The following is a 56740-nucleotide window of genomic DNA, read 5'->3' as shown; positions in this document are numbered from 1 at the left end:
GCTTCACGTGGGACCTGAAGCGGCTCGTGGCGAGCGTCGCGCTGATGGCGTGGAGCAAGGCGATCTCAGACGACGACATCGCGCACCTGATCGGCACCTACCTGAAGGCGTACGTGCGGCAGGTGCGGTCGTTCGCCGACAACCCCGGTGACGAGGGCGTGCGGCTCAACCTCGACAGCACGGAGGGCGTGCTGCACGAGGTGCTCCTGCGGGCCAGGCTGCGCACGCGGATCGACCTGCTCGACTCGATGACGTCGGTCGACGAGTACGAGCGGCGGTTCGCGCACGGCGCGGGCGTCCGGGCGCTGGAGGAGGACGAGCGGGAGCTGGCCTCGGCCGCCTTCGAGTCCTATTTGGACAGCATACCTTCGTCGAAAAGGTTCGGCGGCAACACCTACTTCGTCAAGGACATGGTCGGTCGCAGCGGCTTCGGCATCGGGTCGGCCGGGCTGCCCGCGTACAACGTGCTCGTCGAGGGGCACACCCAGGCGCTGGAGAACGACGTCGTGCTGTCGATGAAACAGGGCAACGTGCCCGCGCCGAGCCGGATCGTCGACGAGGACCGGATCAGGGGGTACTTCGAGAACGAGGGCCACCGGACGGCCGTGTCGCAGCGGGCACTGCAGGCGCACGCCGACCCGTGGCTCGGCCACACCACGGTACGCGACAAGGGTTTCGTGGTCAGCGAGCTTTCGCCGTACTCAAGCGACCTCGACTGGTCCGAGCTCACCGAACCGTCCGAAATGGACCCGGTGCTCGACTACCTCGGCCGTGCCACCGCGAAGATGCACTGCGTCTCGGACTCCGACTCCGAGCAGACGCTCGTCGACTTCCAGAGCGAGGAGGCCATCGCGGCGGTGATCACGGACGACGCGGAGTTCGTCCGGTCGCTGACCGACTTCGCGATGTCCTACGCGCAGCAGACCCGCGATGATCACAAACTCTTCGTGGACGCGTTCCGGGGCGGACGACTTCCCAACGTCTAGAAATCCCAGGTCGGCGGCTTTACGGCGGGTCGCTGTACGGGCCTCACAATGACGGTTTAGAATCCGCAACTCTGGGTATGCAATTTGCACATTCGACGATCACCGAGACGAGAGATGATCGAGCCGCCCGAGTTGATGCTCGCCACCCCGACCGATCGCCGTTTCTCCGACGACGACTGGGTCTTCGAGCGAAAGCTGGACGGCGTGCGCGCCATGTCGATCCGCGACGGCTGGCGGCCACAACTGTGGTCCCGCAACCACAAACGGCTCGACGACGCGTACCCCGAGCTGGCGGAGGCGCTCGCCGCGGCGGGCGGGACCCACTTCATCACCGACGGGGAGATCGTCCGCGACGGGGACACCGTCTTCTACTACCTGTTCGATCTGCTGTCCCTGGGCGGGATCGACCTCACCGGGCGGCCCCTGCGGGAGCGCAAGTCGATCCTGCGCACCGCGTTCCGGTTCGGCGGCGCGCTCCAGTTCGCCGAGCACCGCGACCGCGAGGGCGAGGCGTACTACCGGTACGCGTGCGACCACGGCTGGGAGGGCCTGATCGCCAAGCGTGCCGACTCCCCCTACCGCGGCGGCCGTTCCGCGGACTGGCTCAAGTTCAAGTGCCTGCGTGCCCAGGAGTTCGTCGTCGGCGGGTTCACCGAGCCGCAGGGTTCGCGGGCCGGCTTCGGCGCGCTGATCGTCGGCTACCACGAGGACGGCGTGCTCCGCTACGCGGGAAAGGTCGGCACCGGCTACGACCACGCGACCCTGCGTGAGTTACGTGCCCGCATGGACGCCATGGCGCAGGAGGAGTCCCCGTTCGTGGACAAGGTGCCGGAGCCGACCGCGCACTGGATCCGCCCCGAGCTGGTCGTGCAGGTCGGCTTCAGCGAGTGGACCCGCGAGGGCAGGCTGCGCCATCCGCGCTTCGGCGGGATGCGCACCGACAAGCCGCCCATCGAGGTCGTGCGCGAATGACGTTTGTCCGGTGCGTCGGGCGGTAACCCGTACGCATGCGAGAGTTCGAGAGAAGTGGCCCGCGTGCCGACGGCGCGGCGGTCGTGTGGGCAGGTCTCGAGGACGGTCCGGCGCTGGTCGTGGTCGACCCGGCGGGCGCCGCGAAGCACGACCTGCCACCCACCTGGCACAAGCTCACAGATCGGTTCCAGGTGGCGTGGTGCAGGACCCCCGCCAGCTCGCTCGAGGAGCTGGAGGACGTGCTCGAGACGCTCTCGGAGCGTGACGTCCGGGCGACTCTCGTGGCGAGCGGTGAGGCGTGCCAGGTGGCCATCGCCATGGCACGCCAGTTCACGCACATCGTCGCCTCGGTGCTGCTGGTCGACCCCGTCGACGGGGACACGGCCTCGCTCTCCGGAACCGGGGTCGAGGTACGTGTGGTCGCACTCAGCCACGCGGGCCCGAGCGACCGCGTGGAGGCACCGCTGCCGCTCGGCCACCCCGAGGTGGTCGACGGCGTGGTGGCCGCGCTCGCCGGCACTACGTGAGGGGTTGACGGTGACCACGTTCGAACGGTCGGTCGAGGTGAGGGTGCCGCTGCGGGCCGCGTACCACCAGTGGACCCGGTTCGAGTCCTACCCCCGGTTCCTGGCGGGCGTGGACTCGATCGTGCGGACCGCCCCGACCAGGATCCACTGGCACACCGTGATCGGCGAGTTCGACGCCGAGATCATCGAGCAGCACCCGGACGAGCGGGTCGCGTGGCGCACCGTCAACGGCCCCCGCCACGTCGCGGCGGTGACGTTCCACCGCATCGACGACCAGACCACCCGGGTGTGCCTGCGGCTGAAGTACGCGCCGGGTGTCTCCCACCTCCCGGACGACCTGCGGCCCTTCAAGACGTTCATCGAGGGGTTGAACCAGGGGTTGAACTAGTCACGCCTCGAAGATCAGGTCGTGGTTGATCTGCACCGCCGCGGTCGCGCCCGCGCCCGCCGAGCTGATCAGCTGCGCCCTCGGGTCGACGACGTTGCCCGCCGCCCACACACCCTCGACGCTCGTGCGGCCGGCCGAGTCCGCCTTCACCCAGCCCTGGTCGTCCAGGTCGCAGCCGAGGTCCCTCAGCAGGGTGTCCCTCGGCACGAACACCGGGTTCACGAACACCGCCGAGCGCTCGACCGTCCGGCCGTCGGCCAGGTCGACGCCGGTGAGCCGCCCGTCCGTGACGGCCAGCCCGGTGACCTTGCCCGCCTCGACCGCGATCCCGCGCTTCGCCAGCTGCGCGGCCTCGTCGGCGGTCGGCGTGTAGTCGCCGGGGAAGAGCACCACGTCCGGCGCCCACTCCCGCAGCATCACGGCCTTCATCACGCCCATCGGCCCGTCCGCGACGACCCCGACCCGGTCGTCGCGGACCTCGTAGCCGTGGCAGTACGGGCAGAAGTGCACCTGGTCGCCCCACAGCTCAGCCACTCCGGGCAGGTCCGGCAGCTCGTCCCGGATACCGGCCGTGACCAGCAGCTTCCTGGCCCGGAGCACCGTGCCGGACTCAAGGGTCACCGCGAAGCCGGGGACGGCGGAGACGACCCGGTCGGACAGGATCTCCACGCCGTAGCCGGTCACCTCCGCGCGACCGAGCCGCAGCAGCTCCCCCGGCGGCACGCCGTCCCTGGTCAGGAACCCGTGCGACTCGTGTGCCGCCGCGTTGCGGGGCTCCCCCGAGTCGACCACGACCACCTTCCGCCGCGCCCGCCCCAGCACCAGCGCCGCGGACAACCCCGTCGGACCTCCACCCACGATCACCACGTCGTACATCGACGATCACCTCCACGGCCAGAATGGGACGCTTTCCCTGCGCCGACAACATTCGTTGCCGATACTGGGAACATGACCGAAGCCGTCGCGAACGCGCTCGCCGAGGTGGGTCCCCGCCTGCGGCGCCTGCGCACCCAACGCAACGTCACGCTGGTGGAGCTGTCGGAGGCGACCGGCATCTCGAAGAGCACCCTGTCGCGCCTGGAGTCCGGCCAGCGCAAGCCCAGCCTCGAGCTGCTGCTGCCGATCTCGATCGCCCACCAGGTCCCGCTCGACGAACTGGTCGGCGCCCCGAAGGTGGGCGACCCCCGCGTCCGGTTGGAGCCGGTGAAGCAGGGCGACCGCACGATCGTGCCCCTGACCAGGCAGCCGGGTGGGCTGCAGGCGTACAAGATGATCATTCCGGCAGGCCGCCCGGCCGAGCAGCGCAGCCACGAGGGCTACGAGTGGCTCTACGTCCTGGCCGGCCGCGCCCGCCTGCTGCTCGCCGACCACGACATCACGCTGCAACCCGGCGAGGCCGCCGAGTTCGACACCCGCCTGCCCCACTGGTTCGGCTCCGCCGACGACCACCCGGTGGAGATCCTCAGCCTGTTCGGCAAGCAGGGCGAGAAAATGCATGTCCGGGCCAGGCCCGCGAAAAGGTAGCGTGCCGCCATGCCATGGCTGCCCGACGACTTCACGCACCCGACGACGGTGCCCGTCACGGACGGTTTCCACCTGCGCCCCATCCGGGCGGCCGACACGGAGATCGACTACCCCGCGGTGATGGGCTCGCGTGAACGGCTGTGGGGCCTCTTCGGCCCCGCGTGGGGCTGGCCCGACGCGACCATGACCCTCGAGGAGGACCGCGCCGACCTCGCCCGGCACGAGCGCGAGATCGCGGCGCACGAGTCGTTCAACTACGCCCTGCTCGACCAGGCCGAGACCGCGTTGTTCGGCTGCGTGTACATCGACCCGCCGGAGAAGGCCGGCGCGGACGCGGAGATCAGCTGGTGGGTGGTCGACTCGCACGTCGGCACGCCGCTCGAGGAAGCGCTCGACAGCCTGGTGCCACGCTGGGTCGGCCACGCCTGGCCGTTCACCCGGCCGAGGTACGTCGGTAGGGACCTCAGCTGGCCGGAATGGCTCGCCCTACCCCCTTACTCGTAGGTTCCCGGGGCCCTCAGGGGGTGGGGTAAGGCCACTCGCACGTGATCGTCCGATGCCCGGGTGCCCGCCTCAGCACGAACCTTCTCCATGTCGGCGAAACCAGCCGGCCGGACGAGGAGAAGGACATGAACAACCTCAGCCAGGAAGTCGTCACCGCCGAGATCAACTACCGGCTGGAGCGCGCACGGGCCGCCGCTCTCGCCAAGGAGGCCCGGGCGGCCACCCGGCGCGACCACCCGTCGCGGCTGCGCCGCTGGCTCACGCGTCCCGACCGCACCCCGGTCCGCCGCGTGACCCCGGCCCTCCCGTGAGCCCTGACTCGCCGCGAGTCCCACCGAACGAGGGACTCGCGGCGTCTCACGTCGGATAGGCGGCGGTGCGGACGAACCGCACGTCGTCGGCCGGGACCTCCCGCCCCGACTCGTCGACGAAGGCCACGTGCAGCGGCCGGTCGGCCACCGACCTGCGGAGCACGGTCGGGCCGAGCGAGTACGGACGGTGCTCGTCACCCCACTGCTGCAGCGCGCCGAGCACGACGCGCAGGTCGAGACCCGCCTTCGTCATGTGGTACTCGTGCCGCGTCCGCTTCCCCTCCTCCCGGTAGGGCCGCCGCTCCAGCACTCCCGCCTCGACCAGCGTGTTCAGCCGGTTCGTCAGGATGTCGGGTGCCACCCCGAGCGTGGCGCGGAAGTCGGCGAAGCGGGTCGTCCCGGACAGCGCCTCACGCACCACCAGGAACGTCCACCGCTCCCCGAGCACCTCCAGGGTTCGAGCGATCGAGCACGGCGTCTCCATGACGTCCATCATACCTCTGGATTGGAAAACCAAACTCATGCTAGCTTGGAAATACCAATCCAGACATGAGGAGCACGAGATGCAGATCAACGGCGCGACCGCCCTCGTCACCGGCGCCAACCGGGGCCTCGGCCGCCGCATCGCCGCGGCACTGCTCGACCGCGGTGCGGCCAGGGTGTACGCCGCCGCCCGCAGGCCCGAGTCCGTCGACCTGCCGGGCGTCGTCCCGGTCCGGCTCGACATCACCGACCCCGCGCAGGTCGCCGCGGCCGCCGACCTGGCCGCCGACGTCGACCTCCTGATCAACAACGCCGGCTCCGGCACGCACGCGTCGCTGGTCGCGGGCGACCTCGCCGACATCAGGCTGGAGATGGACACCCACTACTTCGGCACGCTGTCGATGGCACGCGCGTTCGCTCCCGTCCTCGCCGGGAACGGCGGCGGCGCGCTCGTCAACGTGCTGTCCGTCCTGTCGTGGTTCTCCTCGCCGCTCTCCGACGCCTACTCCGCGGCCAAGGCCGCCGAGCTGTCCCTCACCAACGCGCTGCGCGTGCGCCTCGCCGACCAGAAGACGCAGGTCACGGCCCTGCACGTGGGTTACATGGACACCGACATGGCCGCGCACGTGGACGTCCAGAAGAGCGACCCCGCGGTCATCGCGAACCTGCTGCTCGACGGCGTCGACGCGGGTCAGCCGGAGGTCGTCGCCGACGACATCTCCCGCACCGTCCGTGCCGCGCTGTCGGGTCCGCTGTCCGCGCTCTACCCGGAAGTGGCCTGAGGCGACGCGCCCTTCGGTAGCCTCCCGCTGATGCCGCGCGAGAACCGATCCGTCCCGTGAAGGTGCCGTCCTCGGTCGAGGAGGCCGTGGCACTGCAGGTCGCGCTCGCGCCGTCCGTCGTCACCACGCCGCCGCCGGACTTCGCTCCCCGCACCGCCACCGGCCTCGACGTGGCGTACGCGACGGACTCCCCGCTCGTGGCCGCCGCAGTCGTGACCGTGGAGGTGGCGACGGGCGAGGTCCTGGAGTCGGCGACGGCGGTGGGCGAGGCCGGTTTCCCTTACGTGCCGGGGTTGTTCGCCTTCCGTGAGCTACCGACACTGCTCGAGGCGCTCGGCGGGCTGAGCGTGGCGCCGGAGCTGCTGGTGGCGGACGGGCACGGCCTGTGCCACCCCCGCCGCTTCGGTCTGGCCTGCCACCTCGGCGTGGAGACGGGCCTGCCGACGTTCGGCGTGGCCAAGACCCCGATCGGGGAGTACGAGGCACCGGCCGACACCCGCGGCGCACGCACCCCGCTGGTCGACGGCGGCGAGGAGGTCGGCGCGGCAGTTCGGACCCAGCCACGCGTGAAACCGGTTTTCGTGTCCGTCGGCCACAGAATCGATCTGGACACGGCGTGTGCGCTGTCGCTCACCCTCGCACCGCGTTTCCGGTTGCCGGAGACGACCCGGCAGGCCGATCACCTGTCGCGCCGGACACTGCGAAACCACGCGGCATAACACAGTTTTGGCAGCCTCGCATGTTGGCGACCCGCCAACGGGACGTGAGCGTTAACTCTTTGTGTCTCGCACAAAACCTTTGTTTCCGCACTGTGCTGAGGCCCGCCGAAGTGCGAGGATCGGAAACGTTGGGTTTTCCGTGGGACCGGAAGGGGCCCTGTCGGTATCCAACCAAGTTGGAGGGTCTCGGTGACCAAGCAGCAGCTGTCCGTGCAGTCCGCAAGACGTGTGACTCCTATTCAGAAACGTCCGTTACCCCTGCCCGGTGAGCGCCTTCGCCGGGCCGTGGACTCCGTGCTCGCCGGCCTGACCGACGAAGCCGACCTGTCCCGCCTCGACGACGCTCTCCGCGCCGGTCTCGCCTGGACGGCCGCCGCCGGGGAGACGTGCCGGGTCGCGCCCGCCGTTCGCCAGGTGCGCGACGCCCGCGCCAGTCTTCGCCACGCCGACGCGGACCACGCCAGGTCCGCGCTGCTCGCCGCGCGCGAGGACCTGCACCACGTGCCCAACCAGCGCGCGTCTGTCTGAGCGCTGACATCCTTACCGGATGGATCCACAGCTGAGTGCGCTCGCTCGTGCGCGCGGAGTTGCCACCTGGTATGAGAACGCCGACCGCCAACGTGTCGAGGTGGCGGAGGACGTCGTACGCGCGGTACTCGACGAGATGGGGCCGCCCACTCCGTCGACGACCCAGGTCGTCACGGAGGGCCCCGACACTCCCCCGATCGGGTATCACCAGCTCGATGACGGTCAGGAGCTGATCGTCACACCGCGTCGGCTGCCTGCCGTCACCCCGGCATGGGGCTGGATGCTGCAGCTGTACGCGCTCCACTCGAAGGACTCCTGGGGCATCGGTGACTACGCGGACCTCCGCGAGTTCACGCGGCTCTCCGGCGCGGGCGTGGTGCTGGTCAACCCGGTGCAGGCCATCACGCCGGCACTGCCCGTGCGCAGGTCGCCGTACTCGCCGTCGAGCCGCCGGTTCGCCAACCCCGTCTACCTGCGGGTCACGGAGACAGACGAGTTCACGCGGGTGGACGCGGCGACCCGCGAGGCCGTGCTGGCGCTCGCGCCGCCGAGCACCGACCTGATCGACTACGACGCCGTCTGGACCGCGAAGCTCGCGGCACTCGAGCTGCTCTGGCCGGGCGTCCACGAGCCCATGCCGGACGACCTGCGCGACTTCGCCACGTTCTGCGCCATCGCCGAGCGCCACGGCGGCGACTGGCGCGAGTGGCCCACGCCCCTGCGCCGCCCGGACACCGCGGCGGTCGTGCACACCGAACTGGCCGACCGCATCGCCTTCCACGCCTGGCTGCAGCGGCTCTGCGAGCAGCAGCTCACCGACCTCCGCGCGAGGACCGACGCGAGGATCGTCCACGACCTGCCCGTCGGCGTGGACCCCTCTGGCGCGGACGCCTGGGCGCTGCAGGACGTGCTGGCCCCACGCGTCCGGGTCGGCGCGCCGCCGGATGCGTTCAGCCAGCTCGGCCAGGACTGGAACCTGCCGCCGTGGCGACCCGACCGGCTCGCGGCAACCGGCTACCGGCCCTTCCGCGACGTCATCCGGAGTGTGCTGCGCCACGCCGACGGCATCCGCGTCGACCACATCGCGGGGCTGTTCCGGCTGTGGTGGATCCCCCCGGGCAGGCCTGCCAACGAGGGCACGTACGTGTACTACGACGCCGACGCCATGCTCGGCATCCTGGCGCTGGAGGCGCACCTGGCAGGCGCGATGGTGGTCGGCGAGGACCTCGGCACCGTGCCGGAGGCGGTCACCGACGCCATGCACGCCCGCGGCGTGCTCAGCTCGTCGGTCCTGTACTTCGAGCGGGACTACGACGCGCCGGGCCAGCCGCTGCTGGCGCCCAAGGACTGGCCGGTCGAGGCCATGGCCAGCATCTCGACGCACGACCTGCCGACGACGGCAGGCTTCCTGCGTGGCGAGAACGTGCGAGTCAGGGCCGAGCTGGGCCTGGTCGTGGACGCCGACGGCGAGTACGCGCGGGCCGCCGAGGCCAGGGACGAGATGCTCGTCGCGCTGTCCGAGCACGGCCTGCTGCCGCCGAACCCGTCCGATGACGAGCTGGTCGTGGCGCTGCACCGGCTGCTGGCCACCTCCGCCAGCCGACTGTTGCTCACGTCACCCCAGGACGCGGTCGGCGAGCTGCGCCAGCCGAACCTGCCGGGAACGGTCGATGAGTACCCGAACTGGCGAATACCGCTACCCGTCAGTGTGGAGGAGCTGCTGGCCGACCCCCGTGTCCAGGCCGCCACAGCTGCTCTGCGTGAAGCACGGCCGAGTGGGTATCACACTGTCGACGGTCCCGTTGGCGGTAGCGCGTGAGCCCCTGCGCTCTACGGTGGTAGCCGACGATCAACCCGCCCCGACGAGGAGCACGCGTGCAGCCCTGGCCTGGTTCCCCCTACCCGCTCGGCGCCACCTATGACGGTGCCGGCACGAACTTCGCGTTGTTCTCCGAGGTGGGGACGTTCGTGGAACTGTGCCTGTTCGACGAGGACGGCAGGGAGGAACGCATCCGACTGCCCGAGGTGGACGGCTTCGTCCACCACGGTTACCTGCTGAACGTCAACCCGGGACAGCGCTACGGCTTCCGCGTGCACGGCCCGTACGAGCCAGAACAGGGCAAACGGAACAACCCGAACAAGCTGCTGCTCGACCCGTACGCGAAGGCGGTCAGCGGCCGGGTCGACTGGGACCAGGCCGTGTTCGGCTACGACTTCGGCGACCCCGACTCGCGCAACGACGACGACTCGGCAGGCCACACGATGCTGGGCGTGGTGGTCAACCCGTTCTTCGACTGGGCGAACGACCGCCCGCCGAACACCCCCTACAACGAGTCGGTGATCTACGAGGCGCACGTCCGCGGCCTCACGATGCGCCACCCGGATATCCCCGCCGAGCTGCGCGGCACGTACGCGGGCATCGGCCACCCCGCGATGATCGACTACCTGAACACGCTGGGTGTCACGGCCATCGAGCTGATGCCGGTGCACCAGTTCCTGCACGACCACGGCCTCACCGAGAACGGCCTGCGCAACTACTGGGGCTACAACACGATCGCGTTCTTCGCACCGCACGACGAGTACGCGAGCCGCACCGACGCCGGCGGCCAGGTCCAGGAGTTCAAGGCGATGGTCCGGGCCCTGCACGAGGCGGGCATCGAGGTCATCCTCGACGTGGTCTACAACCACACCGCGGAGGGCAACCACCTCGGCCCGACCCTGTCCATGCGTGGCATCGACAACGACGCGTACTACCGGCTCGTCGAGGACGACAAGCGGTACTACATGGACTACACGGGCACGGGCAACTCGCTCAACGTCCGCAACCCGCACACGCTGCAGCTGATCATGGACTCGCTGCGGTACTGGGTGCTCGACATGCACGTCGACGGCTTCCGCTTCGACCTCGCGGCCACCCTGGCGCGTGAGTTCTACGACGTGGACCGCCTGTCGACGTTCTTCGACCTCGTGCAGCAGGACCCGGTGATCAGCCAGGTGAAGCTGATCGCCGAGCCGTGGGACGTCGGTCCCGGCGGCTACCAGGTCGGCAACTTCCCGCCGCTGTGGACGGAGTGGAACGGCAAGTTCCGCGACACGGTCCGTGACTTCTGGCGTGGCGAGCCCGCCACGCTGGGTGAGTTCGCGTCCCGCATCACCGGCTCGTCGGACCTATACCAGGACGACGGCCGCCGCCCGTACGCGTCGATCAACTTCGTGACCGCGCACGACGGCTTCACGATGAACGACCTGGTGTCGTACAACGACAAGCACAACGACGCCAACGGTGAGAACAACCGGGACGGCGCGAACGACAACCGCTCGTGGAACTGCGGCACCGAGGGTCCGACCGACGACGAGAAGATCAACGAGCTGCGTGCCCGCCAGCGCCGCAACCTCATCGCCACCCTGCTGCTGTCCCAGGGTGTCCCGATGATCCTGCACGGCGACGAGCTGGGCCGCACCCAGCACGGCAACAACAACGCCTACTGCCAGGACAACGAGCTGTCCTGGGTGGACTGGACGCTGCTCGAGCAGAACGGCGACCTGGTCGACTTCACCGCGGCCGTGGTCGAGTTCCGCCACAGCCACCCCGTGTTCCGCCGCCGCCGGTTCTTCCAGGGCCGCCCGATCCGCAAGAGCGAGGAGCTGCGCGACATCGCGTGGTTCACCCCCGCGGGCGAGGAGATGTCCGAACAGGACTGGGAGTCCGGCTTCGGCCGCTCGATCATGGTCTTCCTGAACGGCGACGGGATCCAGGACCTCGACCGACGGGGCGAGCTGGTGCGCGACGACTCGTTCCTGCTGTGCTTCAACGCACACGACGGCGACATCGGCATGCGGCTGCCCGAGGGCGGCTACGGCAGCGAGTGGTCGGTCGTGCTCGACACCCACACCGGCGAGGTCTTCGCGGAGTCGGGCAGCGGTGTCATAGTGGGCGTGGTCACCGGCGACTCGCCGGTCGGCGCACGCACGATCCCGGCGGGCCAGGAGCTGACGATCCCCGCCAGGTCGCTGATCGTGCTGCTGCGTACGAGGATAGACGCGTGACGCCAACGTCCACGTACCGTCTGCAGATCAACCCGGGCTTCGACCTGACCGCCGCGGCGTCCACGGTGGACTACCTGTCCCGGCTCGGCGCGGGTGCGGTCTACACCTCGCCGCTGCTGACCGCGGCCCCCGGTTCGACGCACGGCTACGACGTCGTCGACCCGACCAGGGCGTCGCCGGAGCTGGGCGGCGAACCCGCGCGGGTCGAGCTGATGTCCCGTGCCCGCGCGGCGGGCATGGGGGTGGTGGTGGACATCGTCCCCAACCACATGTCCGTCGCGGTGCCCGCCGCGAACCCGTGGTGGTGGGACGTGCTGCGCCAGGGCCGGTCCTCGCCGTACGCGTCGTACTTCGACATCGACTGGTCCCGGGGCAGGATCGTGCTGCCCGTGCTCGGCTCGGACTCCCTGTCCGACCTGAAGGTCGATGGCGACCGCCTGACCTACTTCGAGCACGAGTTCCCCATCGCGCCGGGTACCTCGGGCGGCACCCCGCAGGAGGTCCACGACCGCCAGCACTACCGGCTGGCGTGGTGGCGCACGGGGAACGCGGAGCTGAACTACCGCCGCTTCTTCGACATCACCACGCTGGCCGGCGTGCGGGTGGAGGACCCGGAGGTCTTCGAGGCGACCCACCGCGAGGTGCTGCGGTGGGTCCGCTCCGGCGACGTGACGGGCCTGCGGATCGACCACCCGGACGGCCTGTCCGACCCGGGCGGCTACCTGCGCCGCCTGCGTGCGGAGGCGCCGGAAACCTGGCTCGTGACCGAGAAGATCCTGGCCCCCGACGAGCCGCTGCCCGCGTCCTGGCCTGCCGAGGGCACCACGGGCTACGACGCGCTCCGCGAGATCTGCGGCCTGTTCGTCGCCCCGGAGGGCGCGGCCCCGCTGGCCGAGCTGGCGCAGGACCTCGGCCTCCAGCCGATCGGCAGTCCCGCACCGAGCCTGCACCTCGTCGAGGAGACCTGCAGGCGCCTGGTCACGCAGACCTCGCTCGTCGCGGAGATGCGGCGGATCGCGGCACTCGCCGACGTGCCGCCCGACGCCGTCGCGGAGATCATGATCGCCTTCCCGGTCTACCGGTCCTACCTCCCCGAGGGCCTCGACGACTGGACCGCTGCCGTCGCCACGGCACGGCAGAAGGTCCCCGACCTCGCCCACCACGTCGACACCGTCGACCGTGCCGTCCGCGCCGACCCGCACGGCGAGCTGGCCACCCGCGTGCAGCAGACCTCCGGCATGGTCGTCGCGAAGGGCGTCGAGGACACCGCCTTCTACCGGTGGACCCCGTTCATCGCGCTCAACGAGGTCGGCGGCGCCCCGGACCGCTGCGGGGTCACCCCGACCGAGTTCCACACGCGTGCCTCGGCCCGCGAGGCGGCCTACCCGGCCACCATGACCGCACTGTCCACCCACGACACCAAGCGTGCCGAGGACGTCCGCGCCCGCCTGGCCGTCCTGTCCGAGATCCCGGACCGGTGGGCCGAGCACGTCACCCGCTGGTCGGCCACCCACGGGATCGACGAGCCCTCGCTCAACCTCCTCGCCTGGCAGACCGTCGTGGGTGCCTGGCCGATCTCCGCCGACCGCCTGCGCGGCTACCTCGACAAGGCCGCCAAGGAAGGCAAGGTCCGCACGTCCTGGGTCGACCACGACGAGGAGTTCGAGGCGGCCGTCAACGCCTGGCCGGACCGGGTGATCACCGAGCTCGGCGACGAGATCGAGTCCTTCGTCGACGGCATCAGGAACGCGGGCTGGGCCAACGCGCTCGGCCAGAAGATCGTCCAGCTCGCCGGCCCCGGGGTCCCGGACGTCTACCAGGGCACCGAGCTGTGGGACCTGTCCCTCGTGGACCCGGACAACCGCAGGCCGGTCGACTTCGTGCTCCGCGAGGAGCTGTTGACCCGCCTGGAGACCGGCTGGCTCCCCGACGTCGACGACACGGGTGCGGTCAAGCTCCACGTCGTCCGCCAGGTGCTGCGCCTGCGCCGTGACCGGCCCGACCTGTTCACCGGCTACCGGCCGCTGCGTGCGCAGGGGCCCGGCGCCGACCACGTCGTCGCGTTCTGCCGCCGCCCGGAGCTGGTCGTCGTGGCCACCCGGCTGCCGATGTCGCTCGACGGCTGGGCCGACACGGTCCTCCCGCTGCCCTCGGGCCCCGGCAACTGGCGCGACCTGCTCACGGACACGACCGTCGACACCGGCATCGAGCCGCGGCGCGCCACGCTCGCAGGCCTGCTGTCCCGCTACCCCGTCGCGCTGCTGCAGCGAGGAGACTGATGAACGACGAGCGGTTCTCGGTGTGGGCGCCGGAACGCGACCGGGTGCGGCTCGCCGTCGGTCCGTCCGTCCACGACATGACCCGCGACGAGCGCGGCTGGTGGCACGCGGAGGTGCCCGGCACCGGCGACGGCACCGACTACGCGTTCCTGCTCGACGACGACGAGACCCCGCTGCCGGACCCGCGCTCGCGCTGGCAGCCCGCAGGCGTGCACGGCCCGTCGCGGCGCTACTCGCACGACGCGTTCGACTGGACCGACGACGGCTGGACCGGGCGCCGGCTCGCGGGCGGCGTGGTCTACGAGCTGCACATCGGCACGTTCACCGAGCAGGGCACGTTCAACGCCGCGCTCGAGCACCTCGACCACCTGGTCGAGCTGGGTGTCGACTTCGTGGAGGTGCTGCCCGTCAACGCCTTCGACGGCACGACGGGCTGGGGCTACGACGGCGTGTCGTGGGGCGCGGTGCACGAGCCCTACGGCGGCCCGGACGCGTTCAAGCGCTTCGTCGACGCCTGCCACGCCCGAGACCTCGCGGTGCTGCTGGACGTGGTCTACAACCACCTGGGCCCGTCCGGCGCGTACCTGGACCGCTTCGCCCCGTACTTCGCGGGCCAGACGATCTGGGGTCCCGCGCTGAACCTGGACGGTCCGCTGTCGGACGAGGTCCGCGCGTACGTGCTGGACAACGCGCTGAGCTGGCTGCGGGACTACCACCTCGACGGTCTGCGCCTGGACGCCGTGCACGCGTTGGCGGACCGGCGTGCCACGCACGTCCTCGAGGAGCTGGCGTCCGAGGTGGACGCCCTGTCGGCGGCCCTTCGCAGGCCGCTGTCGCTGATCGCCGAGTCCGACCTGAACGACCCGAAGCTGGTGACGCCCCGCGAGGCGGGTGGCTACGGCCTGGAAGCCCAGTGGTGCGACGACCTCCACCACGCGCTGCACGTGGCGCTGACCGGGGAGGTGGACGGCTACTACACGGACTTCGGCGCCCCCGGCGCGCTCGCGACGACGCTGCGGCAGGCGTTCTTCCACGCGGGCACGTGGTCGTCGTTCCGCAGGCGTGTGCACGGACGTCCCGTCGACACCCACCGAACGTCCGGCCACCGTTTCCTCGCCTACCTGCAGAACCACGACCAGATCGGCAACCGGGCACAGGGCGACCGGCTGACCGCGACGATCTCCCCGCAACGCCAGCTGTGCGGCGCGGCGATCGTGCTGTGCTCCCCCTACACACCCATGTTGTTCATGGGTGAGGAGTGGGCGGCCAGCTCGCCGTGGCAGTTCTTCGCGTCGTTCGAGGACCCCCAACTGGCCGCCGCGGTCCGTGACGGCCGCCGTTCGGAGTTCGCCGAACACGGCTGGGGCGCCGCGGAGGTCCCCGACCCCATGGACGTGGCCACCGTGGTCCGCAGCACGCTGCCGTGGGCGGAGCTGACCGACCCGGCCCACCGCACGGTCTACGAGTCCTACCGCGAGCTGATCTCGTTGCGCCGCAGGCATCCCGAGCTGTCCGACCCGCGCATGGACCAGTTCACGGTGACGCAGGGCGACGGCTGGCTCGTGCTGCACCGAGGTGCCCTGCGGGTGCTGGTGAACCTGGGCAAGACCGCGGCCGAGATCGACGTCGCCGTCCGGGAGGTCCTCTTCGGACAGCCGGAGCTGCACGACGAGACGGTGACGCTGGCCCCGGACACGGTGGCGGTCGTCCGGGTGCCCCCTGGAAAGCACTGAAGGACTCCTTCCTTACGCCCAGCGTTAGGAAGGAGTCCTTCAGTGCGGTCGGCCGGGCGGGTCAGCTCGCGTAGACCTCCAGTTCGTAGATGCGTGCCGCCGTGTCGCTGTTCTGCGTGGGGACCAGCACGTCGACCCTGACGTATCTCGCCGTCGTCGGGGTGATCACGTGCGTGCTCGTGTTCGCCGTGTTGCCTCTCGCGGCGAACACCGTGGTCCAGGTCTGGCCGTCGTTGCTCGTCTGGAGGTCGAAGTCACGGGTGTTGAACGCCGTCGACTCGTTGCCGGCACCCGCGTGCTTCACGACGAACCGGCCGAGCTGTCGCGGCGTGCCCAGGTCGACTCGCAGCCACTTCGAGGCGCCCAGCGAGCACCACTTGTCCGCGTTCCCGCCCGTGACGCTGCCGTTGACCGCCTTCTCCGGGCCCTCCGACGCGGCGCACTGGCTGTCCGCCACCGCGGGCCGGTTCAACGCCAGGTTCGTGTTCGGCGACACGCCACCCCTGCGCTGTTCGAACTCCGTTGCCCAGTAGGCGGTTCGGTCCAGGTAGGCCGTCTCGGCCGCCGCACCCGTCCTGCCGTAGGCGCCGTCGAACGTCTGGTAGCCGAAGCCCGTCGGCGGCGTGCTGGACGCGGGTTCCAGCACCGAGCCCTCGTGCCACTCGTTGAACGAGGTCACCGACACCCAGGTCGGGACGCCGCTCTTCGTCGGGTCGAGGGCGTTCGTCCACTCCAGGTCGTACGTCCCGCCGTTGGCCCGGTCCAGGGTCGGTGTCGTGTTCCCCGGCACGGCCCGGTCGTCGAGGTAGCCCGGGCCCACCGACGGCGCCCACACGAGGTTGTTCGCCTTCGCGTACTCCCCCGCCTGCTCCCAGCCCGGCGCCGTCGCACCCGCGATCGCGTCGTAGGTGTACAGGCCGGAGAAGTGGTCGATCCGGGACGTGTCAGTCGTCTGGGCCAGCACGATGTTGTTCCCGGTCACCGCGTCCAGTGCCGCCCAGTCGTCGTCCGGGATGTCCAGCGACTGGAAGACGTAGAACGCCGTCCTGTTCCCGTGTTCCGCCGAGCGGTAGAACGCCGGGTGGCTGCCGTAGCGCTGGTTGATGTAGTCGATGTCCGCGACCGTCGAGGCGGCCGTCCGGCCGGCGTACGGCTCCAGGTGCCAGGCGATCTTGATGCCGTACCGGGCCGCCGCGTCCATCACGCCCTGCACGAGGCCGTCCTCGTACGAGCCCTGGCCCCACCAGCTGTACACCAGCACACCCGCGCCGGACTGCGCCGTCCAGCGCATGTGCTGGTCCACCACACCCGCGAAGTCACCCGAGTCGTACGGACCGGCCTTCGGGTAGAAGTTCGCGCCGATGTCGTTCGGCGGGGTGTGGCCGCCCTGCTGCCAGTGGCGGTACGCGCCGTTCGACGCGCCGTACCACGGGTAGTAGAAGAGGTGGACGTTCTGGGACAGCGTGGGCGCCGTCGGGCCGGTCACGCCCTGCCCGACGAAGTCCATCCAGTTCACGTTCAGCAGGCCGCCGCCGTTCGCCGTCCCCGTCGGGGGACGTGCCACGAAGAACAGCGGTCCGCTGCTCGTCGACACCGTGGTCGTGACGTCGGTGTAGGTCTGCCAGCCACCCGTCGCCGGGACGGTCACCGTGCCGAGCAGCGCACCCGTCGGCGAGCCGCCGTGGATCTCCACCCGGCCGCCCGTGCCGCCGGACGCCGCACGCAGGCGGACCTGCTGGATGCCCGACAGGTTCGCCGGGTCCACCGACCACCAGTCACCGTCCTCGATGAAGCCGATGTTCTGGACGCCGCCCGCGGTGTCGCCGGTCGTCTCACGCTGCACGCCGGGGTCGCCACCCGCCGTCGAGCCCGCCACACGGCCCGTGGCGGCGAAGTGCTCCGCCTGCTTGCGCTTGGAGTTCAGGCGGACCAGCGAGCGACCGGCGAGACCACCGTTGTCCACATAGGACGCCTCAAGCACGCCGAACACGTTGGCGTCCGCGCCGTGGCCGCTCTCCAGCGAGGTCTGCACCGTGCCGGAGCAGCCGTGGTACTGCTGGATCGGGTGGGCGTGCTCGTCGTGGCCGAAGGAGTACTGCAGCACCACCCGCGAACAGTCCACCGCCCCGTCCTCGGGGTCCGTGACCTGGACGGTGAAGTTCACCCGGTCGCCCCAGTCGAAGAACCCGCCGTCCGCGGGCGCGGTCAGGCGGACCGTCGGTGCGGTGTTGCCCACCGAGACCGGCACGTTCGCCACACCGGTCCGCCCGTCCGGGTCGGTCACCGTGAGCTGCACGTTGTACTGGCCGTTGGCCGTGAACGTGTGGCTCGGGTTGGCGGCGGTGGAGGTCCCGCCGTCGCCGAAGTCCCAGCTGTACGTGACCGGCTGGCCGTCCGGGTCACCGGAGCCCGCGCTGGAGAACTGGACCGTCAGCGGGGCCTGGCCACTCGTCGGGGTACCGGACGCGGTCGCCACCGGCGCACGACCGCCGCTGCGGTAGTCGATCCGGTAGATGCCGGAGTCGTCGTTGTTGCCGCCGAAGCCCGTGCCCCACTCGATCAGGTACAGGGCGCCGTCCGGGCCGAAGTCGAAGTCCATCGGCCGGATCGTCGACATGCCCGTCAGGAGCTGGTTGATGTCGACGAGTTGTTCGCCGTCGGCCGACACCTGCATCGTGTACAGCTTCGACTGGTTCCACTCGCCGAAGATCGCCTTGCCGTCGTAGTAGGCGGGCCACTTGCGGTCCGACGCCAGCGCCGGGTCGTAGCGGTACACCGGACCCGCCATCGGCGCGCCGCCGCCACCCAGCTCGGGGAAGCGCGGGTTGCCGTCGTAGTCGTAGTCCACGGTCGCGGCGATCGCGGGCGGGAGGTTCCGCAGGCCCGTGTTGTTGGGCGAGTTGTTCACCGGGGCCGCGCAGTCGTACGCGGGACCGGCCGGGCCACTCGGGAACGTGTACTCGCGGTAGGGCGCGTTGGCGCCCGTGCAGTACGGCCAGCCGTAGTTCCCGGCCTGCGACACGATGTTCCACTCGACCGTGTTGCCCGGGCCGCGGTCCGGGTTCGCCTGGCCGGCATCCGGGCCGTAGTCCGCCACGTACAGCACGTTCGTCTTCGGGTCCACGCCGATGCGGAACGGGTTGCGGAAGCCCATCGCGTAGATCTCGGCACGCGTCTGCGCGGTGCCCGGCGAAAACAGGTTGCCTGCCGGCACGGTGTAGGTGCCGTCGGCCTGCGGCCTGATCCGGATCACCTTGCCGCGCAGGTCGTTCGTGTTGCCCGCGCTGCGCTGCGCGTCGAAGTCTGCGCGGCCTGCCCGCTCGTCGAGCGGGGCGTAGCCGTCTGACTCGAACGGGTTCGTGTTGTCGCCCGTCGCGAGGTAGAGGTTGCCCGCGCTGTCGAAGGTCATCGTGCCGCCCGCGTGGCAGCACGTGTTCCGTTGTGTGCCAACGGTGAGCAGGATCTTCTCGCTGGCGAGGTCGAGCGTGTCGCCGTTCATCGTGAAGCGGGACAGCACGTTGCGGGCCGCTCCGCCGTTCGGGGCGTAGTAGAGGTAGACCCACCTGTTGGCGGCGAAGGCCGGGTCGAGCGTGATGCCGAGCAGGCCGTCCTCGTTGCCGGTGAACACGGGCAGCGTGCCTGCCGTGACCGTGCTGTTGGTGTCCGGCTTGACGATCCGCAGCCTGCCGTCACGCTCGACGTAGAACACGCTGCCGTCCGGCGCGACGTCCAGTTCCATCGGGTTGCTGGTGTTGGCGTCGAGCGTGACCTTCTCGAACCCGCTGGTCTTCGTGGCACCGCAGTCCGCTGCCTGCGCGCCCGCCGCGGTGCGGATGCCGCCGAGGAGGTGGGAGAGGAACCGCGGGTCGGCGAAGGACTCCTGGGAGTGGCCGCCGCCGGTGTACCAGGAGCGGCCGCCGTCGAAGTCCTGGCACCACGCGGTCGGGTGGTCGGCACCCATCGCGCCCGCGCCCGGCTGGTAGGAGGTCTCGTCGACGCTCGCGAGCACGTGGACGTTCGAGCGCGGGCTGGTGCGGAAGTTGTACCACTCGTCCGTGCGGGTCCAGCGGTCCGGCAGCGCGGCGGTGGCCGGGTGCGCGTGGTCCTCGACCTTGACGGTGGCCTGCTGCACGGCAGGGTGCGAGTTGAAGTAGGCGCCGACGAGCCGGCCGTACCAGGACCAGTCGTACTCGGTGTCGGCCGCGGCGTGCACGCCCGCATAGCCGCCACCCGCACGGATGTACCGCTCGAAGGCGGCCTGCTGGTCGGCGTTCAGCACGTCGCCGGTCGTGGAGAGCCAGACGACGGCCTGGTAGCGGGCCAGGTTGGCGTCGGTGAAGGTGGTGGCGTCCTCGGTGGCATCGACCGTGAACCCGTTCTGCTGTCCGAGCTGCTGGATCGCGGCGACGCCCGCCGGGATCGAGTCGTGCCGGAAGCCTGCGGTCTTGGAGAAGACGAGGACGGCGAATGCCTGGGCCTGGGCCGGCGGCGCGACCAGGAGCGCGACCAGCATGGACAGCACGGCGAGCAGGGACAGGCCGCGACGAGGGTGTCGAGACATCAGTGGCTCCATCTACCCGGGGCAGGGATCCCGGGTGTTGGAAAGACACTAACGCCGGTCGCCGCAAGAAGTCTACGAAAGTTCGCAAGGCTATGCGTCTCGCTTGCAAGCGCATGACTGGACACTCAGTGCGGCTACTGTCCTCGAACACCCGGCGTGAGACCTTCGCCACGAGGTCGGTGTCCACGATGCGAGATGCACGCCTTTCGTCGGCGCTGACAATCGCCCGAAGACGCGGGCGGCAAATGCCAACGCCGCCAGGAGTCACGCCACGGGCCGCCACCAGGGGAACCGCTCCCACGATCGGGTGCGGGATGATCGAGAGGGCCGTGGCCTCGCGGGTTGCAGTACGTCGTGCGATACATGAGGCGCGGTCGAGCCGCGTGGCATTTGCCGCTCAAGCCCCGATCGGCTTTTGATCGAGTATTTCTCGCAATGCCGCCCGACTATTGCCAGGGGCATTTCGCAATTTTGACAATTGCCCCGTGCACGTGCATCCGCAGCACTGGGCACAGAAAGTCATGATATTCTTCGATTGCCCGCCGTACGGGTGACATTGCTCGCGGCAGTGTTCCGAATGTCGCATCATGAGACACACATTCCGCCGATTTCCCACAGGAGAACGCGATGTCCGAACCCTCCCACAGGGCGATCTCGGGCTACGTGAACGACGACTGCATCTGGACCTACTCCGTGTACGACGCGACCCGTCGTGAGTGGCGAGATGTCAGCGTGAACCGGCACGAGGCCGAACAGTACGCCGCGCGCCTACCAGAACCACGCCGAGGCGACTAGCGCATTAGTCCATGCGCACGAGCAGCTGGATTACCGTCAATGTGACCCGGACCTCATCCCACAGTTCGGGAAAGCATTGGCGGTAGTCCAGCCAAATTCGATTTCGTTCCGATCAGCGCAGCTGGAAAGCGAAGTAGATCCGCACGGGGTACTTCGGCAGCCCGTCCGTCGCGCCGTCGGCAATCCCGGCGGCGACGATGCGGTCCAGCGTGTCCATGCCGTGCGTGACGTGTCCTAGCACGGAGTAGTTGGGCGCGATGTTCGCGAACGAGTGGACGATGAAGAACTCGCTGCCGTTCGTGCCAGGTCCCTGGTTGCCCATGGCGACCGTGCCACGCGGGTAAGTCTCCGATCCGGTGACCTCGTCCGCGAAGCGGTAGCCAGGACCACCCTCCTCCGCACGGTATATGTCACCACATTGGAGGACGCCCAGACGAGTGGAGTTCGTCAGCCGGAAGCACTGGGTGGCGTTGTAGAAGAGACTGCGCACGAGGTGTGTGAAGTTGTGCACGGCGCAGGAGGCGTTGGCGCGGTCCAGGTCGATCACCACCGGCCCGTAGTTCGTGACCAGGGAGACGGTGGCCGTCCCCCTGGTGGACGCCAGGGGGCTCGGCGGCCGGACCGGCCTGGCGGCCGGTAGATCCGGCGTCGGGATGAACTCACACTGCTTCACAGGCGCGGCCGGCGCGGCGGAGGCGTTGGTCGGTCCGGCGAACCCCAGCACGGCGGCGGCCACGGCGATCACGGTGACGATCCCTCGCTTCATGGCCGACCACACTATCGGGTGTGGCTCGAACCACTTCCACTCCCACTTGGGCTACACAGCGTGATACACACGCGGGTGGTTTCGATTGTTGAGTGGGTGATCTCATGGGGGTCCGACGCCTCGAACGCTCCGCGCGGCGTGCACTGGACGGGCTGAACCAGCAGCTCGCGGCAGGTCTGCTGGCCACAGCAGCCGCACCGGCCCTTGCCGCGGTGGTCGACCAGCACGCGGCCGCGGTACGCGACATTCTCACGGTCGGTGTCGAGTCCGGCGCGGCCGTGGCGGGCATCGTCCTGCTGGCCGGGTACGCCCAGGGCGTGCAGGACCACCTGCGTGACCGTGGGATACAGCTCGCCGTCCCGACGGACACCGCGGGCTGGCTGACCGCGAGCTGGTTCCACGTCCGCCTGCTGGCCGTGTGCGCACTGGCGAAGAACCTGCACCACAGCCGCCCGGTCACCGACCTGGCCTGAGGTGGCCGCACGGTCCGCGAGATGCGTGAGGGGCGCGGCTGGTGGAGGAGTCGGGCATGACCCAGTCGTCAGTCGCTCGGTTCGAGGCCGAGTTCGTAGGCCAGGCGGCAGCACCAGTCTCGACCTTGGTTCGACGACCCACCGGTCATTGCTCCGGACGGCGTACAGGAAGCGGCGGCCGGTGCCCTGCTACACCGACCGCCGCGAGTACTCAGTATTGCCGGGTGCTCAGATACTGGTCTGACCGGGCTCCTTCTCGGCGCCGGCCTGCGGGTACGGCTCGAGCCCGTGCTTGCCGGTTGCCGGCACGGCCCCGGCCGTCCGCGTGGACGACCCGCTCATCCGACCGGCGTCCTCCTGACCACGCTGGTAGGCCTGCGCCTTGGCCCTGGCCTGCGGCAGCTCCGTCTCGGCACGACTGAGCCAGCCTTCCCAGCGCTGCTGCATCGGGCGGATCATGCCGCCGCCGACACCCACGATCGCGATGCCGCCGAGCGTGGCCAGCACCGTGATCAGGACCGGCAGCGTCACCGACGTCGCCACGCCGATCTGGTTGAGGGCCGCGATGATGCCGAGACCCCAGATGAACACCGAGGCGAGCGTGCCGAGCAGGTTGCCGTACGACAGCCCGCCGAGCGCGCCGCGGACGAGGTCGCGGACGGCGCGGGCCACGGCACCGGCCACCACCACGATCACGATCGCCACGATCGCCCGCGGCAGCCAGGCGACGATGCTCGTCAGCATGGCGCTCACGGGGTTGTCGCCGAAGACGCCGAAGGCCATCTGCAGCGCGATCAGCAGGATCGCGTAGTACACGATCCTGGCGAGGATGTCCGAGGCGTCGTAGGAGCTCCTCTCCATCATCCTGTTGATGCCGCCGCGCTCGACGACACGGTCGAACCCGACCCGCTCCAGCACCTTGTCCACGAGCTTGGACAGTGCCTTGGCGATGATCCAGCCGATGAACAGGATCACGAGGAACGCCAGCAACTTGGGCACGAACGTCGCAATCGAGCTCCACGCGTTCGAGACGCCCTGACCGAAGTCAACGGCCGCGAGATCAGCCATCACCACCGCTCCTTCCACGCAGTGCGCGTCTCCGAAGCGGACGCGCGTTGACTCCGGCCTACCACCCGCCGTGAGCGCCCACACACCGACAGCCACCGGACCACTCGATCGCGTGAACCCCCGTGAGCTGCGAGAATCGGGTCCATGACGGTCCCGCTCGTCGATCTCACGCCCTGGTTCGACGGCTCGGACGCAGGCCGCGCGGCGGTCGCGTCCCGGGTCGACGACGCCCTGCGCGAGTCCGGCTTCCTGCTCGTCACCGGGCACGGGGTGCCCGAGGGGCTGCCCGAGGCGGTGCGGACGCACGCCCGGCGGTTCTTCGGGCTGGCCGGTGAGCGCAAGGCCCGCTACGCCGTGCCCGTCGGCGGGCGGGGCTGGCTCCCACCCGGCGCGGAGACCAACGCCCACTCCGAGGGCACCGAGACGCCGCCGGACCTCAAGGAGTCCTACTCCGTCGGCGCCGACCAGCCGACCGGCGACCCGGAGATCGACGGCTTCTGGTTCCAGCCCAACGTCTGGCCCGACGACGACGTGCCGGAGCTGCGCGCCGCCGCGATCGAGTACATGACAAGGATGCGCGCGCTCTCCGACGAGCTGCTGCGGGTGTGCGCGGTCGCGCTGGGCCTGGCGGTCGAGCACTTCACCGACCACACCGGCGCGCCGACCTACACGTTCAACATCAACTGGTACCCACCACGCACGCACGTGGGCACGCCGGGCGAGAACCAGTTCCGGATCGGGCCGCACACCGACTTCGGCACGGTCACGCTGCTCGACCGCGAGCCGGGCGCGGGCGGACTGCAGGTGTTCACGAAGGACGGCGAGTGGGTGGACGCGCCGTACGAGCCGTCGGCGCTGACCGTGAACATCGGCGACCTCATGGCCAGGTGGACGGGTGACCGCTGGCGCTCGTGCCGCCACCGCGTCCTGCCGCCACCCGCGAGCGCGCCGGACGAGGAGCTGATGTCGCTCGTGTGGTTCTACGAGACCGACCCGCACGCCCGCATCAGCTCACTCGCGCCGCCGATCGGGCGGCGCGACCACCCGCCAGTGACCGCGCACGAGTATCTGCTGGAGAAGATCAGGTCGATCGGTGTCGGCCAACCGGACTGAAGGATGCTCGGGGTACGCAGGGCTGGAGTGGAGGCGCTGGAAATGGAGGCGCGCCTGGGAGTGGAGGCGCTGGGAGTGGAGGCACGCTGAGGGCGGTGGAGGTGCGCCGCGCCCGGCCGGGTGAACCGCACGTGGGTGGGTGAGCCGCACGCGGGCGACCGATCCACCGAGGGGCGTGTCCGGAGGTGGCGCAGGGCCGCCTGCCGTCCCGGCAGGTAGTGCCCGCTGCGCGGGCACCGGGCACGCCCGACTCCACCCGCGAGTGCGCCGCGAAGCGCCCGCCCCCCGGCCATCCCCGCCGCAACGCAGGTTCACCCACCGAAACGCGAAGCCCGGCCGGAAGGTCCCCAGGCGGCCCACCCCCAACGCTACGAAGGCGTCCTTCAGTACCCCCAGCGTTACGAAGGCTCCCTTCAGTACACCCGGCGCACGCCCACCACCGGCCGAACGGTCACCAGGCGGCCCACCCCCAACGCTACGAAGGCGTCCTTCAGTACCCCCAGCGTTACGAAGGCGTCCTTCAGTGCACTGGGGGCCAGCGCGGGGAGACGGCGCCGGGGTCGGGGGCGATGATTGCGCACGTGGGGAGGTGCCTTCGGGGGGCTTCTCGGCCAACGATGAAGCGGTCCCGGACCTACTGAGGAGGATTTCCCGGATTTTTGTGCGTTCGTCACTGGTGGCCGGGACCGCGGGCTGGAAATGTCGTACCGAAGCGGAAGATTCTTCGACCGCGGCCCGAGGGCCAGATCTAGGGGGCCGACATGCCGTTCGACGTCGACGGGCCTGTCACCACCATCCCGGTGTCGGCACTGCGGGCCGGTGGCTCGCCCCGCCAGGGTGGGGAGAACCTCGAGCACATCCGGGTGCTCGCGGACACCCCCGGCGAGTTACCCCCGATCATCGTTCGGCGCGCCGACATGCGGGTCGTGGACGGCATGCACCGCCTGCGTGCGGCGCGGCTGCGTGGTGAGACCTCCATCGCGGCACGGTTCTTCGACGGGGACGACGCCGACGCGTTCGTGCTCGCCGTGCGGACCAACGTCACCCACGGGCTGCCGCTCTCGCTCGCCGACCGCAAGGCCGCCGCGGAGCGGATCGTCACGTCCCACGCGCACTGGTCGGACCGCATGATCGCGACCGTCTCCGGGCTGTCCGCCGCGACGATCGCGCGGATCCGCAAGGCACACCCCGAACTCGACCCGGACGCCCGCGTCGGCCACGACGGGAAGGTGCGGCCGGTCAACAGCATGGAGCGCCGCCGCGTGGCCCGCGCCATCCTGCTCGCCGAGCCGACGCTGTCGCTGCGCGAGGTCGCGCGGCGGGCAGGCATCTCACCGGAGACCGCCCGGTCGGTGCGCAGGCGACTGCCGAACGAGCCCGTCCAACCCCAGCAGGACCCGGCGACGCTCGTGCGCCAGCTGCGGAGCGACCCGACACTGCGGTTCTCCGAGTCCGGACGCACGCTCCTGCGGTTGCTCGAGGTGCGGTCGGTACCACCGGAGAAGTGGGCGGCCATCGCGGCGAACATGCCGCCGCACTGGCGGGACTCGGTCGCGCGGGTGGCGATGGAGTGCTCCGACACGTGGCGCACGTTCGCCGAGCAGCTACTGGGCAGCACCCGGTCGCAGACCGGTTAGGGCCAGGTCGAGCAGGCGGTCGGCCAGGCCCTCGTCCTCCTCCGCGGCCAGTGCGACACCATTGGCCAGCCTCAGCAGCTCCTCCGTCGACACGTCCGGCCGGATCGTGCCCGCCGCGCGCGACACCAGCGCCTCCCCCGCGGCCAGTATGCGGGCGTGGCACGACTCCCCGGTCCCCCTGAGCAGCGACGTCCCCAGGCCGCGGTTGCGCACGACGTGACGGACGACGGCCCGAAGCCACTCCGTGAGCGCCTCGGCCGGGTCGTCGGCCACGAGCAGCGCGGCACCCAGGCCGGTCAGCTCCCCCACCCGCTCGGCGAACACCGCGTCCAGCAGGGCCAGGCGGGACGCGAAGTGGCGGTGCAGCGTGGCGGAGCCGACACCCGCCCGCCGCGCGATCTCCTCCAGCGACGCCTCCGCGCCCTGTTCCGCGACGACCTGGCTCGCGACCGAGACCAGCCGGTCGCGGTTGCGTCGGGCGTCGGCACGCATGCGGCTCCTTGCTAAGTGGGGTGGCCCTCCGTATCGTAGCCGACAGCAAACGGGGTGCCACCCCACTTAAAGGAGACACCAAGTGGACATCGGGATCGTGGTCGGGGACGCGCGGGGACCGTCGAGTGCGCGGGACCTGGTCGACCGGGCCGAACAGGTACGCGACGCCGGGCTCGGGACCGTCTGGGCCAGCAAGTCCATGGGATGGGACGCCCTCGTCGCCCTCGCCACGGTCGGCGCCGCGGTCCCCGGGCTACGGCTCGGCGCCGGGGTCGTGCCCGTGCCCGTGCGGCACCCGCTCGTGCTCGCGAGCCAGGCGCTGTCGGTCCAGGCCGCCACCGGGAACCGGCTCACGCTCGGGATCGGGGCAGGCGTCGCGGCACTCACCGAGCGGATGTTCGGGCTCGTCGGCGACCGGCCCGCGCACCGGCTCCGCGAGTACCTGGAGGTGCTGCTCCCGTTGCTGCGCGGGGAGGGTGTCGACCACCGAGGTGCGACGCTCACCGCTTTCGGGCAGGTGGACGTGCCGGACGCGGAGCCGCCGGAGGTGCTGCTCGCCGCGCTCGGCCCCCGGATGCTGCGGGTGGCGGGTGAGCTGACGGCGGGCACGATCACGTGGATGACCGGGGTCAGGACGCTCGGCGAGCACATCGTGCCGACGATCTCGCGCGTCAACCCGGGGGCACGGGTGGTCGCCGGGCTGCTCGCCTGCGTGACCGACGACGAAGCCGGTGTGCGGCAACAGGTCGCCGAACAGTTCGCGCTCGCGGGTCAGGTGCCGGAGTACCGGGCGATGCTGGACCGCGAGGGCGTGGCCGGGCCGGGCGACGTGGTCGTGGTCGGCACCGAGTCCACTGTGGTCGGACACCTCGACCGGCTCCGCGACGCCGGGGTCACCGACTTCATGGCGATGCCGTACGGCTCGGCTCGGGAGCAGGCCCGGACTCTGACGGTGCTCGCCGGCTGAGCTTCGCCGGCCACCAGATCCGGCGGCCGATGTCCACGGTCAGCGCCGGGACCAGCAGCGACCGCACGACGACCGTGTCGAGCAGCACGCCGAACGCCACGATGAACGCGATCTGCGCGAGGAACAGCACGGGGATCACCGACAGGGACGCGAAGGTCGCCGCCAGCACGACACCCGCCGACGTGATCACCCCTCCCGTCACCGCGAGGCCGCGCAGCGTGCCGGTTCTGGTGTCCGACGTCAGCGTCTCCTCGCGGACCCGGGTCATCAGGAAGATGTTGTAGTCGATGCCCAGTGCCACCAGGAAGATGAAGCCGAACAGCGGGATCGCCGTGTCCGCGCCCGGGAAGCCGAACAGGTGGTTGAACACCAGCGCGGACACGCCCATCGTGGCGCCGAAGGACAGGACGACCGTCGCGATCAGCAGCAGCGGGGCGACCAGGGCACGCAGCAGCAGCGACAGCACGACGAAGATCACCACCAGCACGATCGGGATGATCAGCGAGCGGTCGTGGCGCGACGCCGACTGCACGTCGAGCTGGATCGCCGTCTGGCCGCCGACCTTCGCGTCGGCGCCGGGCACGTCGTGCACGGCCGTCCGCAGGCGGTCGACGGTCGCGATGGCCTTCTCGGAGTCCGACGGGGCGTCCAGTGTGGCCTGCAGCAGCACCAGGCCGTTCTTCTCCCCCGTCGGGACCACGCCTGCCACACCGTCGATGCGTGCGGCGTCGATCACCCTTTCCGCGGCCGACGAGCGCGCGACGATCACCGTCGGCGAGCCGGAGCCACCGGGGAAGTGCGCGGAGAGGATGTCCTGCCCACGCGCGGAGTCCACTTCGGTCAGGAAGAGGTCGGTCTGTGCCGTGCCGTTCGCCTTGAGCTGCGGCACGAACGCGACGCCGGCCAGCAACACGACCGTGGTCACGACCCAGATCAGCCTCGGCCGCGCGCCGACCCTGCCTGCGACCCACCCCCACAGTCCCCGGTGCTCCGGGGCCTCCGTGCCGTGGTGGGGCACGAACGGCCAGAACGCCGCCCTGCCGACGAGGGCGAGCGCGGCAGGCAGGAACGTCATCGACGCGAGCAGCGCGGAGGCGATGCCGATGGCCGCCACCGGGCCGAGGCCCTTGTTCGACCGCAGGTCGCTGAACAGCAGGCACAGCAGGCCGATGATGACCGTGCCCGCCGACGCGGCGATGGGCTCGATCGTGGCCCGCCATGCGGTGCGGACGGCGCGGAAGCGGTCTTCGGTGTCACGCAGCTCCTCGCGGAAGCGGGACACGAGCAGCAGCGCGTAGTCGGTGGCCGCGCCGAACACGAGGATGAACAGGATGCCCTGGCTCTGGCCGTTGAGCTTGAACACGTCGTGCTTGGCCAGCTGGTACACGACGAACGCCGCCACGCCGAGTGCGAAGACGGCCGAGACCAGCACGAGCAGCGGCAGCAGCGGGCTGCGGTAGACGGCGACGAGGATCACCACCACGACGAGGCCCGCGACCAGGAGCAGCAGCCCGTCGATGCCGTCGAACGCCGACACGAGGTCGGCGATCACCCCGCCGGGGCCGGTGAGCAGCACGGTCAGGCCGTCCGGCACCCCCTTCGACAGCTCGGCCCTGACCTGTTTGATCACCTCGACCGGGTTGCCCTGTCCCAGCACCGGCACGACCAGCTGGACCGCCCTGCCGTCGTCGGACGGCTTCGGCACGATCGGCACCCCGGTCGCGACGCCGTCGACCTGCGCGAGTGCCTTGGCGCGGCCGGCCAGGAAGTCGAGGTCCTCCTTGGTCACCCCGGACCTGCGCTCGGCGACGGCGACCGCGGGCAGGATCTGCTGGTCGCTGAACTGCCGCTGCAGGTGCTCGACCTCGGTGGCCTCGGCGGCCTCGGGCAGGAACGAGGAGTTGTCGTTGGTCACCACGTCCGCGAGCCGCCCGGCGAACGGACCGCCGACGGCACCGAGACCGAGCCACACCACCACGAGCAGGGCAGGTACCCACCATCGGATCCGACGCATGCGGGGAAGCGTAAGGGCAGGCGTGTCCGACGGCACACTAGGTTGTGCACAACTCAGTTGCGTGTAACGTGAGGGCATGGCCGACGGACTGGAGCTGGAGAACCAGGTCTGCTTCGCGCTCTACTCCGCGACCCGCGCGGTCACACAGCTCTACCGGCCGGTGCTCGACGCACTCGGCCTGACCTATCCGCAGTACCTCGTGATGCTCGTGCTCTGGGAGTGCGGGCCGGTGTCGGTCAAGCGGCTCGGCGAGGAGCTGGCCCTCGACTCCGGCACGCTCTCCCCGTTGCTGAAACGCCTGGAGGCACACGGCTGCGTGCGCCGCGAGCGATCCACAGTGGACGAACGCTCGGTGCTGGTCCACCTCACCGCCGCCGGCGCCGCCCTGCGAGCCAGGGCGTGCGGCGTGCCGTGCAGGATCGCGGGCGCTACCGGCATGCCGCTCGTCGAGCTGGATGCGTTGCGACAGAACCTGGTGCGCCTGACCGAGTCGGTCACCGCCCACAAGCTGACACCGGAAGAAGGGGATCAACCGTGAACCCGCTGTACACGGCGAAAGCCACGTCCACCGGCAAGGGCCGGCTCGGCCACGTCGCGTCGTCGGACGGCGTGCTGGAGCACGACCTGTCCATCCCGAAGGAGATGGGTGGTCCCGGCGGCGACGGCACCAACCCGGAGCAGCTGTTCGCGGCGGGTTACGCGGCCTGCTTCCACAGCGCGCTGCAGGCAGTCGCGGGCCGGGACAAGGTGCGGACCAGGGACTCGTCGGTGACCGCCGAGGTGGGCATCGGCAAGGAGGGCGAAGGTTTCGGGCTGACCGTCGAGCTGGTGGTCTCCCTGCCGGGTGTCGAGGAGGACGTGGCGACGAAGCTCGTCGAGGCAGCACACCAGATGTGCCCGTACTCCAACGCGACGCGCGGCAACATCCACGTTGGCCTGCGGGTGGTCGCCTGATGTCCGTGACAGCACAGGAGATCCGGCTCAGGTCCCGACCGAAGGGCTGGCCGGACGACGACACGTTCGAGTTCGCCACGGTCGAGCTGCCCTCGCCGGGCGATGGCGAGGTGTTGGTACGCAACACGTTCATGTCGGTCGACCCGTACATGCGCGGCCGGATGAACGACGTGAAGTCGTACGTGCCGCCCTACCAGCTCGGCAAGGCACTCGAGGGCGGCGCCGTCGGCGAGGTCGTCGAGTCCAATGTGGAGGGGACGTCGCCGGGTGACCTGGTGCTGCACAACCTCGGCTGGCGGTCGCACGCGGTGGTGTCGGCCTTCACGAAGCTGCAGCCGATCGAGGGCGTGTCCCCGTCGCGGTTCCTCGGCGCGCTCGGCATGCCCGCGCTGACGGCGTACGTCGGACTGCTCGACATCGCGTCGTTCAAGCCGGACGAGACGGTGTTCGTGTCCGGGGCGGCGGGTGCGGTCGGGAACCTGGTCGGTCAGATCGCGAAGCTGAAGGGCGCCAAACGGGTCATCGGCAGCGCGGGCAGTGCGGAGAAGGTCGAGCACCTGACGTCGAAGCTGGGCTTCGACGCGGCGTTCAACTACCGCGACGGCAACGTGACCGAACTGCTGGCGGCCGAGGCGCCGGACGGCATCGACGTGTACTTCGACAACGTCGGCGGCGACCACCTCGAGGCGGCGCTCTGGTCGCTCAACACGCACGGGCGGGTCGCGGCGTGCGGCTCGATCTCCACGTACAACGAGGAGAAGCTGCAGCCGGGGCCGCGCAACCTGCACCTCATCGTCGCCAAGCGGCTGTCCATCCGAGGGTTCATCATCCTCGACCACGGCGACCGCTTCTCGGCCATGATGAAGGACGTCGGCGGCTGGCTGGCCGACGGTCAGCTGGTCGTGGAGGAGACGGTGGTCGACGGGCTGGACAACGCCCCGGCCGCCTTCCTCGGCATGCTCCGCGGCGAGAACACCGGGAAGATGATCGTCCGCCTCTGACCCGGCCCGGCCAAACGCACTGAAGGACGCCTTCGTAACGGCCAGCGTTACGAAGGCGTCCTTCAGTGCGCCCAGCGGCGGTCAGCCGAAGCGGCCGTTCACGTAGTCGTTGGTGCGCTCGTCCGACGGGCTGTCGAAGATCTCGTCGGTCGGCCCGGACTCGACGATCTGGCCCGGCGTGCCCTGCTCGGCGAGGAAGAACGCGCACTGCTGGGAGACCCGCGCCGCCTGCTGCATGTTGTGCGTCACGATCACGATCGTCACCTCGCTGCGCAGGAGGTGGATCGTCTCCTCGACCCGCCGCGTCGACGTCGGGTCCAGGGCGGAACACGGCTCGTCCATCAGGAGCACGTCGGGCCGCACGGCCAGCGACCGTGCGATGCACAGCCGCTGCTGCTGACCACCCGACAACGCGCCGCCCGGCTCACGGAGGCGGTCCTTCACCTCGTGCCACAGGCTCGCCCTCGTCAGGCACTCCTCCACCAGGTCGACCCGGCCGCCCCTGGACACCTTCGTACCCGTCAGCTTGAGCCCCGCCAGCACGTTCTCCGCGATCGTCATGGCCGGGAACGGGTTCGGCTTCTGGAACACCATGCCGATGCGCTTGCGGGTGTCCGTGATCCGCCTGCCCGGCTCGTAGATGTCCGTCTCGTCGAGGCGGACCTCCCCGGCCAGCGACGCCGACGGGACCAGCTCGTGCATCCGGTTGAGAATCCGCAGGAAGGTCGACTTCCCGCAGCCGGAAGGGCCGATCAGTGCGGTGACCTCGCCCGCCGCCATCGTCAGGTTCACCCGTTCGAGGACCTTGTGCGTCCCGAACCACGCCGACACGTCATGCGCGGACAGGGTCGCGCCGCCGACCGCGACCTGCGGAAACGTGAGCGTCATTCCTCTGTCCCGCCCCTGCGGACCAGGCGCGTGAGGCCGACGCCGTTCGCGAACAACACGAGTCCCACCCCCGCGATCGCGATCACCGCGACACCGGTCGACGCGAGACCGCCGTTGTCGGACGACGACGTGTTCGTGACGGCCTGCGTGGTGGTGGTCGTGGTCGGGTTGAACAGGGCGTCGGTCGTCGTCGTGGTCGGCGTGGTCGAGGACGTGGTGGTGGAGGACGTCGGAGTCGTCGTCCTCGTGGTCGGAGTGGTCGTCGTCGTGCTGCTCGTCGGCGAGGTCGTGGTCGTTGTCGTGGTGGTGGTCGTCGTCGTGGTCGTGGTGGTGGTCGTCGGAGGCAGGCAGGGGTTCTGGCTCGTGAACGGCCCCGCCACGGTCACCCCGTCGGCCTGGACGACCATCGTGTAAGTCCACTGCGCCGCGACGACGGCCGCGTTGTTGTCGCCGAAGTTGGCGTCGACCTTGGCGCCCGGCGCGACGGTCTTCGTCATCGTGTTGTTCGGGCGGCCGTCACTCCAGCTCCGCAGCACCGTGTAGACGATGCTCGGCGTGCCGGTCGCGTTGACGTTCTTGACCGACGCCCCGTACGTGATGAACTTCGCGCCCGTCGACGGGACCGTCCCGCACGTCACGTTGGACGTGACTTCCGGCGGCAGCGTCTGCGCGCTCGCCGGTGGTGGCTCGACGAGGAACAGCAACCCGACGCTGCCCACCATCATCGCCAGACCCGTTACAGCCGACCATCTTCCGCGCATGCCAGGTTCCCTTCGGTGCCGCACCGCGCGCAAGGTTGCTTGGTGCGAACCAACGTGCGGTGAACGCGAGGTTGTCTGGACACGCCGATTTCCCACGGGTGCCGTTGTTCATCGCGTCGCCGTGTCCCGCTCAGCGTGCCGACGCGATAACGCGGTGGTTACGAACGTGTGCTCAGGCGAGAGTCGAGTCGCGCCCTGACCGGGCGTACATCTTGCGGACAAGGAGAAAATCGTATGCGTTCGACCCTGCGCAGCTGCGCCGTCGTCGCCATCGGCGCCGCGGCAGCACTGAGCCTGGGCCTCGGTTCCGCCACGGCCGACCCGCACCTGCTCGACAACGGCAGCTCAGACCCTGCCGGTTTCGTGCCCTCCTCGGACGACCTGGTCGGCACCGGTTCGGACACGATCCAGTTCGTCACGGACCTCCTCGCGCGTGGCTACAACGCGCAGGGCGGCGTTCGGATCGCCTCGTACGACGCCACCAACCCGACCACCGGCCTGCCCGGCGGCAACATCATCCTCCGCGACCCGAACCAGGACACCACCCCGGCCGAGCCGCCGGTGGCGAACGGTGACGACATCGTCATCGCACGCCCGAACGGCTCGGGTGCGGGCATCACCACGCTCATCAACAACACGAACGTGGACTTCGCCCGCTCGTCACGCCCGTCGAACGGCACCAACGCCGAGGACGCACTGGCGTTCATCCCGTTCGCCTCGGACGGCCTCAGCTACATCGTGGACGACTTCTCGTTCGTGCCGACGAACTTCACGGCGGCCGACCTGCGTGACGTCTACACGTGCCAGCTGCCGGGTTACAGTGCCAAGCTCCCGCAGGCGGGCTCCGGCACCCGTTCCTTCTTCCTGCAGCAGATCGGCGTGACCGAGACCCAGATCGCCACCGCGGTCGCGGCAGGCTGCGTCGACGACACCGTGCAGGAGCACGACGCGAACGCCGTCGACAACGACCCGTTCGCCCTGGCGCCGTTCTCCTCGGCGCGTTACGTCTCGAACCCGCCCAACCCGACCAACCCGCCGAGCAACACGGTCACCCTGGCGAGCAACGTCGACCCGGGTGCGTTCAGCGTGAGCCGCGACGTCTTCCACGTGATCCGTGACAGCGCCGTCGGCACCGCCAGGTTCGACGCCGTCTTCGGCCCGAACGGCTACATCTGCCAGCAGTTCGCCGCCGCCCCCGGGAACACGATCGAGGGCTTCGTCGGCCTGGGCAGCCGCTGCGGCAACCCGAACCCCGACGTGTGATCGTGACGTTGGGTAAGTCGTAGTACAGAAACACGGGGCGGCCCGGACTTCACGTCCGGGCCGCCCCGCTGTGTTCGCGTGGTTCGTCGACTAGGACAGCGTGACCGCCAGCGCGACGAGCTGGGTGCGGCCGCCGCAGTCGTTGTCGGAGGCGAGAACCAGCGTGCGCTCGCCCGACTCGAGCGTCGGGCCCCACGTCATGCCCGCGAGGTTGGTGTCGTGGTGCAGGTGCAGGTCCGAGAAGTCCACCAGCAGCCGCTTGGTCATCGGCGTGTAGGTGGCGCCGATGACCGACGCGAACGGCAGGACGCTGCGGGCGCCGATCGTGCCGGCCTCGTACAGTCGCACCGAGTCGCGGCCGCGCGAGTCCACCGCGTGCTCCAGCACGAGGTAGTGGCTCGCGTCCACGGTCAGGATCTCGGCCAGTTCGTTGGTGCCGCGGCGCGGGGCCGCGTCCAGCTCGTAGGCGAGCTGGCTCAGCACCGCGCCGGTGGTGCGGTTGGCGAACGACACGCGGACCGTCGTGCCGCCGTCCTGCACCAGCGGCGACGCGAGTGCCGAGATGACCAGCGAGCCGGTCGGGTTGAAGGTCAGGCCCGCGACGCCGCCGCCGTCCCGCACGCCTTCGCCGGCCACCGCCGCGGTGTGTGGCGCCGCGGGGTACTGGGCGACGAACGTGCCGGTCGCGGCCGAGCGCTGCACCGTGCTGTCGAGCGTGGTGCGCCGGGTGCGCACGCCAGGGTTGGCCCAGAGGAGCGAGCCGTCGGCCGGGTCGACGCGCACGGCCTCGCCGCCCTGCGGGAAGCTCGTGCCGTCCGCCTCGCGGAGCTTGGTGGTCGTGACGCGGCCCTGACGGCCGAAGCCGGTGGCGGTCACCGGGAGGGTGGCGGAGTAGACCCGGGACTCGTCGTCCGAGATCGCCACGTAGCCACCGTCGAGGTAGTCGATGCCCGACAGGTTGTTCACGCCGGAGACGAGCTCCTCGTCCAGCACACGGAACGAGTAACCGTCCACGGCCACCACCGGGTCGGCGGACGCGATGCCCGGTACGACCACAGTGGACACCGCCGCGACGAGCGCGGCAGCGGTGAGTCGACGCTTCATTGAAGCCCTTTCGTTCTGGTCCGGCCGGGACCCGGCCGGACGGGCCCAATTCATCACCGCCAGATGAATGGCTCGCTACGCGCGAGTTGTCCGGACACTGCGAGAGCCTTCTCGCGACATTTCCTCAGCTGTGCCTGCTGCGTTCGGCGTAGCCGTTCGTGGCATCGAGAACGGCACGCAGATAGGAATCCGAGGAGTTGTACGACAACACCGCCGCACGCCATCCCTCAGCCGTCCTCAGTGGACCCGAGGCGCACAGGTACCGGCCGGCGGCCAGCGTGGCGTCGTCGATGTCCTGCGGGTCCGTGACGCCGTCCGCGTCGCCGTCGGCGGCCCACTCGCGCCAGGTGCCCGGGATGAACTGCATCGGGCCGACCGCGCGGTCCCACGCCGGGTCGCCGTCCAGTGCGCCGTCGTCCGTGTCCGGGATCGACGCCACGGCCGGAGATCCGTCGAGCGGGACGCCCACGATCGGGCGGGACGGGCGGCCGTTCGCGGTCAGCTCACGGTCGCCGTAGCGGCCGTGGTCCGACTCCACCGAACCGACTCCGGCCAGCGTGGCCCAGTCGATCCCGCACGACGGCAGCTCACTCGACAGCCGGAGCTGCGTCCGCGCGTAGGCGAGCAGTGCGCGGGGCGGGATGCCGGTCAGCGACGCGACCTGCCGCGCCCACGGCTCGTAGTCCGGCACCGGCGCGGGTGGCTCCGGGATCGTCGGCACCGTGAGCGGAAGCGGCGGGGCCGGCCTGAGTACCAGGTAGCACACGAAAGCACCGGGCGCGAGCAGTACCAACACCGCGACGGCGAGCAGGATCCGCTGTCTCACGCCAGGTTCGGCAGCAGCCGCCCGACCGACTCGTAGACGTACCACAGCACGGCGAGTGCCACCGGCAACCCGACCAGGTGCGTCTCCCAACGGCCCCAGCGCACCCGCGCCCACGCGATGGCGACCACGACCAGCACCAACGCCTGCAGCCACAGCACCAGGTTCAGCAACGCGGGACGGTCGGAGGCGAGGGACTTCTCCTCCGGCGGCACGATCGCCGGGTGGGTCGCCGCGGGTTGGGCGTCGCCACGCAGCAGGGCGTCCACGAACACCGTGTGCTCGGGCTGGAGCGGGTTCGAGCCCTCGGCGGTGACCATCGTGAGGCGGCTGCCGCCCTTGGTGACCGGTTCGATGTCCGGCAGCGGGTCGCCGTCGCGGCGCACGCCCTCGACGCGGTAGGTGAACGAGCCCTGGAACGTGACGACCGTGACGACGTCTCCGGGCCGCAGCTCGACGATGTCCTGGAACGGGCCGCCGAACGTCATGGACCTCCCGTACACCAGCGAGACACCCATCTGTCCCGGTAGGACGGTGTCACGCCGGTGCCCGGGGCCCGCCATGAGGTCACCGGAGCTGGTGCCCTCGACGACCACCTCGTTGAGGCCGAGGCGCGGGATCGCCAGCATGGCGACCGGTGCGCCCGCCGGGATCACCGCGTCCTCGCCGTCGTCGTAGATCGGCGGCACCTGGCGCTCGATGGTGCCGTCGGCGCTGACCTCCGCGCCCGCGTAGGGCGGCACGCCTTCCGCGATCGGGCCGCGCAGCTGCGAGTAGAGGACGTCCTGGTTCGCGTCCTGCTCGATCGGGGTCAGCAGCAGGAGGTAGCCGACGAAGCCCAGCACGCCGACGGAAACCAGGGTGAGGGCACGCGTGACGAGCCGTGCGCCGAAGGGCGTGACGGGGGCAGGCGCCGAGGGCGGAGACGGCGGAACCGGTGGTGCCACCGTTTCCCGCGGACGTGCTTCGGTCGCGGTCATCGACGCAGTGCCGTTCTGATCAGGCGGCGGACGGGGTGGTCGTGCCGGGTCGCCGCGCCGACGACGAACGCGGCGAGTGCGGCGAGCACACCGAGGCCGAACAGCAGCGGCAGCGTCCAGCGGGACCACCACGAGCCCGCGCCCCGGGTCTGCGCCACCGAACGGGGGTCGCCCTCCTTCGCCTCGTCGTCAGCGGTCTGCGCCGGGCCGACACCGGAGTTCGCGTTGCCGTTCAGGTTGTCCACAGTGGAGTCGGTGTTCGTACCTGGACCGTCGCCGAGTGGGCCGTCCTCAGGCGGCGGCGGGACCTCGCCCTTCTGCTCGCGCACGGCCCGGGCCGCGTCGAGTGCCTGCTGACGCAGGTTCGGTGTGAGCGGGTCGTAACCCGGTGGCAGGTCGGTGATGTTCTCGCCGGGGTGCTGGCCGTCGGTGGCCATGAACTCGATGAAGTCGGCGTACTGTGCCGCGACACCGGTCGACATCCCGGACGACGGCACCGCGGTGAACGCGATCATCGTGCCGGGGTAGGCGTTCCCGGTGACGCGGCCGTAGTCCAGCTCGATCGTGCCGGTCGTCTTGTCCTGGACCGCCGCGCCCAGCGCGTTCACCATCGTGCCGGGGTCCGGCGCGACCGCCTGGCCGCCCGCGTTGACGAGCTTCGCCGTCGGCAGCTCGTACAGCCGCGCGTGCGGGACCGTCGTGACCGACAGCATGGCCCGTTTGCCGAAGTCGGCCGGGGTCACCTTCGTCTCCGAGTAGATCCGGTCGAGGTCACCGTTCTGCGTCGGCACGTCGGTGAAGCCGCAGATCGGTGTCGCGGAGCCGCGCCGGTCGAGCAGCGCGGTCGCCGACGCCTCGGCCGAGTTCGTGATGTTGGCCTGCCTGGTCAACAGCGGCGTGCCGAACTGCCCGTCGCACTCGTCGCCCGCACCCGGCACGTTGTAGTACTGCGGCTGCTGTTCCGACGAGTCGGGGCGGTGCGGCTTGGGCGGCCGCGCCTCCTGGTCGAGCAGGCTGTACAGCTCGTACTCCCCCGTGCCCTGCCACACCGGGTTCACGACCATGCCCTGCTCGTCCGCCTTGCCGTCCAACCACGCCCGCGCGACCGGGTCGGCGACGATGTAGCGGGTCAGGTCCACGATGATGTCCGACTGCACCTGGAAGACCACCGGCGCGAGGTAGGTCTGGAACTGGTCGGCGAGCACGCCGCGGCTGTTGCGCAGCTTGAGGTCCGGGTTCAGCGCGACGAACTCCTGGTCCTCCCAGATGCTCGACGGGTTGTGGAACAACGCGGGATGCTCCCAGTAGAAGCCGTTTCCGTTGCCTGCCGCAGTGATCGCGGCCACCTGGTCCGGTGCGCCGGTGAACCTCGTGCGGGCGTTGCGGATCGCGTCGGTCACCTTGCTCGGCGTGTAGCTCTGCGTCAGAAGCTTCGCGAGCAGGCGGGGCGACAGCGTCATCTCCTGTATCTGCCTGCCGTCGGCGTCGTCGGCCGTGAACGCGACGGTGAACCCGGTGAGCGCGCTCGGCGCGTGCACCACCGGTCTCGGCGAGTCCGTGACCGGCTGGGTGGTCAACACCGCGTTCTGACCGTAGGAGTCACCGAGCATCGTGGTGAACTGCCTGCGGCCGTCGTACTCCGAGCCCTGCGTGTACAGCGGCAGGTAGTCCGCGGAACGCAGGCCCGCGCAGTAGGCACTGCCCCACCGCTGTTGCGCGACGTCCGCCAGCTCCGAGCCGAAGACGGGCAGAATGGGTCGTTGGTCGTGCACGCTGCACGTGTCCGGGTCCGGCGCGAACTCGATCGGCACGACGAAACGGTTGCGCCAGTTGGACTCCGCGAGCCACTCCCGCTGTGACACCCAGTTGTTGATGGTGTTGGTGCCACCAGCGGCGCCACCGGGCTCGGTACCCAGTGGCGCGCCACCGCATTCGGCCGGTGCGCCCTCCGCACATGCCATGTCCATGACGGGCACGACGACGATCGAGCACTTCTCGGTGTCCGTGCAGCCGAGGCTCGGCTGCGAGACCCGTTGGCGCACCTCGAAGAGGAACTCGGCGCCGCCGTCGGTCCTGATGGGCACGCTGCGGGTGGCGAGCACGCTCGTGCCCGCGTCCGCGGTGTCCGGCGGCGGGTAGCTCTTCCTGGCCGGCTCGTCGAGCCACGGCTGGCCCGTGGCGTCGACGGTGCCTTCCCAGAGGTAGTTCGTGCCGTCCTGGGCGACGAACGGGACCTGCTCGATGGTGAGCAGGTTCCGCATCTTCTCGTTGAAGTCCGCGCCGGGGATGCCCGTCGTGTTGCCCGGCCCCGCCAGCAGCCGCGCCCGGTCCCGCCAGTCCTGCGACGCCGCCTTGTCGTACCCCGGGTAGTAGACGCTGCGCCGCTCGTTGGCACACGTCTCGGGCGTCGGGTCCGTGCCGCGGCACTGCATCACGACGACCGGGTACTCGAGGTAGGTCCCGTTGTTCACGATGTTGTTGGCGTTGTAGGTCGGTTTGAAGCCGTCCAGGTCGATCGCGACCTGCTGGCGGTTGAACAGGTTCGAGGTCCTGCTGACCTTCACCGTCGCGTCGAAGGACTCGGACCGGCCCGCGTTGGCGATCTGCTTGGTCTGGTCGTACGCCCAGCTCCCCTGCTGCGCCTGGGCCGTCCCGACAGTGAGCGGCGCCGCCGCGATCACCACGACGAACGCGACCCTCGACCACCGTCTCATGACTGCTCCCGCTCACGCCTGCGCCGGAGCGCACGCACGACGAACGGCGGCACCAGCAGCACCAGCAGCAGCTGCGCCACCGCGATCGCCGCGAGGCCCTTGGTCATCCCGTCGGAGCGGAAGGCGGCCAGCTCGGTCGCGCTCCCCGCGAGGTCGGCGCCGCTCCCGTCGGCCTCGTCGCCGACCGGCAGTCCCGTCTCGGGGTCCACATCGGACGCCGTGGCGTCGCCGTTCGTCGCGGTGCCGTTCGTGCCCGCCCCGTTCTCGCCGCCGCCGTTCCCGGTTCCGTTGCCGGTCCCGTTCCCGCCGCCGGTGTCTCCGGTGCCCTGTCCCGGCTCGCACGGGCCCGCACCCTGCTTGTCGCACGGCGGCGGCTGGGGTGCCTCGCGGGCGAGCTTGTTGCTGCCGGGGTCGCCGGGGTCGAACGTCGGGTTGCCGCAGCGGCCCACGTCCGCGTCCTGGACGGTGGCGTGCGGGATCTTCTTCACCTGGTCGAACCCGGCACGCACGAGGTTCGCGGGCAGTGGCGAGTACCCGAGCGCGGGCATCGCGCCCTGGCCCTGGCACAGGAAGTAGTACATGAAGTCGGACATGGTCCGGCCCTTGCCCGCGGTGATCCGCTGGTCGCCCTTGCCGACGATGGGGATGATCGCGTAGGAGTACGACGAGAGCGGGTAGGTGCGCGGGTCGTTGAACCGGTAGACCTGGTCGAGCACCTGGGTCAGGTAGTTCTGGTCCTGCGGGTTGTTGTTGATCTGGGCGCGGGTCAGCGCGACGGCCACGTTGAAGTGCGTCGGCTCGACGTAGTAGCCGCCGTTGTTGAGCACCTTCGCCACCGGGAAGTTCCGCGCTCGCGCGTAGGAGTACTCGACGTAGGTGATCGCGCCGTCACCCGCCGCGGCGGCCACCGCGCCCGCGACGCGGTCGGAGCCGGTCTGCGAGGTCATCAGCGGCGCCTTGTCTTTCTTCACCGGGTAGTAGGACGTCAGCTCCTCCTGGCAGCCGCAGTACGGCCGCCAGATGGCGCCCTGCTCCGAGCCGAGCCAGCGGGTGAACTGGGCCGTGGTGCCGGAGCCGTCGCCGCGCACGATCGGGATGATCGGCTTGTCCGGGAAGGCGCGGCCGTTGTTGTCCGCCTTGATGGCCGGGTCGTTCCAGTTGCGGATGCCGCCGGTGAAGATCTTCGCGATCGTCGTGCCGGACAGGCGAAGCCCCCGGTAGAGCTGGCCGCCGACCCGCAGCTGGTACATGAACGACGTGCCGCCCGCGACGATCGGCATGTAGGCGTAGTCGCGGTTGGGAGACGAGTCGGGCTGCCCACGGTCACTGCCCTGGAAGGGGATCTCGGACACGCCGAAGTCGTTCTGGCCGTCGGCGAACTGCCTGCGGCCCGCGGAGGAGCCGACGCCGGAGTACGACACGGTCAGGCCGTTGCGGCGGACGTCCTGGACCCACTGATCGAGCGCGTTCTGGCTCCACGTGGAGCCGGACCCGGTGATGGCCTCGTAGGCGGGTTGCGCCTGCGCCTGGCCACCGGTGGACAGCACGGTCGCCGCCACGATCAGTGCGACGAGCCAGCGTTGCATTGTTCCTGCTCCCTTGGGGTTCACGAGCGGCGCCGGCCTGCTGCGGCCAACCTTGCGATGACGAAGACGAGGAGCACCAGCGTCATCAGCACGGCGGCCGCGCCGAACGCTCGGGTCTGGAACAGCGGCTCCGGCGAGCGCGCGAGCGTGTAGGCGAACAGCGGCAGCGACACCATCGGGCCCTCGAACGGGTTCGCGTTCAGGAAGGTGGTGTAGCCGGCGGTGATCAGCACGGGCGAGGTCTCGCCGATGCCGCGGGCGATGCCGAGCACCATGGCGGTCGCGAGCGCGGGCCGCGCGGTGGGCAGCACGACCTTGCGGACCGTCTGCCACTGCGAGGCGCCGAGCGCGAGGCTCGCCTCCCGCAACCCGTTCGGGACGACGCGGAGCACGACCTCCGAGGACCGCGCGATGATCGGCAGCATCATCACGCTGATCGCGAGCGAGGCCGCGAAACCGTTGCGCTGCACGTCGAAGGTGAGCAGCAGTGCGATGTAGACGAACAGCCCGCAGACGATCGAGGGCAGCGCGGTCATGGCTTCCACGACCGTGCGGACGACACGCGCGAGCTTGCCGCCGACCTCGGTCATGAACACCGCGCAGCCGATCCCCAGTGGCAGCGTGATCGAGATGGCGATGCCGATCTGGATGGCGGTGCCGACGATGCCGTGCAGCACGCCGCCTGTGGTCAGCGGGTCGTGCGGCCCCGCGGTCAGGTCCTCGGTGAGGATGTTGGGGTGGATGAACGCGGGCGCGCCGCGGACGAAGACGTAGCCGATGACGAGGGCGAGCGAGCCGCCGACAATGAAGGCGCTCGTCCTGATGAGCGCGCCCGCGATCCGGTCGGTGACGGCGGGTGCGGGGTGGCGGTAGGCCGAGACCAGCGCGTACAGCAGGATGAACGTGACGTACCAGCAGACGACGAAGCCGAAGGAGCCGGACAGCGGCAGGATCCTGTCGTACAGCAGGGAGATCAGCGCGAGGGCGCCGAGTGCCGCGCCGAGCGGGGCCACCCGGTCGTCGATCGTCCTGCCCCGCAGGTCCCGCTTGACCTCCGGTGTGTCCACCGTGGATCGTTCGAGCGTCGCGGTCATCAGATCTCCGTGTCCGCTCCGCTGCGGCTGCGGGTCACGATGACCGCCGCGATGCTGTTGGTGACGAGCGTGATGACGAACAGCACGAGGCCGGCGGCCAGCAGGCCCGCGAGCTGGATGCCGACGGACTCGCCGTAGCGCGTGGCGATCAGCGCGGGCACGGTGATGGTGCCGTTCTCCAGGATGCGGACCTTCACCTCGAACAACGGCGCGATGATCAGCACCACGGCGATGGTCTCGCCGAGCGCGCGGCCGAGCGCGAGCATCGTGCCGCCGATGATCCCGCCCCTGCCGAACGGGAGCACGACCGAACGGACCATGCCCCAGCGGGTCGAGCCGAGTGCGTACGCCGCCTCGCGTTCTCCCTGCGGCGCCTGGTCGAACACCTCACGCATGACCATGCAGGCGTACGGCAGGACCATCATCGCGACGACGAGGGCGGCGATGAGTGCCGAGGCGGCGTAGCGGGACTGGGCGAAGACGGCCGCGTCCGGGTCGGTGTCGACCTGGAAGACCGGGATGAACCCGAGCATGTCGTGCAGCCAGCGGGAGACGTACACCATCTCGGGCTGCAGCAGGTACGCGCCGAAGAGGCCGTAGATGACGCTGGGCACCGACGCCATCAGGTCGACCATGGCGATGAGCCACCGCTTGGCCTTCGGGGCCGCGTACTGCGAGATGTAGAGCGCGGTGCCGAGCGCGAGCGGGAACGCCACGATCATCGCGATGGTGGCGACGGTGATCGTGCCGACGAGCACGGCGGCGATCCCGAGTACGCGCGCTTCCGGATTCCAGTCCACGGTCGTGAAGAAACCCAGGCCGAACTCGCGGAATGCCGGGGTGGCCTCGATGGCGAGGAAGATCCCGATGCCGCCCATGACGAGCAGCACCAGTGTCCCCAGCCCTCGGGCGGTGCCTCGGAAAACCCGGTCGCCCAGGGTGCGGCCGACCCGCAACCGCCTCGGCCGGTCGATCTCGGTGGTCACGTGCGCCTTCCCGCCAGGTTTTCTCGTGCGCCGGAAAGAAAACCCGGTACGAGTGGCGAGGTGAGGGCCGCATGGTGAACGAGGAACGAACGCGTGGTCACCGTGTATGTCACCGGGTGCCCGTGCGGGACGGACCAGGTCTTTCCCGCACGCGGTCCGGCACCGTCACCACACCGAGCTGCACGTGGGCCGTGGTGGCGGCGCGGATGAAACGTTTCGCCGCGCGCAGTGCGTCGAGGCGTCGCGCGAAGCCGGAGGCGGACACGGCGATCAGCACGCCCGCGTCGTGGATCCGCCAGTACCACAACCGATCGTCGGCGACCATGAAGGTGATGTCCGCCGTCGCCACGACCTCTCTCGCGCGTTCCGCACCGGATACCGCCTTGGCCGGTGTCGGCGAGCCGGTCGCGGCCATGCCGATAAGCCGGTTGTTGCCGCCCAGCAACATCCAGCCGATGGTCCCGTCGGGTAATCGCCGAAACCGAAATCGCGGGGTCACGCCGTCCTCCATCTGCTGGGGAAACAAACCCCGACGTGATTGCCGGCGGGTTTCCCTCCATGAATTTCATCGGAACCAGAGCTAACCCGAGGCGATTTCCCGGTGAACCAGACACGCCAGTGCGGTGAACCAGACACCATCTGTCGCACCACTCGGCCAAGTGGTCACCAGGGTTTCCGCGTTGCGCGGTACATACCGAGTATGCATACTCAGTATCCATGTCCGTCAGGTACGGCCTGCTCGCTCTCCTGGGTCGGGAGCCGATGCACGGCTATCAACTACGCACCGAGTTCGAGTGCTCCACGGGACTGACGTGGCCGCTCAACATCGGCCAGGTGTACTCGACCCTGTCGCGGCTGAGCCGCGACGGCCTGATCGAGGAGACGGACGAGGCTCCTGAGCCGGGCAAGGTCGTCTACCGGCTGACGACGGCCGGGCTGACGGAGCTGGGGGAATGGTTCACCACGCCGGTCGCTCCCGCGGAGCACCCGCGCGAGGAGCTGGCCATCAAGGTCGCGCTGGCCCTGTCCACCCCCGGTGTGGACGTGTCGGCCGTGCTTCAGGGCCAGCGCACGGCAACCCTGCGCAAGCTGCGTGAGCTGACCCAGCTGAAGGCGAAGGCCGACGACACGGCCGACGAGGCCTGGCTGCTGGTCCTGGACCTGATGATCTTCCGGGCGGAGTCGGAGGCCCGCTGGCTGGACCACTCCGAGACGCGCCTCGCCCGCACGCGGCGGCGAGCGCCCACTTCCCTGCCGGTGGATGTCCAGTAGGAAGCAGTGAGCCGTTCCATCTTGGTCTGGATGTGTTGGTGGGTAAGGGGGTGTAGCTCGCAGGCGGGCTGATCATCGGCGTGTCGATGCCGGGAACGTGGCGAAACCTCTGGTAGGACAGCAATCGACCAAGATGGAGATACTACGCAAGGGCTTCGCATGCTGTTCTACCAAGCCGCACTACCATTGTCACGTCAGACCCTGACCTTGGTGTCCGGCCTGCTCCGCGCTCACCGCCGGAAGATCGGCTCGCAGTGGCGCAAGCTCAACACCAGTTAGCAGGCGCTGCTGGTGCTGGTGTACTTGCGCATAGGTGAACTGTTTGCCGAGGTCGGCGCCGGGTTCGAGGTATCCGCCACGACGTGCTAGCGGTATGTGCACGAAGCCGTCGAGCTGCTGGCCGCGCGGGCACCCAAGCTGCGAGCGGTACTGCGCAAACCCAAGCGCGAGGGCATGGCCTACGTGATCATCGACGGCACGCTGATCCCCACCGACCGTATCGCCGAGGATCGGCCTTTCTACTCGGGTAAGCACCGGCTGCACTGGATGAACCTGCAGGTGATCGCCTCCCCGGACGGAACGATCCTGTGGGTCTCGGGCGAGGTGCCCGGCAGCACTCATGACACCGCCGCCGCCCGAATCTGGCAGATTCTCACCGCGCCGCGCGATGCTGGGCTCATCGCGCTGAGCGACAAGGGATACCACGGCTATGACGAGACCGGCCAGCACGTGATCACCCCGTACAAGGGCCGCAACAAGCCCGAGTCCCAGAAGGACGCCAATCGCGCCCACGCCCGGCTACGCGGCCCCGGCGGACGCGCCAACGCCCAACTCAAGTCCTGGCGCATCCTGCGCAAGCTCCGCTGCTGCCCCCGACGCGCCGGCCAACTCGCCAAAGCCATCCATGTCCTACAGGACCACGAGATCACCGCCGCCGGATGAAAACGCTCAGTGACGCCGATCGGGGTAATCAGGGTCAGTCGATGCGGCGACAGCATGGCGACCGCCCGCACAACACCGACAACCGCACTCTGTGCAGACACCCTTGCGCAGCGCGTTCCTACTGACCAAGCGGTCCCTGCCACACCGTCGCGTCAAAGCGGATGTACTGGGGTTGGTCGTCGGGGGTGGGCGTGTGTGTGATCATCAGTAGAGCGATGCGATGCTTGTCTGTCGTGACACAGATCTGCGATCCGTTCACCAACTGATCCAGGCCGACGCTGCCCGTGTAGCGGGTTGCACTCCGGCATTCGTCGTAGGTCAGCGCAGGACCCGGCGGGAACAGCACAAGGTGATAGTTCGGCGTGGTCAGTTCGCCGGTGTTGGTGCCGATGGTTTCGAGGAACTCCAGTGGCGAGTAGTCCCGCACCTTCGGTGGATCGACGTCCAAGTCGGCTGCGTGAAAGCTGGTCAGCTCGATGCCCGTGTAGTGCCCCAGCATGGCCCCGCCGGTCAGTCCCTGGGTGCTGGTCCCAGAGGCTCTCGCCGTGATCGAACTTCGTGATTCGGCGGTGGAGGGGCCGCCGGCGTTTGGGCTGCTGGACGGCGGACTGCTTCCACCGCTGGTGACGACGGGGACGATGATCGCAACGACCGCTCCCACCACGCCGGCTACCGCTCCAATGGCGGCCCATCTGAGTGACCAGCGACTCTCGGCCATCGGCTAACCCCTCGCCGCAACTGCCTGGGATACCGGTGTACCACAACCACATCGCGTGCGGCTCGTGTGTGCTGCCGGGCACAGCAAGAAGCGGAGGCCGCATCACGGGGCCTCCGCTTTCTTGACAGCGAGAAACTACATCTTTATCTCACTGAGCTTGGCCATCACCGCCTTCTTGCGTGCCTCGTAGACGTCGCGCTCCGCTTCCGTCGCCTCGGCACCGCGCCGGCTGAGATAGGCCGCGGTGCGGGTGAGGCTGTTCATCTCGGTGAGCGGGGTGTGTTCGGGCAGGTTGGCCGAGACCATGCGGTCTTCGACGCCTGCGTGGCGGGCGTTGTGCCGAGCGCCGTGGTTCTCCTCCACGTGTCGCAGGCACCACTGGTCAAAATCGGCGGCTGTCTCGTCGGGATCGGTGGTGCCGTCCGGCATTCGGCTGGCCAGGAACCGTCCGCAGCGCTCCCATGACCTCGTCCTCGACGTCCTGGGCGTCGTTGGGGAAATGCTCCGCTGTTCGATGCACCCGCCAGCCAAGCTCGGCAAGCCCTTCCGCCACGCGACGCCCGAGTCCACGATCCAGGAAGAACTCAGGCTGCTCGGGCGACACGGCAGAGCGCCTCAACCTGTTCTCTGGACAACCCGTACTCGTAGGCGACGTCTTCCAGCGACTCGCCCGCCAACCAGAGGTCCACGATCGCGTCCACCGGAACCTTCGTCGACGCGACCACGGGCGCTCCCCATCCGAAGCGAGGGTCGATGGTCACGGGAGCGACGTCGGGGTACTGCCGGAGTCGCAGGCTGCTCGCGTAGCCGTCTTTCGCGTCCCAGTCGACGTAGAGGAGGTAGTCGTCGATCAGGTCGCGGAACGGACGCTGTCCGTCACCTGCCCGCGCGAGGTCGTCATGTGCGTAGTGCACGAAGATGTCGACTCCGTCGGTGGCGATCTTCTTGGTCGCGAGCGCATACGGTGTGTCGAGGACACGGCGAACCTCGGCAGCGGCCTCCCGGATCTTCGCCTTCGTCAGACCCGACTCGCGAAGCGCCCGCAGGACGTACGCCTCCACGACGGCGATGAACGGCACCGAAGGCCAACCACGCTTCTCCGGCACCACGCGATGCACGAGTGGTACGCCGTCGGCCTCGTCCCTGAGCCAGTGGTACACCGTCGACTCCGGGATCCAGAGGTGACGTGCGACGTCCTTCGGCGTCAGCAACGGGTCGGTGAACCTGTCAACCACGTCCTCTCCCAACCGTCGGCCCCATGATCCCACACGAGTACGCCCACCTGGCCGGAGTGACATCCCCCATCCGGGTGTGCACCAGGCACCGGTTTCGGTCGGGGGGCGCGGGTATGGTGCCCCCCATGGCATCGGACGCTCCCGCCGGTCAGGCGGCGGACGAGGCGCGCCGGCTCAAGCTGTACGCCTACCTGGATGCGCGCGAGCACAGGCGCACCTACCTGTGGATCATGCGGCTGTTCGCGTCGACGTTGCTCGCGGACCTCTCCGCCGGTGAGGTGTCCGCCGCGCTCTCCCCCGCCGAGCGCCGGGGTGACATCGCCGCCGGCGAGTCGCGCGTGGAGAACGTCATCACCCGGCTCAAGCAGCTCGTCGAGTGGGGGAACCTCGTCGCGGGTCGCCGGGAGGTGGTCGCCTCGTCGATCGCCGAGTTCCAGCACGGCTCGGTCCGCTACCAGGTCAGCAAGCTGGGCGTCCGCGTCCAGCGGGACGTCGACGAGCTGCTCCGCACCACCGAGGGCGCCCGCGAGGTGTCCCGCGAGCTTCTCCCCGCCATCGCCGCGGGGCTCGACGAGCTGCTGGCCCGGCTCTCCCGCGCTAGCCACGAGCACGGGCGCGACCCCCACTCCGACACCGCGGCCAAGGCCGTCGAGCGGATGGCCGAGCAGGTCACCACCCTCTTCCTCCAGCACGGCGAGCTGGCCGCCACCGTCCGCGACTTCTACGCCTACCTCGGCCAGGTCGTCACCCGCTACCACCTGGCCTCCGCCGAGATCTCCGGGTTCCGCAACCTGCTCGTCGAGTACATCCAGATGGTCGTCGAGGACGTCCTGCGCTACACCCCCACCATCGCCGAGATCCTCACCCGCGACGAGTTCTCCGGCGCCACCACACACCTCCTGCGCCTGCTCACCCCCTCCGGCTCCCTCGGGCGGGACGTCGAACGCGCCAGGGGCCGCGCCGCGGCCGACTGGCGGGAGCTGACCGACTGGTTCGTCGACCGACCCGGCCGACCCTCCCAGGTCACGGCACTGCGTGAGGCCACGGCCCGCGCCATCGGCACCCTCCTCGCCACCGTCAAGCGCGCGACCTCCGGCGGCGGGCCCGAGCCCGGCAGGCGGGCCGAGCTGCTCACGCTGGCCAAGTGGTTCGACGAGTCGACCCAGGACCAGGCCCACACGCTCGCCGCGGCCGCGTTCGGGCTGCACCCCGCCCGCCACATCTCCCCCGCCCCGGAACACGACGGCGACGACGAGCAGACGCCGTGGGCCGACGGACCCGCGGTCGACGTGCTGGTCACCGTCCGCAGCCGGGGCGAGCGGACCAGGGGCCGCACCTCCCGCATCCTCGACAACCCGCTCGGCCGCGAGCAGCTCCTCGCCGAGGCACGCAACGCCGACGCCAGGCACGCGGCCGCCGTCGCCGAGCTGGCCTCCTCCGGCGGACGCCTCGACGGCGTGACGCTCTCCGCCGACGCACTCGGCACCCTCTGCGGCCTGCTCACCGACGCCATGGCCCAGCGTGAGCGCCCCACCGACGAGGGCGCCGCCGTCGACCCCGTCGGTGGCCTGACCCTGCGCCTCACGCCGAGGACCGGCAACACCGCCGTCATCCACACCTCAGGCGGCAGGCTGGAGATACAGGACACCGCCGTCGAGTTCAGTACGAGTCACGTATGAACACAGACGTCCTCGACCGGCTCAGTGAGATCGACCAGGCCGACGTCGTCCGCTGCGCCAGGGCGCTCCTCAAACGCCCGCTCCTGCGTACCGGCGGGCCGGAAAGCGACCTCCTGCCGCTGATCTACCGCCACCGCGCCACTCTCGCCGAGCTGTTCGCGGGCGTGCTCGGCTACCGCCTGGTCGTCGAGCGCCGGTTCGCGCGCCTCTACAAGGCAGGCCCCGGCAACGACCCCACCCGCGGCGAACCCAGTCTCACCCCGCGCGGCTACGCCTACCTCGCCCTGTGCCTTGCCTCGCTCACCGGCGTGGGCCAGCAGACCCTCCTCTCCCGCCTGGTCACCGACATCCGCTCGGCTGCCGGCCAGGCAGGCATCCGGGTGTCCGACGCCCTCGGCGAGCTGCGGGCCATCGCCTCCGCACTGCGCTACCTCGTCGTCCTCGGCGTCCTCAGCGAAACGGAGGGCACGGTCACCGGCGACGAGGAGGCCCTGCTCACCATCGACACGACGCTGCTCGGCCAGCTGGTCGCCGGCCCGCTCGGCGTGGCGACCACCCCGACCGAGCTGGTCACGCTGGCCGCGAGGCCCGGCCCACGCGGGGTCGAGCACGCACTGCGGCGCAGGCTCGTCGAGAACCCCGTCACCCACTACGCCGACCTCGCCGACGACGAGGCCGCCTGGCTGCGCAAGCGTGCCCGTCAGGAGTCCCGGCTCATCGAGCGGTGCTTCGGGCTGGTCACCGAGGTGCGCCAGGAGGGCATCGCGGTCACCGACCCGGAGGACTACCTCACCGACGTGTCCTTCCCCGGCCAGTCGACGGTCGCCCGCGTCGCCCTGCTGGCGCTCCCGGAGCTGCTGCGCGCCGGCGAGGCCGCCGACGGCTGGGTCGCCGTGACCGTCGAGCAGGTCACGACCGTGTGCGACGAGCTGGTCGACGCCTACCCGGCCGCGTGGTCGAAGCTGATGGTCGCGAGCCTGCCGAAGCTCGCCGACGACGTCCTGCACCTGTTGCTGTCACTGGGTCTCGCGCGGCCGGGCGAGGGCGTCTGGCTGCTGAGCCCCGCCGCGCACCGCTGGGTGCCGGAGCCGGACGGGGCACCCCGGCACGCCGAGGAGCCGGAGCCGGTGCTCGAGCCGGAACCGGGCTGGTCGCTTTTCGATCATGAGGGGGAGACGCCGTGAGCGAGCCATCGGCCCACGAGGTACCACCCACCCGCTGGACGCTTCATCGCGGCGGCATCGTCAACGTGTGGCAGTACGCGGTCGAGGAGTTCGACCTGTCCGGCGGCCGGGTGATCTTCCAGGGCACCAACGGGTCCGGCAAGTCCCGCACGCTCGAGCTGCTGCTCCCCCTGTGCCTCGACGGCGACCTGCGCCAGATCGGCTCCAAGGGCTACGACACGGTCAGCATGCGGCGGCTCATGCTCGACGACTACACCGGCGGCCCGAACCGCATCGGCTACGCGTGGATCGAGCTGCGCCGCACGGCCGGTGCCCGCGAGGAGTTCCTGACCAGCGGCATCGGCATCAAGGCCTCCGCCAACTCGCAGGCGATCGGCGACTCGTGGCGGTTCGTCACCGACCGGCGCGTCGGCGAGGACTTCCACCTGGTCGTCGACGGCACCCCGGTCGGCGCGACGCAGCTGCGTGACCTGCTCGGCGCCGACTGCCTGCACGACGAGGAGCCGTTCCGCGCGCGGATCGCCGAGCTGGTGTACGGCATCCCGGCCGTCCGCTACGCCGATCTCCTGCACCTGCAACGGACTCTGCGCAACCCGGATGTCGGGCTGAAGGTCCTGGAGGGCCAGCTCGAACAGATCCTGTCCGACTCGCTGCCGCCGCTGGACCCCGCGGTCGTCGAGCAGCTGGCGCGGTCGTTCGAGGACCTGGAGTCCATTCGCGACAACATCCGCACGCTCGGCGCGGCCGACACCGCGCTCCAGCGGTTCCTCGCGAGCTACGCCGGCTACGCCTACAGCTCGCTGCGGTCGGCAGGCAGGCGGTCGGTGGACGCGGCGAAGGAGCTCGCCGGCGCCCGCAACGAGATCACCAAGCTCACCGCACGGCTGATGGACGAGGAGAAGGCGGCCGAGCAGGCCGAGACCGAGGTCGCGGCGCTCGAGGAACAGGAGCTGACGCTCGAGGGCAAGATCGACTCGCTGAAGTCCTCCCCCGCCTACGACAGCCTGCGCGACCTCGCCGACCGCAAGCGGGTGGTGTCCGCGGCGCGGCAGGCGGCGGTGAGCGCGCTCAAGCAGCTCCGAACGCAGCGCGAGCACACCGAGCAGCTGGTCGACTCGGTCGTCGCCGAGCTGGCCCGGTTCACCGACGACACCAGCCAGGCCGCCGAGCTGGCCGACTCGGTGCGGTCACGCATGCGCGAGGCAGGGCTCGACCCCCGCCTGTGCCCGACGGTCCCGACCGTGCCGGAGGCGGCGGCGACCGAGGTGGCCGAGACCGTCCGCACCTCGCTCGACCCCGAGGCCGAACCGGAGGAGACGACCAGGCGCACGCCGCCGGACCTCGCGCCGCACTGGCTGCGTGCGGCGCTCGCGGACGCCGCCGAGCAGGCCGGACAGACGGTCGCGGTGCTGAAGGAGCGGTGCGCGGTCACGCTCACGCTGCTGGAGCGGGCCAGGGAGCTGGACACCGAGAAGTCCGAAGTGGACCGGCTGCAGCGCGAAGCTCGCGAGGCGCAGCTGGAGGCGACCGAGTCGGTCGGCAGGCGCAACGAGGCCGCGCAGCGACTGGAGGACGTGGCCGCGAGCTGGCACACGGCCGCACTGCACTGGTCGTCGTCCGGGCCGCTCGCCTCGGTGTCCACTTCGGACGAGCCGGAGCTGGCGCCGCCGCCGCTCGCGGACCTGACGAGTGACGTGGACGCGGCCCGTGGCGCGACCGAGCGGGCGCACGCGTGGCTGCGTGGCAGGCTGCCCGCCCCGCACGCCGAGGTGGTCCGCGCGTCACGTGCGGTGGACGAGCTGGACGAGCGGATCGAGGAGGCCGACGCGGAGCTGGCGTCGCTGCAGTCCGGTGTCGACCCGGAGCCCGCGCTGCCGAGGTCCACTGTGGAACGCTCACCGGACGACGGCGAGGCGTTCTATCGCCTTGTCGACTTCTCGCCGTCACTGTCGCCGGAGGACAGGGCGGGCTGCGAGGCCGCGCTGGAGTCCTCCGGGCTGCTCAACGCGTGGGTGACCGCGGACGGCACGCTCACCGACGCGGCGAGCCGGGTCCTGACCGCGGTCGTGGCAGGCCCCTCGGTGTCGCCGTCGCTGGCGGACGTGCTGGTTCCCGCCGCGCCGCCGGGCTCGCCGGTGTCGACGGACCTGGTGACGCGACTGCTCTCGCGGGTCGGCCTGGACAGCGACGCGGGTCTGTCGGTCTCGCTGGACGGCCGGTGGCGGGCCGGTGTGCTGACCGGCGCGATGACCAAGCCCGCGGCGGAGTTCGTCGGTGCCGGCGCGCGGGAGACCGCGCGGCACAGGCGGATCGGCGACCTGTCGGCGTCGCTCGCCCTGCTGGCGGACGAGCGTGAGCTGGCCGCGAAGGCGCTGATCGTGGCGCAGGAGCACGCGGCGGCGTGGGAGCACCACATCGACGGCTACCCCGACGACCGCGAGGTCCTCGCCGCACACGTGACGCTGCGGGCGGCGAGCCGGGCGGCGGACGACGCGAGCGCGAAGGCGTTCTCGTTGCGGGACAAGAACTCCGGTGGCGCGGACCGGCACAGGGCGCGGCAGGACGCGTTGCTGACCGACGCCCGCGCGGCAGGCCTCGACGCGACGGCGGAGTCGCTGCAGATGGCCCGCGCGGCGGCACTCGAGGCGCGCACGACGGCAGAGCAGCTGGCGTCGGCACTGACCAAGCGGTGCCTGGGCGGCGTCGACAGTCTCACGAGGTCGCTCGACAACCACGCCAGGGTGGACGCCGAGCTGGCGGACGTGCAGGCGGGCGCGGACCGCGCGTGCCTGGACCACGCCCAGGAGCAGGCGGGCTACGAGGAGCGCGTGAAGGCTATCGGCGGCGCGGCCGAGCAGCTGGAACGTGAGCTGTCGGCGACGGAGGAGGAGCGCGCGGCGGTCCGGGGACGGCTGCCGGACATCCGTCAGAAGGCGACGGACGCACGCGTGCGGGCAGGCAAGACCCAGACGCAGATCGACACGAAGCAGGCGAAGACCGTCGAGCTGACGGACCGTGAAACCCTGGCGCGCCAACGTTTCGTCGACGCACTCGCGGCAGACGGCGTGTGGCCCGCCGCGGTGGCGCAGGACCTGCCGGACGACCCGGCGGAGGCGTTCACGGTCCTGACCGCGAACCCGCGCGACGGCGTCTCCGAGGACACGGTCCTGAGCAACCTCCAGACGCTGCAGTCCACGTTGGCCGGCAGCCACGACGTGATCGCCCAGCGCTCCGGCGACATGCTGACGGTGACGGTCACGGGTGCGCAGGGTCCGCAGCCGGTGGCGGTTGCCGCCCGCGAGGTGGCACAACGTCTTGCCGCGCAACGGGACCTGCTGTCCGAGGAGTACCAGCAGATCTTCGACGCGTTCATGCTGCGGGACCTCGCGGACAAGTTGGCCACACAGATCGAGGTCGCGGACGACCTGTGCCGCCGCATGAACGAGACCCTCGACGTGGCGCGGTCGAGCCAGGGCGTGCACGTCCAGCTGGACTGGCAGCCGGCGCCGGACCTCGACGAGGACATGCGCCAGGCGATCACGCTCATCCGCACCCCGTTCGCCAAGCGCGGCGACGGCCAGGACGAGACGCTGCGCACGGCGCTGACCGAGCGGATCACGTCGGAACGCGACGGCCACTCCGGCGACTACGCGGAGGTGCTCGCCAGGGCGCTGGACTACCGGACGTGGTACCGCTTCACAGTGCGGGTCAAGGACCTCGGGCCGGACGGGTCGCCACGCACGCGCCGCATGCGGCAGCTGTCGTCCGGGGAGACCCGCCTGATCTCGTACGTGACGCTGTTCGCGGCGGCGTCGGCGTTCTACGACGCGGTGAGCACGGCCGCGGGGCAGGGCAGCTCGATCCGGCTGGTGCTGCTGGACGAGGCGTTCGAGCGGTTGGACGAGCCGACGATCGCGCGCATGCTCGGTCTGTTGGTGGATCTGGACATGGACTGGATCATCACGTGGCCGAGCGGGTGGGGCCTGTCGGAGAAGATCCCGCGCATGCACATCTACGACGTGCTGCGCCCCAAGGGCGGCAGCGGCATCGCGTGCACGCACGCCATCTGGACGGGCAGAGCCATCACGGACGATCCGCGCTGACGTTCGCGACGTAAGAACGGGGGCAACCTCGGTGCTCGCATCCGCCCTGACAGTCACCGGCAGCCTGGTGCGGTCGCCCAGGTGAGTCACGGAGACAGCCCGGGCAGTAACACTGAGTTACAACGCTTGAAGCCACTGCGGTCGATGACGATGAGGATGTCGATGTTGTTCTCGAGAGGCTACGAACGGCACGCCATGAGGTGGCGAAACGTCGTCGGAGTGCCTCGCGCTGAATAGATCATCATCATGGCACGATATCGCCATGTTCCCGGCACTGCTCGACACCTGCGTGCTTTGGCCTAACCGGCAACGCGACTTCCTGCTTTCACTCGCGATTGAAGGTACATACCGGCCAGTGTGGTCAGCGCCGATCCTTGACGAACTCAGGTACGAAGAGACCCAAAAGTTGATCGAGCGCGGCGTCGAGCCTCAAGAGGCAGGTTGCCGCGCCCAATATCTCATCACTCAGATGAAGCACGCCTTCAACGATGCCGAAGTACGAGGTTGGGAAGGGCTCGAAGGCTCATATGACCTTCCCGACCCAGACGATGAACATGTCTTGGCAGCAGCTGTCATTGGTGGAGCTGGGGCTCTCGTCACGCACAACGTCAAGGATTTTCCTTCAAAGAAGGTTCCGGCCGACATCCAGGTCAAGTACAAAATGACGCAAGCCGTCAGCCTGATCCGGCGGTTGATCTGATCCCGCCGGCATAACCGCGGTATGCGGGAGCCATCGTGGCTGAGACATGAAGGCGCGACTTGGCGCAGACACCGCGCCTACGTATCAGATGCAGGCTGCTCCGCCCCCGGCGCCGACACGAAGGACGCACGATGACGTTCGCGGCGCCAGAATGGGGGAATGACGCAACCACCGCACGAGCTGGCGTTCGTCCTGGACGTGCCGGAGACCGGCAGGGTCCGCTCGGACGAGGGACTCGACGTGTACCTCCCGGGTGACGGTCCCCTACCCGCGGTGGTCATCGTGCCGGGACCGAGTCCGGAGGCGTACCCGGTGCGGCCTCGTCAGTGGCCGCTGTTCACGGGCTATGCGCGGCTACTGACGAGCCGGGGCGTGGTCGCGGCGGTGGCCGACCTGCCCTACCACAACGTGACGGGGTGGTCGGAGGTCAGCGAGCTGCTGCCCGACCTGGTGGAGTCGGTGCGGGCCCTGCCGGAGGTGGACGCGGACCGGATCGCGGTGTGGGCGTTCTCGGGCGGTGGGTTGCTGGTGTCGAGGTGGTGGTTCGCGGAGTCGCCGTCGTGGTTGCGGTGCCTGGCGCTGACCTACCCGATGCTGGGCGGCGAGACGACGGGTCTGCTGAGCCCGGGCCGCCCCGTGGTCCTCACTCGTGTGGGTCTGGAGTCACCCAACCTGCAGGAGGAGGTGGACCGCTTCGTGGCGAAGGGGGTGTCGACGGGCACGTCGGTGCACGTGATCGACGTGCCCGAGGGCCACCACGGGTTCGACGTCGCGGACCACACGGACGAGTCCCGGGCGGCGGTGCTGGCGGCGGTGGACTTCGTGGTGGGTCACCTGGTCCCGGCGCGGTAGAGGTCGCGGAGGAGGCAGACCTCGGCGCCGTGGTGCACGAACTCGCGGTTGAGGTGGAACGCGAGGCCCGCGAAGGGTTCGTTGCCCCACTGGTGTTCCTGGGGGCCGACGGGCCGGGCCAGGGACGCCTCGTCCATGCCCTGGATGGCGGTAACCCACAGGTGGTAGTACCGCGACAGTTCGGTGACGGCGTCCCGGGCGGTCGACGGCCACTTGACGGTGTCGAGGGTGA

At 70.0% G+C, this 56740-nt stretch carries 51 protein-coding genes and 1 pseudogene (2 of these 52 cut by a window edge); 30 read left to right on the top strand and 22 right to left on the bottom strand.

Translation table 11 applies throughout. The features are described 5' to 3' along the window. The 4 genes from CLV71_RS11710 to CLV71_RS11695 all read left to right on the top strand — a co-directional run. Positions 1-986, top strand: the 3' portion of a protein-coding gene (locus CLV71_RS11710) for a DUF2252 domain-containing protein (RefSeq protein WP_133903241.1). It extends 250 nt beyond the left edge of the window; only the last 986 of its 1236 coding nucleotides appear in the window; the start codon falls outside the window, past its left edge; the stop codon is at positions 984-986. A gap of 114 nt (positions 987-1100) precedes the next feature. Next, positions 1101-1958 (top strand): ATP-dependent DNA ligase, encoded by an 858-nt coding sequence (locus tag CLV71_RS11705; protein ID WP_243866379.1) that lies wholly within the window; start codon positions 1101-1103, stop codon positions 1956-1958. A gap of 35 nt (positions 1959-1993) precedes the next feature. Next, positions 1994-2485 carry a hypothetical protein gene (locus tag CLV71_RS11700; protein ID WP_133902724.1) on the top strand — a complete coding sequence of 164 codons (492 nt, stop codon included), beginning with the start codon at positions 1994-1996 and terminating at the stop codon, positions 2483-2485. Positions 2486-2495: 10 nt separating this feature from the next. Next, positions 2496-2873: an SRPBCC family protein gene (locus tag CLV71_RS11695; protein WP_133902723.1), complete on the top strand. Its 378-nt coding sequence runs from the start codon at positions 2496-2498 to the stop codon at positions 2871-2873. On the opposite strand, the gene CLV71_RS11690 is transcribed toward CLV71_RS11695, so the two are convergent. Beyond that, positions 2874-3749: an NAD(P)/FAD-dependent oxidoreductase gene (locus CLV71_RS11690; protein ID WP_133902722.1), complete on the bottom strand. Its 876-nt coding sequence runs from the start codon at positions 3747-3749 to the stop codon at positions 2874-2876. Between the two features lie 72 nt (positions 3750-3821). On the opposite strand from CLV71_RS11690, the gene CLV71_RS11685 reads away from it, so the two are divergent. From CLV71_RS11685 to CLV71_RS11675, 3 genes are all read left to right on the top strand, one after another. Beyond that, positions 3822-4397: a helix-turn-helix domain-containing protein gene (locus tag CLV71_RS11685; RefSeq protein ID WP_133902721.1), complete on the top strand. Its 576-nt coding sequence runs from the start codon at positions 3822-3824 to the stop codon at positions 4395-4397. A 9-nt stretch (positions 4398-4406) separates the two neighbouring features. After that, entirely contained in the window at positions 4407-4901 is a 495-nt protein-coding gene (locus tag CLV71_RS11680; RefSeq protein ID WP_133902720.1) for a GNAT family N-acetyltransferase, read from the top strand. A 125-nt stretch (positions 4902-5026) separates the two neighbouring features. After that, positions 5027-5212, top strand: a complete 186-nt coding sequence (locus tag CLV71_RS11675) for a hypothetical protein (RefSeq protein ID WP_133902719.1) — start codon at positions 5027-5029, stop codon at positions 5210-5212. 46 nt (positions 5213-5258) lie between these two features. Here the strand turns inward: CLV71_RS11675 and CLV71_RS11670 are convergent, their stop codons facing one another. Continuing rightward, on the bottom strand, positions 5259-5696 hold the full coding sequence (locus CLV71_RS11670) for a winged helix-turn-helix transcriptional regulator (RefSeq protein WP_243866378.1): 438 nt from the start codon (positions 5694-5696) through the stop codon (positions 5259-5261). 79 nt (positions 5697-5775) lie between these two features. Between CLV71_RS11670 and CLV71_RS11665 the strand changes: the two genes are divergently transcribed. The 7 genes from CLV71_RS11665 to treZ all read left to right on the top strand — a co-directional run bounded on the left by CLV71_RS11665 (position 5776) and on the right by treZ (position 15783). Beyond that, positions 5776-6477: an SDR family oxidoreductase gene (locus tag CLV71_RS11665; RefSeq protein ID WP_133902718.1), complete on the top strand. Its 702-nt coding sequence runs from the start codon at positions 5776-5778 to the stop codon at positions 6475-6477. A 56-nt stretch (positions 6478-6533) separates the two neighbouring features. Then, the gene (locus CLV71_RS11660; RefSeq protein WP_424923873.1) at positions 6534-7196 is read left to right on the top strand and encodes an endonuclease V; all 663 of its coding nucleotides are present in this window, start codon (positions 6534-6536) and stop codon (positions 7194-7196) included. Positions 7197-7385: 189 nt separating this feature from the next. Beyond that, entirely contained in the window at positions 7386-7724 is a 339-nt protein-coding gene (locus tag CLV71_RS11655) for a hypothetical protein (protein WP_133902716.1), read from the top strand. A gap of 19 nt (positions 7725-7743) precedes the next feature. After that, entirely contained in the window at positions 7744-9543 is a 1800-nt protein-coding gene (gene malQ, locus CLV71_RS11650) for a 4-alpha-glucanotransferase (RefSeq protein ID WP_133902715.1), read from the top strand. A gap of 56 nt (positions 9544-9599) precedes the next feature. Further along, positions 9600-11771 carry a glycogen debranching protein GlgX gene (gene glgX, locus CLV71_RS11645; RefSeq protein ID WP_133902714.1) on the top strand — a complete coding sequence of 724 codons (2172 nt, stop codon included), beginning with the start codon at positions 9600-9602 and terminating at the stop codon, positions 11769-11771. Continuing rightward, the gene (gene treY / locus CLV71_RS11640; protein WP_133902713.1) at positions 11768-14050 is read left to right on the top strand and encodes a malto-oligosyltrehalose synthase; all 2283 of its coding nucleotides are present in this window, start codon (positions 11768-11770) and stop codon (positions 14048-14050) included. The genes glgX and treY overlap by 4 nt, the downstream gene beginning before the upstream one ends. Continuing rightward, positions 14050-15783: a malto-oligosyltrehalose trehalohydrolase gene (gene treZ, locus CLV71_RS11635; protein ID WP_133902712.1), complete on the top strand. Its 1734-nt coding sequence runs from the start codon at positions 14050-14052 to the stop codon at positions 15781-15783. The genes treY and treZ overlap by 1 nt, the downstream gene beginning before the upstream one ends. 61 nt (positions 15784-15844) lie before the next feature. Here treZ and CLV71_RS11625 read toward each other — a convergent pair whose 3' ends face one another. After that, positions 15845-20344 (bottom strand): ThuA domain-containing protein, encoded by a 4500-nt coding sequence (locus tag CLV71_RS11625; protein ID WP_208297524.1) that lies wholly within the window; start codon positions 20342-20344, stop codon positions 15845-15847. Between the two features lie 627 nt (positions 20345-20971). Here CLV71_RS11625 and CLV71_RS47595 point away from each other — a divergent pair. After that, positions 20972-21139 carry a hypothetical protein gene (locus CLV71_RS47595; RefSeq protein WP_166664052.1) on the top strand — a complete coding sequence of 56 codons (168 nt, stop codon included), beginning with the start codon at positions 20972-20974 and terminating at the stop codon, positions 21137-21139. A 112-nt stretch (positions 21140-21251) separates the two neighbouring features. Here CLV71_RS47595 and CLV71_RS11620 read toward each other — a convergent pair whose 3' ends face one another. After that, positions 21252-21905 (bottom strand): peptidylprolyl isomerase, encoded by a 654-nt coding sequence (locus tag CLV71_RS11620; RefSeq protein ID WP_133902710.1) that lies wholly within the window; start codon positions 21903-21905, stop codon positions 21252-21254. Between the two features lie 104 nt (positions 21906-22009). Here CLV71_RS11620 and CLV71_RS11615 point away from each other — a divergent pair, with 104 nt between their 5' ends. Then, positions 22010-22378 (top strand): DUF6401 family natural product biosynthesis protein, encoded by a 369-nt coding sequence (locus CLV71_RS11615; RefSeq protein ID WP_133902709.1) that lies wholly within the window; start codon positions 22010-22012, stop codon positions 22376-22378. 228 nt (positions 22379-22606) lie between these two features. On the opposite strand, the gene CLV71_RS11610 is transcribed toward CLV71_RS11615, so the two are convergent. Then, positions 22607-23446 carry a mechanosensitive ion channel family protein gene (locus CLV71_RS11610; protein ID WP_424923872.1) on the bottom strand — a complete coding sequence of 280 codons (840 nt, stop codon included), beginning with the start codon at positions 23444-23446 and terminating at the stop codon, positions 22607-22609. A gap of 144 nt (positions 23447-23590) precedes the next feature. Between CLV71_RS11610 and CLV71_RS11605 the strand changes: the two genes are divergently transcribed. Both CLV71_RS11605 and CLV71_RS11600 read left to right on the top strand, forming a co-directional pair. Continuing rightward, positions 23591-24559, top strand: a complete 969-nt coding sequence (locus tag CLV71_RS11605; protein WP_133902707.1) for an isopenicillin N synthase family dioxygenase — start codon at positions 23591-23593, stop codon at positions 24557-24559. A 761-nt stretch (positions 24560-25320) separates the two neighbouring features. Further along, a complete protein-coding gene (locus tag CLV71_RS11600; RefSeq protein ID WP_133902706.1) occupies positions 25321-26196 on the top strand; it encodes a ParB/RepB/Spo0J family partition protein in 876 nt (291 codons plus the stop codon). Here the strand turns inward: CLV71_RS11600 and CLV71_RS11595 are convergent. Beyond that, positions 26164-26688 carry a TetR/AcrR family transcriptional regulator gene (locus CLV71_RS11595; protein ID WP_133902705.1) on the bottom strand — a complete coding sequence of 175 codons (525 nt, stop codon included), beginning with the start codon at positions 26686-26688 and terminating at the stop codon, positions 26164-26166. The two genes, CLV71_RS11600 and CLV71_RS11595, sit on opposite strands and share 33 nt — an antisense overlap. Before the next feature lie 82 nt (positions 26689-26770). Between CLV71_RS11595 and CLV71_RS11590 the strand changes: the two genes are divergently transcribed. After that, a complete protein-coding gene (locus CLV71_RS11590; RefSeq protein ID WP_133902704.1) occupies positions 26771-27655 on the top strand; it encodes a TIGR03564 family F420-dependent LLM class oxidoreductase in 885 nt (294 codons plus the stop codon). Here CLV71_RS11590 and CLV71_RS11585 read toward each other — a convergent pair. Next, complete coding sequence (locus tag CLV71_RS11585) at positions 27591-29669, bottom strand: MMPL family transporter (RefSeq protein ID WP_133902703.1); 2079 nt, start codon at positions 29667-29669, stop codon at positions 27591-27593. The two genes, CLV71_RS11590 and CLV71_RS11585, sit on opposite strands and share 65 nt — an antisense overlap. Positions 29670-29745: 76 nt before the next feature. Here CLV71_RS11585 and CLV71_RS11580 point away from each other — a divergent pair, with 76 nt between their 5' ends. Genes CLV71_RS11580 through CLV71_RS11570 form a run of 3 tightly spaced genes read left to right on the top strand, consistent with a single transcriptional unit; the run spans position 29746 to position 31624 of the window. Further along, positions 29746-30207 (top strand): MarR family winged helix-turn-helix transcriptional regulator, encoded by a 462-nt coding sequence (locus CLV71_RS11580; RefSeq protein WP_133902702.1) that lies wholly within the window; start codon positions 29746-29748, stop codon positions 30205-30207. After that, the gene (locus tag CLV71_RS11575; protein WP_133902701.1) at positions 30204-30623 is read left to right on the top strand and encodes an organic hydroperoxide resistance protein; all 420 of its coding nucleotides are present in this window, start codon (positions 30204-30206) and stop codon (positions 30621-30623) included. Before CLV71_RS11580 ends, CLV71_RS11575 begins: the two co-directional genes overlap by 4 nt. Further along, on the top strand, positions 30623-31624 hold the full coding sequence (locus CLV71_RS11570) for an NADP-dependent oxidoreductase (protein ID WP_133902700.1): 1002 nt from the start codon (positions 30623-30625) through the stop codon (positions 31622-31624). The genes CLV71_RS11575 and CLV71_RS11570 overlap by 1 nt, the downstream gene beginning before the upstream one ends. Positions 31625-31705: 81 nt before the next feature. Here the strand turns inward: CLV71_RS11570 and CLV71_RS11565 are convergent, their stop codons facing one another. Together CLV71_RS11565 and CLV71_RS48420 are read right to left on the bottom strand one after the other, a co-directional pair. After that, positions 31706-32512, bottom strand: coding sequence for a phosphate ABC transporter ATP-binding protein (locus CLV71_RS11565; RefSeq protein WP_133902699.1), 807 nt, complete (start codon positions 32510-32512; stop codon positions 31706-31708). Beyond that, positions 32509-33273 carry a hypothetical protein gene (locus CLV71_RS48420; RefSeq protein ID WP_208297523.1) on the bottom strand — a complete coding sequence of 255 codons (765 nt, stop codon included), beginning with the start codon at positions 33271-33273 and terminating at the stop codon, positions 32509-32511. The genes CLV71_RS11565 and CLV71_RS48420 overlap by 4 nt, the downstream gene beginning before the upstream one ends. A gap of 234 nt (positions 33274-33507) precedes the next feature. Between CLV71_RS48420 and CLV71_RS11555 the strand changes: the two genes are divergently transcribed. Next, entirely contained in the window at positions 33508-34536 is a 1029-nt protein-coding gene (locus CLV71_RS11555; RefSeq protein WP_133902698.1) for a type 2 periplasmic-binding domain-containing protein, read from the top strand. A 90-nt stretch (positions 34537-34626) separates the two neighbouring features. On the opposite strand, the gene CLV71_RS11550 is transcribed toward CLV71_RS11555, so the two are convergent. The 8 genes from CLV71_RS11550 to CLV71_RS11515 form a co-directional block, all read right to left on the bottom strand. After that, positions 34627-35640: an esterase-like activity of phytase family protein gene (locus CLV71_RS11550; protein WP_166664051.1), complete on the bottom strand. Its 1014-nt coding sequence runs from the start codon at positions 35638-35640 to the stop codon at positions 34627-34629. A 124-nt stretch (positions 35641-35764) separates the two neighbouring features. Then, positions 35765-36466: a lytic transglycosylase domain-containing protein gene (locus CLV71_RS11545; protein ID WP_243866376.1), complete on the bottom strand. Its 702-nt coding sequence runs from the start codon at positions 36464-36466 to the stop codon at positions 35765-35767. Further along, positions 36463-37443 carry a sortase domain-containing protein gene (locus tag CLV71_RS11540; RefSeq protein WP_133902695.1) on the bottom strand — a complete coding sequence of 327 codons (981 nt, stop codon included), beginning with the start codon at positions 37441-37443 and terminating at the stop codon, positions 36463-36465. The genes CLV71_RS11545 and CLV71_RS11540 overlap by 4 nt, the downstream gene beginning before the upstream one ends. Continuing rightward, entirely contained in the window at positions 37440-40157 is a 2718-nt protein-coding gene (locus tag CLV71_RS11535) for a hypothetical protein (RefSeq protein ID WP_133902694.1), read from the bottom strand. Before CLV71_RS11535 ends, CLV71_RS11540 begins: the two co-directional genes overlap by 4 nt. After that, positions 40154-41743, bottom strand: coding sequence for a substrate-binding domain-containing protein (locus tag CLV71_RS11530; RefSeq protein ID WP_133902693.1), 1590 nt, complete (start codon positions 41741-41743; stop codon positions 40154-40156). Before CLV71_RS11530 ends, CLV71_RS11535 begins: the two co-directional genes overlap by 4 nt. Positions 41744-41763: 20 nt before the next feature. Beyond that, a complete protein-coding gene (gene pstA / locus CLV71_RS11525) occupies positions 41764-42837 on the bottom strand; it encodes a phosphate ABC transporter permease PstA (protein WP_208297522.1) in 1074 nt (357 codons plus the stop codon). Then, entirely contained in the window at positions 42837-43823 is a 987-nt protein-coding gene (gene pstC, locus CLV71_RS11520; RefSeq protein ID WP_133902692.1) for a phosphate ABC transporter permease subunit PstC, read from the bottom strand. The genes pstA and pstC overlap by 1 nt, the downstream gene beginning before the upstream one ends. A 109-nt stretch (positions 43824-43932) precedes the next feature. Then, the gene (locus tag CLV71_RS11515) at positions 43933-44322 is read right to left on the bottom strand and encodes a hypothetical protein (RefSeq protein WP_133902691.1); all 390 of its coding nucleotides are present in this window, start codon (positions 44320-44322) and stop codon (positions 43933-43935) included. A 218-nt stretch (positions 44323-44540) separates the two neighbouring features. Here CLV71_RS11515 and CLV71_RS11510 point away from each other — a divergent pair, with 218 nt between their 5' ends. Both CLV71_RS11510 and CLV71_RS11505 read left to right on the top strand, forming a co-directional pair. After that, complete coding sequence (locus CLV71_RS11510; RefSeq protein WP_133902690.1) at positions 44541-45095, top strand: PadR family transcriptional regulator; 555 nt, start codon at positions 44541-44543, stop codon at positions 45093-45095. A gap of 159 nt (positions 45096-45254) precedes the next feature. Continuing rightward, a pseudogene (locus CLV71_RS11505) lies at positions 45255-46037 on the top strand (transposase family protein). 118 nt (positions 46038-46155) lie between these two features. On the opposite strand, the gene CLV71_RS11500 reads toward CLV71_RS11505, so the two are convergent. The 4 genes from CLV71_RS11500 to CLV71_RS11490 form a co-directional block, all read right to left on the bottom strand. Beyond that, positions 46156-46755 (bottom strand): hypothetical protein, encoded by a 600-nt coding sequence (locus CLV71_RS11500; protein WP_133902689.1) that lies wholly within the window; start codon positions 46753-46755, stop codon positions 46156-46158. 135 nt (positions 46756-46890) lie between these two features. Continuing rightward, complete coding sequence (locus CLV71_RS11495; RefSeq protein WP_133902688.1) at positions 46891-47184, bottom strand: hypothetical protein; 294 nt, start codon at positions 47182-47184, stop codon at positions 46891-46893. Beyond that, the gene (locus tag CLV71_RS50625) at positions 47138-47308 is read right to left on the bottom strand and encodes a hypothetical protein (protein ID WP_424923876.1); all 171 of its coding nucleotides are present in this window, start codon (positions 47306-47308) and stop codon (positions 47138-47140) included. The genes CLV71_RS11495 and CLV71_RS50625 overlap by 47 nt, the downstream gene beginning before the upstream one ends. A 31-nt stretch (positions 47309-47339) precedes the next feature. After that, positions 47340-47990: a DUF433 domain-containing protein gene (locus CLV71_RS11490; protein WP_133902687.1), complete on the bottom strand. Its 651-nt coding sequence runs from the start codon at positions 47988-47990 to the stop codon at positions 47340-47342. Positions 47991-48115: 125 nt separating this feature from the next. Between CLV71_RS11490 and CLV71_RS11485 the strand changes: the two genes are divergently transcribed. The 5 genes from CLV71_RS11485 (at position 48116) to CLV71_RS11460 (ending at position 56508) form a co-directional block, all read left to right on the top strand. Continuing rightward, the gene (locus tag CLV71_RS11485) at positions 48116-49669 is read left to right on the top strand and encodes a TIGR02677 family protein (protein ID WP_133902686.1); all 1554 of its coding nucleotides are present in this window, start codon (positions 48116-48118) and stop codon (positions 49667-49669) included. After that, entirely contained in the window at positions 49666-50853 is a 1188-nt protein-coding gene (locus CLV71_RS11480; RefSeq protein WP_133902685.1) for a TIGR02678 family protein, read from the top strand. The genes CLV71_RS11485 and CLV71_RS11480 overlap by 4 nt, the downstream gene beginning before the upstream one ends. After that, positions 50850-54956, top strand: coding sequence for a TIGR02680 family protein (locus tag CLV71_RS11475; RefSeq protein WP_133902684.1), 4107 nt, complete (start codon positions 50850-50852; stop codon positions 54954-54956). Before CLV71_RS11480 ends, CLV71_RS11475 begins: the two co-directional genes overlap by 4 nt. 262 nt (positions 54957-55218) lie before the next feature. Beyond that, positions 55219-55656, top strand: coding sequence for a PIN domain-containing protein (locus CLV71_RS11465; protein ID WP_133902683.1), 438 nt, complete (start codon positions 55219-55221; stop codon positions 55654-55656). Between the two features lie 159 nt (positions 55657-55815). Then, positions 55816-56508 carry a dienelactone hydrolase family protein gene (locus CLV71_RS11460; RefSeq protein WP_133902682.1) on the top strand — a complete coding sequence of 231 codons (693 nt, stop codon included), beginning with the start codon at positions 55816-55818 and terminating at the stop codon, positions 56506-56508. Here CLV71_RS11460 and CLV71_RS11455 read toward each other — a convergent pair. Next, on the bottom strand, positions 56487-56740 hold the 3' portion of the coding sequence (locus CLV71_RS11455) for a DinB family protein (RefSeq protein ID WP_243866374.1). Its footprint extends 250 nt past the window's final position; the window shows 254 of its 504 coding nt (coding positions 251-504); its start codon lies beyond the right edge, outside the window; its stop codon occupies positions 56487-56489. The two genes, CLV71_RS11460 and CLV71_RS11455, sit on opposite strands and share 22 nt — an antisense overlap.

The organism is Actinophytocola oryzae (assembly GCF_004364325.1).
Taxonomy (GTDB): Bacteria; Actinomycetota; Actinomycetes; order Mycobacteriales; family Pseudonocardiaceae; genus Actinophytocola; species Actinophytocola oryzae.
Note: the sequence above shows the minus strand (reverse complement) of the source record. Positions and strands in the feature narration are given on the sequence as shown.

What these genes read in the sequence shown, in the direction of transcription:
- CLV71_RS11705 (WP_243866379.1), top strand. Translation starts at nt 1,101, where the DNA reads ATGATCGAGCCGCCCGAGTTGATGCTCGCCACCCCGACCGATCGCCGT.
- CLV71_RS11700 (WP_133902724.1), top strand. Translation starts at nt 1,994, where the DNA reads ATGCGAGAGTTCGAGAGAAGTGGCCCGCGTGCCGACGGCGCGGCGGTC.
- CLV71_RS11690 (WP_133902722.1), bottom strand. Translation starts at nt 3,749, where the DNA reads ATGTACGACGTGGTGATCGTGGGTGGAGGTCCGACGGGGTTGTCCGCG.
- CLV71_RS11685 (WP_133902721.1), top strand. Translation starts at nt 3,822, where the DNA reads ATGACCGAAGCCGTCGCGAACGCGCTCGCCGAGGTGGGTCCCCGCCTG.
- CLV71_RS11680 (WP_133902720.1), top strand. Translation starts at nt 4,407, where the DNA reads ATGCCATGGCTGCCCGACGACTTCACGCACCCGACGACGGTGCCCGTC.
- CLV71_RS11675 (WP_133902719.1), top strand. Translation starts at nt 5,027, where the DNA reads ATGAACAACCTCAGCCAGGAAGTCGTCACCGCCGAGATCAACTACCGG.
- CLV71_RS11670 (WP_243866378.1), bottom strand. Translation starts at nt 5,696, where the DNA reads ATGGAGACGCCGTGCTCGATCGCTCGAACCCTGGAGGTGCTCGGGGAG.
- CLV71_RS11665 (WP_133902718.1), top strand. Translation starts at nt 5,776, where the DNA reads ATGCAGATCAACGGCGCGACCGCCCTCGTCACCGGCGCCAACCGGGGC.
- malQ (WP_133902715.1), top strand. Translation starts at nt 7,744, where the DNA reads ATGGATCCACAGCTGAGTGCGCTCGCTCGTGCGCGCGGAGTTGCCACC.
- treZ (WP_133902712.1), top strand. Translation starts at nt 14,050, where the DNA reads ATGAACGACGAGCGGTTCTCGGTGTGGGCGCCGGAACGCGACCGGGTG.
- CLV71_RS11625 (WP_208297524.1), bottom strand. Translation starts at nt 20,344, where the DNA reads ATGTCTCGACACCCTCGTCGCGGCCTGTCCCTGCTCGCCGTGCTGTCC.
- CLV71_RS47595 (WP_166664052.1), top strand. Translation starts at nt 20,972, where the DNA reads ATGTCCGAACCCTCCCACAGGGCGATCTCGGGCTACGTGAACGACGAC.
- CLV71_RS11620 (WP_133902710.1), bottom strand. Translation starts at nt 21,905, where the DNA reads ATGAAGCGAGGGATCGTCACCGTGATCGCCGTGGCCGCCGCCGTGCTG.
- CLV71_RS11615 (WP_133902709.1), top strand. Translation starts at nt 22,010, where the DNA reads ATGGGGGTCCGACGCCTCGAACGCTCCGCGCGGCGTGCACTGGACGGG.
- CLV71_RS11610 (WP_424923872.1), bottom strand. Translation starts at nt 23,446, where the DNA reads ATGGCTGATCTCGCGGCCGTTGACTTCGGTCAGGGCGTCTCGAACGCG.
- CLV71_RS11605 (WP_133902707.1), top strand. Translation starts at nt 23,591, where the DNA reads ATGACGGTCCCGCTCGTCGATCTCACGCCCTGGTTCGACGGCTCGGAC.
- CLV71_RS11600 (WP_133902706.1), top strand. Translation starts at nt 25,321, where the DNA reads ATGCCGTTCGACGTCGACGGGCCTGTCACCACCATCCCGGTGTCGGCA.
- CLV71_RS11595 (WP_133902705.1), bottom strand. Translation starts at nt 26,688, where the DNA reads ATGCGTGCCGACGCCCGACGCAACCGCGACCGGCTGGTCTCGGTCGCG.
- CLV71_RS11585 (WP_133902703.1), bottom strand. Translation starts at nt 29,669, where the DNA reads ATGCGTCGGATCCGATGGTGGGTACCTGCCCTGCTCGTGGTGGTGTGG.
- CLV71_RS11580 (WP_133902702.1), top strand. Translation starts at nt 29,746, where the DNA reads ATGGCCGACGGACTGGAGCTGGAGAACCAGGTCTGCTTCGCGCTCTAC.
- CLV71_RS11570 (WP_133902700.1), top strand. Translation starts at nt 30,623, where the DNA reads ATGTCCGTGACAGCACAGGAGATCCGGCTCAGGTCCCGACCGAAGGGC.
- CLV71_RS11565 (WP_133902699.1), bottom strand. Translation starts at nt 32,512, where the DNA reads ATGACGCTCACGTTTCCGCAGGTCGCGGTCGGCGGCGCGACCCTGTCC.
- CLV71_RS48420 (WP_208297523.1), bottom strand. Translation starts at nt 33,273, where the DNA reads ATGCGCGGAAGATGGTCGGCTGTAACGGGTCTGGCGATGATGGTGGGC.
- CLV71_RS11555 (WP_133902698.1), top strand. Translation starts at nt 33,508, where the DNA reads ATGCGTTCGACCCTGCGCAGCTGCGCCGTCGTCGCCATCGGCGCCGCG.
- CLV71_RS11550 (WP_166664051.1), bottom strand. Translation starts at nt 35,640, where the DNA reads ATGAAGCGTCGACTCACCGCTGCCGCGCTCGTCGCGGCGGTGTCCACT.
- CLV71_RS11540 (WP_133902695.1), bottom strand. Translation starts at nt 37,443, where the DNA reads ATGACCGCGACCGAAGCACGTCCGCGGGAAACGGTGGCACCACCGGTT.
- CLV71_RS11535 (WP_133902694.1), bottom strand. Translation starts at nt 40,157, where the DNA reads ATGAGACGGTGGTCGAGGGTCGCGTTCGTCGTGGTGATCGCGGCGGCG.
- CLV71_RS11530 (WP_133902693.1), bottom strand. Translation starts at nt 41,743, where the DNA reads ATGCAACGCTGGCTCGTCGCACTGATCGTGGCGGCGACCGTGCTGTCC.
- pstA (WP_208297522.1), bottom strand. Translation starts at nt 42,837, where the DNA reads ATGACCGCGACGCTCGAACGATCCACGGTGGACACACCGGAGGTCAAG.
- CLV71_RS11510 (WP_133902690.1), top strand. Translation starts at nt 44,541, where the DNA reads ATGTCCGTCAGGTACGGCCTGCTCGCTCTCCTGGGTCGGGAGCCGATG.
- CLV71_RS11500 (WP_133902689.1), bottom strand. Translation starts at nt 46,755, where the DNA reads ATGGCCGAGAGTCGCTGGTCACTCAGATGGGCCGCCATTGGAGCGGTA.
- CLV71_RS11495 (WP_133902688.1), bottom strand. Translation starts at nt 47,184, where the DNA reads ATGCCGGACGGCACCACCGATCCCGACGAGACAGCCGCCGATTTTGAC.
- CLV71_RS11485 (WP_133902686.1), top strand. Translation starts at nt 48,116, where the DNA reads ATGGCATCGGACGCTCCCGCCGGTCAGGCGGCGGACGAGGCGCGCCGG.
- CLV71_RS11480 (WP_133902685.1), top strand. Translation starts at nt 49,666, where the DNA reads ATGAACACAGACGTCCTCGACCGGCTCAGTGAGATCGACCAGGCCGAC.
- CLV71_RS11465 (WP_133902683.1), top strand. Translation starts at nt 55,219, where the DNA reads ATGTTCCCGGCACTGCTCGACACCTGCGTGCTTTGGCCTAACCGGCAA.
- CLV71_RS11460 (WP_133902682.1), top strand. Translation starts at nt 55,816, where the DNA reads ATGACGCAACCACCGCACGAGCTGGCGTTCGTCCTGGACGTGCCGGAG.